This window comes from Micromonospora sp. Mcm103, from assembly GCF_024519755.1.
Taxonomy (GTDB): domain Bacteria; phylum Actinomycetota; class Actinomycetes; order Mycobacteriales; family Micromonosporaceae; genus Micromonospora; species Micromonospora aurantiaca.
This window is the reverse complement of record NZ_JALJRJ010000004.1, coordinates 111,668-168,579: the sequence shown is the minus strand read 5'-3', so window position 1 is coordinate 168,579 and position 56,912 is coordinate 111,668. Positions and strand designations below refer to the sequence as shown.

Below are 56,912 nucleotides of genomic sequence, written 5' to 3'. Positions count from 1 at the left end.
CACCGGCACGGGTCGCCGCCCACCTCGACGACGTGACGGTCGAGCGCTACCCGGACGAGCTGGTCGTGCCCGCCGCGGAGCCGATCCTCGCCTACGTCGCCAGCATGATCGGGCCGCTCACCGCCGCGCAGGAGGCGGCCGCCCGCGCCGCGATCCAGGCCCGCATCGACGCCGAAGGCGCCTTCCGGGTCCGCAAGCACACGGTGCTGATCAGCGCGGCGCGCGGCTCCCGCTGACCCGGACGAAGGCACGCCAGGCGTCGGGCGTGAAGGTGAGTACCGGCCCGGCCGGGTCCTTGCTGTCCCGCACCCCGACCACAGCGGCCAGGTTGTCCGCCACCTCGACACAGTCGCCCTGGGTGCCGCTGCGTGTGGACTTCCGCCAGATCGCTCCGGTCAGCTCCACGAGGTCATCACGTCCTTCATCAGCTCGACCGACTGCCGGCGCGGTAGTGCCTCGCTGCGGACACTCTCCCATCTGGACAGCAGGATAGCCACGTCCTCGTCCTTGTCGACCACGACGCCGCCGAGTTGGTTCTCCAGATGACCGACCCAGCCGCCGTCTGTGCCCCGGGCCAGCGCGAACGGTCCGACCAGGCCGACGTGCACGGTGACCGAGGTCGGCACGATGTGGATGTCGACGTGCGGGCGCTCGGCGCACTCGACGAGGTGCGCGATCTGCTCGGCCATGAGTCCGCGGTAGCCCTCGTCGGCGCGCCGCAGGACGGACTCCTCGATGACGGCGATGTACTTCGGGCGGCCCGGGTCGGAGAGGATCGACTGCCGGTCCAGCCGCACTCCGAGGCGCCGTTCCACCTCGTCATCGGTGATCAGGTCATCCGTGCGGATCATCGCGCGGGCGTAGTTCTCGGTCTGGAGCAGTCCGGGCACCAGGGTCGGCTGGTAGGTGCGCAACTGCTGCGCCTGGCGTTCGGCTTCGAGCCAGGGGCGGAACCAGCTCGGCTGGCCGTCGCGCTCGGCGAGCTTGAGCAGCGACATCAACAGCCCGCCGGTGCCGAGCACCTCGTCGGCCCGGGCGAGGAAGAACCGGTCGAGCGGCCGGTGGCCCAGCTCGACCGCCGACACCTGGGAGCCGGAGAAGTGCACGAGCCTCCCGAACTCCTCCTGGCTCAGCTCGGCCCGCACCCGCAGCCGCCGCAGTTGCGCGCGGATCAGCTCGGCGGTCGGCTCGTTCTCCACACGCCCTCCCCAGTCGGCCGCCGGTCTCCCGGCCTCTCCCCGGACCGGCCACGACGACTTCCGAGAGTAGTGGTCGGCTCAGCAGACTGTCACGCATGAACCTTCCCGTACCGCGGCTCGGGCCGTACCCCGATCGGCCCCGCCCCTACCCGCCGGACCACCCGGCCCACCTGCCGATCCGGCCGCTCTGGCTCTGCCGCGCCTGCGGCGGACCGTGGCCCTGTGCGCAGGCCCGCCTGCTGCTCAAGGCCGAGTACGCGGACCACCCCGTCGACCTGGCCGTCTACCTGTCCGGGCTCTACCACGAGGCCACCCATGACCTGTTCCGCCTCAACCCGCAGGACGGGCCGACCTCGCGCGAGCTGTTCGAGCGGTTCGTCGGCTGGGGCCCGTACCGGCGGGGCAACGCCGATACGATGCCCGCGACATGACAGCGACCGGGGACTTCGAGCTGACCATGGACGAGCTGCGCGAGGTGGCGAGGTACGCGGTCCGCCACGCGGAGGACGTCCTCCCGGTCTACGAGCGGGCGGTCCCCGGCGACCCGCGTCCGCGCGCGGCTGTCGACGCGGCCTGGACGTTCGCACGCGGCGCCGCCCGGACGAGACTCCAGCGGGTCACGTCCCTCGACGCGCACCGGGCCGCCCGGTCCGCGCCCACCGAGTCCGCGCGCCTGGCCGCCCGGGCCGCCGGTGACGCCGCCGCTGCCGCGTACCTGCACCCGATCGGGAAGGCCACCCAGGTCGGCCACATCCTGCGGGCCGCCGCCAACGCCGCGCGCGTCGCCGAACTTGAGGCCGGCGGCGACGAGACCGTGGGCACGGCGGTGCTGGACGGGTACCGGCGGCTCGCCACGCCCGTACTGGTCGACGTGCTGCGCCGCTATCCGCCGCTGACCGGCGGTGGCAGCCGGGTCGCCCGGCTGATGAGCACACTGGACCACGACCTGCGCCAGGACGCCGCCGGGCCGGAGGCCGCGTCGTGATCCTGCCGAAGGTCCGCGATCCCCGGTTCACCACGATCCGCCGGGGCGGGACGCTCACCGACGAGCACCACCACCTGCTGGCGCTCTGGGCCGCCACCTGCGCGGAGCACGTCCTCGGCCTGTTCGAGGCGGTCCGGCCGGACGACAGCCGCCCACGCGAGGCGATCGAGCACGCCCGCGCCTGGGTGCGGGGCGAGGTCAGGATGATGGAGGCGCGCGCGGCCGGCGGGCACGCCATGGGCGCGGCCCGGGACCTGCGCGGCGCGGCCCGCAACGCCGCGTACGCCGCCGGTCAGGCCGCCGTCGTGGCCCACGTCGCCGCCCACGAACTCGGTGCCGCCGCGTACGCGATCAAGGCGGTACGCGCGGCGGCGCCCGCCGGTCTCGCCGAGGCGGCCGGGCGGGACGAGTGCCGGTGGCAGCGCGACCAGCTCCCGGCCGAGATCCGCGAGCTGGTCTTGGACGACCAACGGCTGCGCAACGACATCTGCTGGTCGGTCTTCGACTGCTGACGCCGACCGGGTCCTGTCGGGAAAGTGCCACAGGCGGCGGCAACCATGGCGTGGGCGGGTGGCGTCTCGGAAGGCGTCACGCTGATGCACCACCTGACCGCAAGGACCGGCTCGTGTGGACCCTCTCCTGCATCTGGCCGAGTCGATGCCGAGCGACATGCCCGAGCCCCGCGTGCGAAACACCGTCGCCGTCGCGCGACACCGATGGGTGGGGGTCGTGCGGCTCGGACGGTAACGCTGTGCGATCTCTCCAGCGGTACGCCTGGGCGTCATCCGCCGCTGCCGTCACCCTTCGCGCTCGTGACCGTCCCCTCCGGTCGCCTGCTAGCGGGCGGGCACCAGCAACGGGCGGCGCCGGGCGGAGCGATCACGAAACTATCCGCCAACGCTGGCTCGCGCTGCCGTCACACGTGTCGAAGCTGACCGGCTCACCGGGGCCGTGGGAGGTCAGGCAACCGCTCTTGTTCGCCCTGTGGAGCTGACGTTTGCCGGAGTCGTAGACCCACCCGTTCAGATTTCCGAAGTTGGCCGGCGACAGCATGCCGATCCCGTCGTAGCGGATGGTGAACTGCATGGACGGGAAAGACTTCACGACCACAATGTCGTCCGACTCGAATTCCCATCGCTGGCCGGGCTGGTTCCGCCAGGCGGCGGTCACCACCTTTGATCCGTGGTCCGTGCCGGTGGTGCTGAGAACGGTGCCGTCAGAACTCACGATCACCATGCTGTCGCGGTTGAAAGGCCCCGAGGGTAGGCCCGTGGTGCGAGGCGTGGTTTTGGTCGGCGACGGGGTGCCCGAATCGTTCTTGGACGGAGGATCCCCGGCCGAAGGGCTGGTGGCCGCACCCGGGCCGCCGTCGGCTGCACCCGTCGGACCCCTCTCGCCGGGCACATTGGGGGAATTGGGGGCATCGGCAGGACGGGCGCTCCCGCCAGCGGCCGGGGAGGAGGTGCCCACGGCGGCAAGATTGGCCGGTGGGTCGCCGGCCGAAGGCTCACGGGATGCCGCCCCACCATTGGCGAGATAGGTCCCCAGCGACACCGCCACCAGTACACCGGCCACCGTGCCGACAGCCGGTAGAAGCCATTTCCGGCGACGGGTGTCGGCCGGCGACATGACGTGGGTCCTCAGGTCCGGCAGCTTCGTCAACTTCGCGCCGACCGACTCCGGGGTGGTGTCTTGGCCGGGGTCGACGGCAGTGAACCCTTCTGGGCCAATCAACGCGGTGGCAGTCAGCGTCGGTGCGATGCCGGGTACTCTGACAGGGACGGTCAACGCGGCACCGACCTGGGAAAGAGTCTCCTCAAGGCTTGCGGGCAGCCAGCCTTGCCCGGCGGTTGCCGCGCTGCGTTCGACGTAGGCGGCGATAACCTCCTGCGGAGTGGGGCGCAGCTCCGGCTCTTTGTTCAGGCACCGGCTGATCAGCTCGCGGAGGCCCGGATCGGCGATCCCGTCGAGGTGGGGTTCGCCCTGCGTGATGCGGTAGACGAGTTCTGCGCTGCTGCCGGCCCGGAACGGGGCCGTCCCGGTGGCGGCGAAGGCGACAACCGAACCGAGCGCGAAGACATCCGTGGCCGGGGTGGACCGCTCCCCACGCAGCTGTTCCGGTGACATGTAGGACGGCGTTCCCATCAGCACGCCGGTCTGGGTGAGGTCGACCTCGCCGTCGGCCCGCGAGATGCCGAAATCGATGACGCGGGGGCCATCGGCAGCGAGCAGTACGTTGCCGGGCTTGAGGTCCCGGTGGACAATGCCGGCGGCATGGATGGCTTTGAGCGCTTCGCACACCCCGGCGGCGAATCGCCACACGCCGGGCAACGGCAGCGTTCCGTGGCGCGCGACGGCGACGGCCAGATTCGGGCCCGGCACGAAGGCAGTCGCCAGCCAGGGCCGGACGGCGTCGGAGTCGTGGCTGAGCACGGGGGCGGTGAAGATGCCGCCGACCCGCCTGGCGATGGCCGCCTCACGCGCGAAGCGGGCCCGGAAGGCGTGATCGGTCGAGTACGGGTGCTTGACGACCTTTACCGCCACCGCCCGGCCGGCCTGGGTCACTCCGAGATAGACGGATCCCATGCCACCCTCGCCTATCCGGCCGAGCAACTGGATGTCGCCCACCACCACCGGATCGTCCGCGTCCAGAGGAAGGAACGTCAGCCCCAACTCGGGCAGGGTCGGGATGATGTCACTCACTCGGCGCCCCCTCGTCGTCACCGCGATGCTACAGAGGCCGAAAAGCTACGACGCAAGGGCATTGTCTGATCGCGATAAACAAACGATTGACACCCTTGGGTACTCGCGCTGGGATACGTATCCCATTAGCTAGACGCCTCACGGTTTCGCCATCGAGGCTTGCGGTACTGTCCGACTCCCTTGGATACGATGGATCCGTTGGAGTCATCAATCTCAGGTCTACTGGCCTGGTCGATTGTCCCAAACTCGATAGCGGTGAGCCGGCCGAGGCGTCGTTGCCGTCGGCGGCGGTGGTAGGTGGTTCGATCCAGGTCACGATGGCCAGGCGTAGTTCGTGGCGGGTGGTCAGCACCGACGGCACGGTGCTGGTCCGGCGCGACAACGGCATCAGCGTTCTGGACAAGCGTTTCCAGCCGGTCGGCACCGTGACCGAGCCGGCCGGGCTGAGCGGGGCGCCGCTGCTGGCTTACGTGCCTGCCTGACGATGGGCGACGCGGGGCGGGTCACCGACGGGTGGCCCGCCCGCGTCGTTTTCAGCGCAGCACGGTGATCGCCGCGTCCGCCGTTACCTGCTTCCACGGCACCAGCACCACAATGCCGTCGCGTTCCAGCACCTTCGCGTCGCTGCCCTCGGTGCCGGCCGACAGCGGCGCCTCGGCCACCACTGTGACCTCGCCGGTGGCCGGGTCGATCCGGACCAGCCGCGGGGCGAGGTCACGCCGGTCGCCCACCTCCCATGCCAGCAGGCCCTGCTCGTCGAGGCGGACGAGTTCCACCTCGCTGTCGGTGTGCCCGGCCGACACCCAGCGCCGCTTGCCGGTGGCCAGGTCGATCGCCACCACCTGGTTGGCCTGGCGCATCTTGCCGCCGACGTTCGTCGCCTCGGTCGGCAGGTAGAGCGTGTCCGCGTCGGCCAGGTAGGGCCGGATCTCCGGCCCGCTGACCGTGTTGGAGCGGTTGATCGGAAGGTCGCTGAACCGCGTACCGTCGACGGGGTTGCCGAACGTGGCCCGCGCCTTGCCGGCGGCGTCGCGCGCGACGAACGTCTCGCTGACGAGGCCGGGCAGGCTGACCAGCGGGTCGACGCTCAGCACCCCGGCGCTCTGCTGCGCGGCGGGCAGTTTCTGCTGCCAGCGCGGCTTGCCGGTGGACGGGTCCAGGCCGAGCAGCGCGCCCTGGTCGCCGTCGCAACGCGCGGTGACCACCGCCTGGTCCCCGGCGGCCTGCGCCTGGGTCAGACGGCAGTCCCGGCCGGGCAGCAGGCGGTCCGCGTCGGTCTGCCACAGCCGCTTGCCGTCGGCCAGCGCGTAGCCGAGCACGCTCTCGCCACTGCGGACGACCACCTGCCCGGCGGTCACCGACAGGTCCGGGGCGACGATCTCGGAGCGGCCCGTCCGGCGTTCGACGGGGAACGTCGCCCGCCACGTCTGCGTGCCGGCGGCCGCGTCGAACCCGACGAGCGTGTCGCAGGAGTCGGCGGAGCCGAGCGCCACCACGCCGCGTCCCTCGGCCATCGTCTGCGCGGCCGTGCACAGCGAGGTCGCCTGCGGCGCGGGCACGCCCCACGCCTGGGCGCCGTCGTCGAGCCGGTAGGCGACGACGCCGTCCGGCTGGGCCCGCACCACCGCGTCGCCGATCAGCCAGGCGCCGAACATGTCCTGGCCGTCGTACGTCTTCAGCCCGTTGCGCTGGAGTTCCGGGAAGTCGAGCACCCACGCGGTGCGCAGCTTCTTCCCGTCGTCACCGCCGCCGATCAGCCGGGACACGCCGTAGGCGGTGCCGGCCGCGACCGCGAGCACCGCCACCAGGCCACCGGCGACCAGCAACGCCACGCGTCCGCGCCGCTTCGGCGCCGCCGGCGGCGCACCGGCCGCACCCGGCCGGCCCGCCGGTGGGTACGCGGGCGGATGCTGATGCTGATGCTGGTACGTCATCGGTCGTCTCCGTTCCCGTCAGCGCGCCTGCGCGCGGACGTAGTCGGCCCAGCCGGCCTGGAACTCGTCGAGCGACACGCCCAGCACGTCCCGGGCGGCGCGGTCGGTCGGGGTGCCGGCGTAGACGGCCTCGACGAAGCGGAACAGCTTCGGCTCACCGTGCTTCTCGGCGAGGTGGTTCATCGCGGTGTGCCCGAGCCAGTAGTGGAAGCTCAGCCGGCCGGGGTCGTCCCAGTCGCCGTTGCCGGGCAGCGTGCCGTTCCACCCGTCGCGGACCAGCTTCCGGGCCTGCGCGGTGCGTTCGCTGGCACCGAGCGGGCGGCCGTGGAAGGCGAGGTACTCGGCGAAGCCCTCGACCACCCACTCGTCGAGCTTGCTGAACTCGTCCACAGCGGCCAGGTCGGTGCGGGGCGTCATCATCGAGTGCGCGATCTCGTGCCGCAACACCATGCGGGCGTCGTTGTCGCCGCCGGAGCGGGTGAAGTAACTGTCGCTGGTGTCCACCACGATGCGGGTGCCGCCGATCGTGGCCTTGCCGTCCTTCCGCTCGGCCGCGACCATGCCCAGCGAGATGCCCGCCTCGGTGGCCTTCTCGGTGCCGATCCGGTAGAGCGAGGTCATCTCGTCCTTGCCGTCGGCGAGCGTGACGACGAACTTGTCCGACACCGGGCCGGGCGGCGCGCCGGCCCGCCACACGGCCAGGTTGCTCGTCACCGCCTTGTCGACGGCCGGGGCGTGCCGCCTCGCCAGGTCGGCCCGGGCCGCGTCGGTGATGATCAGGGCGAACGGGGTCCGCTCGACGTGGATGTCCCGCCACTTGTCCCACGGCCCGGGGTAGTAGACGGTCTTCGAGTCGCCGATGCCGCCGGCCGGCGCGCCGGTCACAGCGGTGACCCGGACCGGCGCGTCCTTTCCGGCGCGGACGATCGTCCAGCGGTACCACTCGGCGACCGGCGCCCGGTCGAAGCCGTCCAACTGGTGCACGAAGGAGACGTCGAGCTGGAACGTGACGCCCTGCCCGAAGGCGTCGCTCACGCGGCCCTGCTTCTCGACCGTCTCGTAGCGGGCCACCGACAGCGGCAGCTTCGCCAGGTTGCGGAACAGCTGGGTCTGCCCGGTGATCAGCTCCTTGCGGGCCGGGTCGAACGCGGCCAGGTAGCCGTCCAGGTCCTTGGCCGCGAGCGCCTTGCTGTGCCGGTCGAGCAGGGCGGTCAGCTCGGCGTTCGTGACGGTGACGCCGTTCGCGCCGGCTGCCGCCTTCGGCGCTGGGCCGTCCTCGTCGTCGCCGCGCAGACCCAGCCCGACGCCGACCGCCGTGCCGGCGCAGACCGCCAGCGCGAGCGCCCCCGCCGCGAGCCCGATCCAGAGCCCACGGCGGGACTTCGGCGCCGGTGGCGGTGGCGACCACGGCACCGGCTGCGCGGGCGGCGGCGCCGCGCCGTACCGGGGGTCGGCGTGGCCGGGCGGTGGGTGCCCCTGCGTCATGTGGTTCCTCGCTCGTGCCGTGTGCGGGACCGGCCGGACGGTTCGCCCCGGCCGGATGACGGCAGACATCATCCCCGGTCCGGGCGACGGATTCTGCCCCGCCGGTCGTGTCCGGCGGATTTGTCCCCTCGGGTGGCTGTCGTGAACAGGACGTCGAGACATCCGCCACGTCCGGGGTTCAGGGCCAGCGGGACCGGTCCGCACGGTGACAGACTGTGCGACGCACTTCTGCCGGAACGTCTGAGGGAGGCGCCGTGCGCTGGCGCAGCTACGTGGCGGTGGGCGACAGCTTCACCGAGGGCATGGACGACGCGTATCCGGACGGCAGCTACCGGGGCTGGGCCGATCTGGTCGCCACCCGTCTCGCCGTCGAGGCCGGGCCCGACTTCGGCTACGCCAACCTGGCGATCCGCGGCCGGCTGTTCCCCAACGTGGTGGCCGAGCAGGTGCCGTCCGCGCTGGCCATGAAGCCCGACCTGATCAGCTTCGCGGCCGGCGGCAACGACGTGCTGCGCCGCAGCTTCGACCCGGACGCGTTCGTCCCCCGCTTCGACTCGGTCGTGCAACGGCTGCGGTCCGGCGGCAGCGACGTGATCCTGTTCCGGTTCGCCGACGTGATGTCCCGGCTGCCCGGCCAGCGGCTGATGGCCCCGCGCGTGACGCTGCTCAACCGGGTCGTCGGCGAGGTGGCCGAGCGGCACGGCGCGATCCTGGTCGACCTGTACGCCGACGACACCTACCTCAACCCGCTGCTCTGGAGCACCGACCGGATCCACCTGTCGGCGGAGGGACACCGCCGGGTCGCCGCGCAGGTGCTCACCGCGCTCGGTGTCGGCTGCGACGAGGAGTGGCTGCTGGTGCCGCCGCACCCGGCGCCCAGCCCGTGGCTCGCCGCGCGCGCCGCCGACCTGCGCTGGGCCGGCAAGCACCTGGCGCCGTGGATCAGGCGCCGGCTGACCGGGCGGTCCTCCGGCGACTTCGTCACCGCGAAACGGCCGGTGCTCGGGCCGGTCGAGCGCGACTGAGCGTGCGTACCGTCCACGCCGCCGACCTGCTGCGGCTGACACCCGACGACCCACCCCGCGCCGGGCTCGCCGTCGTCATCGCCGGTGACCGGGTCGAGGCGATCGTGCCGGCGGCCGAGCTGCCCGGCGCGTACCCCGGCGTGCGGGTGCGGCGGTGGGCCGGCACGCTCGGGCCGGCACTCGTGCACGACGGACCGCTGCCAGCGGCGCCCACGCCGCGCGAGCGGGTGCACGCGCTGTTCCGGCTCGGCGTGGCCGCCGTGCTCGACGAACACGTGACCGACCCGGCGCTGCGTTCCGCAGCGGCCCGCAACGAGGTGGCGGTGCTGCCCGCCGCCCGGCCGCCCGCGCTGGTGACCGGCGGGCGCGCCGACCTCGCCGTGTTCGACGCGGACGGCTCGTGCCTGGCGACAGTGGTCGCCGGCCGCCTGGTGCACCGCCGCGCCTGACCGGCACCGCGCCCCGCGGATCCGGCGTACCTTGGGGATCATGCCTGTGCCGAGCGATCCGCATCCCCGCCTCCAGTCGTACGCCGACCCGCAGCGCCTGGTCACCACCGAGTGGCTGGCCGAGCACCTGGGCGACGAAGGGCTCGTGGTGGTCGAGTCCGACGAGGACGTGCTCCTCTACGACACCGGCCACATCCCCGGCGCCGTCAAGGTCGACTGGCACACCGAACTCAACGACCAGGTCACCCGCGACTACCTGGACGCCGCGAGCTTCGCCGAGCTGTGCGCCGCCAAGGGCATCGGGCGGGACGACACGGTCGTCTTCTACGGCGACAACTTCAACTGGTGGGCCGCGTACGCCCTCTGGGTCTTCTCCCTCTTCGGTCACCAGGACGTACGGCTGCTCGACGGCGGCCGGCAGAAGTGGATCGCCGAGGGGCGGGAGCTGACCCGGGACAAGGTGAGCCGGCCGCGCGCCTCGTACCCGGTGCCGGAGCGCAACGACGCGCCGATCCGGGCGTACCGGGAGCAGGTCATGGCGCACGTGGCGGCCGGCCGTCCGCTGGTGGACGTGCGGTCGCCGGGCGAGTACACCGGCGAGATGCTGCACATGCCGGACTACCCGCAGGAGGGCGCGCTGCGCGGCGGGCACATCCCGGGTGCGGTGAGCAAGCCGTGGAAGTCCGCCGCGAACGACGACGGCACGTTCAAGTCCGCCGACGAGCTGCGCGCCATCTACGGCGACCAGCTCGGGCTGAGCCCGTCCGACGACGTGGTGGCGTACTGCCGGATCGGCGAGCGGTCCAGCCACACCTGGTTCGTGCTGCACCACCTGCTCGGGTTCCCGCAGGTGCGCAACTACGACGGCTCGTGGACCGAGTGGGGCAACCTGGTCCGGGCACCCGTCGTGAAGGGCGACCAGCCCGGCGGCCTGACCCGCTGAACGTCCCGGCCGGTCCCGCCGTCACGGCGGCGGGGCCGGCCGCGTTCCAGGCCGGTCAGCGGGCGGCTATCGACAGCCGGCCGGGGATGTTGCTCGCCACCCAGTCGACGGCGCCGGTCTCCGGCCGCCACCGGGCCAGCCCGGCGTCGTAGCGGAACAGCAGGTCACCGTCGGCGGTCCAGCTGTACACCTCGCAGCACCCCTTCGCCCGGCCCTCGCGGCCCAGGTCGAGCAGGCGGGTCACCGCCCCGGTTCGGGCGTCCAGCACCGCCACGCCCTCGGCGCCGATCGTCGTGCCGGCGGCGCCCGCGGTGGTGGTCCACCCGGCCTGGCCGATCCGGTCGCCGCGCTGCCAGCCCCGCCCGTAGACCTCGTCTACCCGGTAACCGGGGGGAAGCTCCCCGGTGGTCACCGGCCGCCGCTCCGGCGCGCCACCGGAGGCGGGGAACCGGCGTACGGCCAGGCCGCCGTCCCCGGACCAGCCGCCGACAGTGAACAGGTCGCCGGACCGGGCCGGCTCGGGCACGACGAGCCTCCACGGGTCGACCGGGAGCTTCCGGGCCGCCCCGGTGCGCCGGTCCAGCTCGTACGCGGTGTCGTTGTCCCCGACGATCAGCCGGTCCCCGGCCCAGACGACATGTTCCAGGTAGCCGGTGAGCGGGTAGCGGCGGACCGCTGCGTCGGTCAGGCCGACCACGACGACCTCGCCGGTCTGGGCGAACGCGGCGGTCCGGCCATCCGGCGACAGGCTGGCTGGCTTGAGCGGAGCGGCCTCGTTGCCCCCGGAGTCGCGGGTGGGCGCGAGCGTCACCACGTCGAGTTCCCGGACCATGCCGTCGTCACCCAGCACCCGGACCGGGCCGGCGTCGCCGGTCTCCGGGTCGACCGGCTGGTACAGCGCCAGCGCCCGGCTCACCGGCCGGTCGGAGAGGCGGTAGGCCACCCGGTCGCCGAGCCGGCCCAGCGGGTCGCCCGCCTCGCCGAGCCGGTCCGGGGGCCGCTGCACCACCGGCGCGCTCGGTGCCGCTGTCACAGTCGGGCGGGGCGGTGCCGCAGGTGGCGGGCCGGAGCGGTGCAGGAGTGCGGTCGTACCGCCGCCGAGCAGGACCACGGCGACGGCGGCGGCGCCGGCGGCCCGGCGGGCGCGGCGGACCCGCCCGGCCCGCTCCCATCCCGTCTCGGCCGGCCGGGCCGGCCGGATCTCCTCGGCGGCCCGGGTCAGCAGCCGGGTCAGCTCGGGCTCGTTCACGGGTTCGCCTCCATCCCGGACACCAGGTCGTCTCCGGACGTGCCGGGGGCGGGTACGACGTCGCGCAGCTTGCGCAGCGCGTCGTGGCACTGGCTCTTGACGGTGCCGACTGTGACGCCGAGCGCCTCGGCGGTGGCGACCTCGGTGAGGTCCTCGAAGTAGCGCAGCACCACCACGGCCCGCTGGCGTGGCGGCAGCCGGTCCAGCGCCGCGCGCACGGTGAGCCGCAGCGCCGCGTCGGCGTCGGCTCCCGGCCGGTCCGGCGGGTACGCGCTGAGCCACTCCCGCCGCCGGCGCCGCCACCAGGAGACGGCGTCGCGGTAGAGGATGGCGCGCACGTACGCGGCCGGGTCGCCGTCGCGCACCGACGACCAGCGCAGCGCCAGCTTGAGCAGCGCGTCCTGGAGCAGGTCCTCGGCCTGGTGCCGGTTTCCGCAGATCAGGTACGCGGCGCGCAGCAGCCGGTGCTGGTACGACTCGACGAAGGCGAGGTAGTCCGCCCGCCCGTCGTCCGCGTTCCGCCCCATCCGGCTCCTCCTCCCGTCACCGGCCAGACGCGCGGGACGGGGGTAAAGGTTGGGTCAGGTAGCGCTGAATCGTCGGGCCGACCCAGTCGGCCAGTTCCTCGGGGTCGAGGTCTGCCACTGGTGGCAGCCGGACGACGTACCGGGTGAGCGCGAGCCCGAGGATCTGACTGGCCACCAGACCGGCCCGGCGGTCGGCGGTCGCCGGGTCGGCACCGGACCGGGCCACCGCGACGGCGAGCTGGCCGGCGAAGATCCCGCGCATCCGTTCGGCCGCGCCGGGGTTGGTGGCGGCCGCCCGGAGCAGGGCGACGAGTGTCCCGTCCGCCTCCCATCGGCGTACGAAGTGCCGGGTCAGGGTCTCGCCGAGCCGGTCCGGCGGCACCTCGGCCAGGTCGGGCAGGCGTAGGTCGAACTCGGCCGCCGCGGCGAACAGCCCCTCCTTGCTGCCGTAGTAGCGCATCACCATCGACGGGTCGATGCGGGCGTCGGCGGCGATGGCCCGGATGGTGGCCCGGTCGTAGCCGTCGGCGGCGAAGCGTTCCCGGGCGGCGCGCAGGATGGCCGCCCGGGTGGCGTCCGAGCGGCGGGTGCGGGTGGCGGGTTCGGTCACGTCCACGACTGTAGGCCAACACGTGTTGACATCCGCTCTACAGTGAAGTCAACACGCGTTGGCAAACAGTTGTTGACCGAGCCCGGAGGTGGAAGCGATGCTGCCCGAACGCACCGACGTCCTCGTGGTGGGAGCCGGGCCGACCGGCCTGGCCGTGGCGGTCACCCTCGCCGGGCACGGGGTGACCGCGACAGTCGTCGACCGGCTCGCCGAGCCGCCCGTCACCTCGCGCGCCGCAGTCGTGCACGCCGGCACCCTGGAGGTGCTCGACCGGATCGCTGTCGCCGCGCCGCTGGCCGCCCGGGGGCTGCACTCGGCCCGGTTCAGCGTCCGCGACCGGGACCGGGTGCTGGTCACCGTCCCCTTCGACGGGTTGCCGTCGCGCTATCCGTACGCGCTGCTGATCTCCCAGGCCGACACCGAGGCGGTGCTCACCGACCGGCTCGCCGCGCTCGGCGGGCGCGTGCTGCGGCCGTACGAGATGACCGGCCTGGACCTCGACGGCGACGGCGCCGTCGCCCGCTTCGACGGCGGCCGCGCGGTCCGGGCGCGCTGGGTCGTGGGCGCGGACGGGATGCACAGCCGGGTCCGCGAGCTGGCCGGCATCGGCTTCGGCGGCCCGGCCGACCCCGGTGAGTCGTTCCTGCTCGCCGACGTCCGCGTGGACAGCGCGCTCCCGCGCGACCAGGTGAGCCTCTTCCTGTCCCGCCGGGGCCCGCTGGTCTGGGCGCCGCTGCCCGACGGCACGGTCCGGCTGGTCGCCACCGTGGACGACGCGCCGCGCGACCCGCAGGCGCACCACTTCCAGGCGCTGCTCGACGAGCGCGGCCCGGCGCGCCGGCCGGACCGGGTCACCGGCATGGCGTGGTCGTCCCGGTTCCGGATCCACCACCGGATCGCGAGCACCTACCGTTCCGGGCCGGTGCTGCTCGCCGGGGACGCCGCGCACGTGCACAGCCCGGCCGGTGGGCAGGGGATGAACCTCGGCCTGCGGGACGCGGTCGCGCTCGGCGACGCGCTCGCCGCCGGTCCGCAGGCCCTCGACGGGTACGCCGCCGACCGCCGCCCCCGCGCCGAGGAGGTGCTCGGCTTCGCCGCCGGCCTGACCCGGCTCGCCGCCGCACCGCCGGCCCTGCGCCCCGTACGAAACCTCCTGCTCCGCACGCTCTCCACGCTCCCGCCGGTCCGCCACCGCCTCGCCGTCCGCCTGGCCGGCTTCGAACCCCCACCCCGCTGATCTTGCAGTTAGAGCCCCTTGTCAGTCCCGTTTGGGCGTCTTCGCCCGGGCGGAAAGTGCAAGATCGGCGAGGAGACGGGCGGGCGGTGGAGGGATGAAACGGGACGGACACTGTCGGCGCTGACCGGTACGGTGAGCGCCGAAAATCCGAACCGGGAGCGCGATTGGACCGCACCTTCCAGGTGGACCTCCGTGGCGTGGTCGACCTGCTCAGTCATCACCTCTACGGCAGCCCGCGGGTCTACGTGCGCGAGCTGCTCCAGAACGCCGTCGACGCGATCACCGCGCGGCGGTCCGCCGACCCGAAGGCCCCGGCGCGGGTCCGCATCGAGCCGCCGGAGCTGACCGGCGACGGGACGCTCCGCGTACACGACACCGGCATCGGCCTGACCGAGGCGCAGGTGCACGAGCTGCTCGCCACCATCGGCCGCAGCTCCAAGCGCGACGAGCTGGGCTTCTCCCGGCACGAGTTCCTCGGCCAGTTCGGCATCGGCCTGCTCTCCTGCTTCCTGGTCGCGGACGAGATCCGGGTGGTCACCCGGCACGCCGACGAGCCCACAGTGCTCTGGACGGGCTGGTCCGACGGGCGGTACGCGGTGCGGCTCGCCGACCCGGAACAGACCCGCGACGAGCCCGGCACCACAGTCACGCTGGTGCCCCGGCGCGACGCCGACCAGTGGCTCGGCGTACCCACTGTCACCGAACTGGCCCGCCTGTACGGCAGCCTGCTGCCGGTCGACGTCCGGGTCGGTGACACGCCGACCACGTCCGGCCCGCCGCCGTGGCCGACCACGCCCGGCGCGCCGGTCGACCGGGCCGCCCTCCAGCGGTACGCGCAGGAACTGCTCGGCTTCGCCCCGTTCGACGTGGTGCCGCTGTCGGTGCCCGAGGCCGGCCTGACCGGCGCGGCGTTCATCCTGCCCGCCGCGGTGAACCCGGCGGCCCGGGCCGGGCACCGGGTCTACCTCAAGCGGATGCTGCTCAGCGAGCACGCCGACGGGCTGCTACCCGAGTGGGCCTTCTTCGCCCACTGCGTGGTCGACGCCAGTGAGCTGCGCCCGACCGCCAGCCGCGAGGCGCTCTACGAGGACGCGCTTCTCACCTCCGTCCGGGACGCGCTCGGCGACCAGATCCGCGGCTGGCTGGTCCGGCTCGCCAAGCACGATCCGCGCCGGCTCGGCGAGTTCCTCCAGGTGCACCACCTCGGCGTCAAGGCGCTCGCGATGCACGACGACGAGATGCTGCGGCTGGTCGACCAGTGGTGGCCGATGGACACCAACGTCGGCACGATGACGCTCGCCGAGTTCCGGCAGCGGCACGGCGTGCTCCGGTACGCCGCCAGCCTGGACGAGTTCCGTCAGCTCGCCGCCGTGGCCGCCGCGCAGGAACTGGCAGTGGTGAACGGCGGCTACACGTACGACACCGAGCTGATCGAGCGGCTGCCCACAGTGGACCGGTCGGTGCTGATCGAGCGCCTGGAGCCGAGCGACCTGACCACCCGGTTCGAGATCCTCGACCCGGCGACCGAACTGGCCCTGCGGCCGTTCCTCACCGCCGCGCAGCGGGCCCTGGAACGGCTGGGCTGCGAGGTCGTGATCCGCGCGTACGACCCGGTCTCGCTGCCGGCGCTCTACCTGGTGTCCCGGTCGGCCGCGTTCCACGACCAGCTCGCCGCCAGCCGGGACAAGGCCGACGAGCTGTGGGGCGGCGTGCTCGACGCGCTCGCCGCCTCCGCCCCGCCGGACCGCCCGCAACTCGTGCTCAACCACCGCAACCCGCTGGTCCGCCGGGTCACCACGCTCGCCGACCCGGAGCTGGTCGGGCTGGCGGTCGAGGCGCTCTACGGGCAGGCCCTGCTGCTCGGGCACCACCCGATCCGGGCGGCCGACGCCGCACTGCTGAACAGTTCCTTCCTCGGCCTGCTCGGCCGGGCCGTACCGGGAGAGATCCGTGACTGACGACGACCTCTGGCGGATGCACCACGAGATCGAGTCCATGCCGTACGGCCCGGGGCAGATCGCCGCGCTGGAACAACTGCTGCGCCGCGCCGACGCGGGCGACGACAGGCACCTCGCCTTCGCCGCCCGGGTCACCGGCACCACCGCGTACGTCTACGGCGGCGAACCGGCGAAGTCCTTCGTCACGTTCTCCTGGTGCCTGGCCGAGTACGACAAGGACCCGCAGCCCTACCACCAGCGCTACACGCACCAGCTGCTCTGGTTCTTCAAGTACATGGTCAATGCGATGGTGAAGTTCCCGGAGCTGCCGCTGGACCGGACGTACGCGGTCCTCGACGACATGGAACGGCGCTACCGCGACTCCGGGCACTCGCTCCAGGCCGTCTACAAGCACCGCTACCTGGTGGCCGCGCACCTGGGCGACGAGGAGGCGGCGGAGCAGTGGTACCGCAAGTGGATGACCACCCCGCGCGACACGCTCTCCGACTGCGCCGGCTGCGACCCGACCACGCAGGTCGCGCACCTGGTGCGGCACGGCCGGCACGAGGAGGCGGTGGCACTCGCCGAGCCGGTGCTCGCCGGTCGGCTGACCTGTAGCGAGCAGCCGCAGGGGATCCTCACCGCGCTGCTCACGCCCTACCGCGAGACCGGCCGGACCGACGCGGCGCGGGACGCGCACCGGGAGGCGTACCGGCGGGTGCGCGGGCACCTCGCCGACCTGTGGGACATCGCCGACCACGTCGAGTTCTGCACCGTGACCGGCAACGAGGCGCGGGCGCTGGAACTGGTCGAGCGGCACCTGGACTGGCTGGACCGGGCACCCACCCCGGCAGCCGCGATGCACTTCGCGGCCGCCGCCTCGGCGGCGCTGCGCCAGGTGCCGGCCGAGCTGACTGTGCACCGCCGCGCCTCCGGCGAGCGGCCGGCCGCCGACGTGCCGGTGGGCGCGCTCGCCGACGAGCTGGCCGGTACGGCGACCGCGCTGGCCGAGCGCTTCGACGCGCGCAACGGCACCACGCACCAGTCCGGGTTGATCGCCCGCAAGCTGGCGGCCGGGCCGGTCGGTGAGCACCTGCCGCTGTCGGCGAGCCTGCGCCGTCCGGCGGTGCCCGTGCCGCGTACCGGCTCGGACGCGCCGGTGGCCTCTCCGCAGCCGGTGACGGTGCCCGCCGACGCCGGTGCCGACGAGTTGCTCGCGCTGGCCGAGGAGTGCTGGCGCACCAACCGCCGGGACGGCCTGGTCGCCGCGTTGCGCGCGTACGACGAGCGGTTCGGTGACGCCGACGTGCCCGCGACCACCCGGGCCTGGCGGCTGGAGCTGCGGGCCGGTGAGCTGTCCCAGGACGACGACGGCGTACCGGCGGCGATCGCTGTCAACCGGGAGGCGCTGGCCGCCTGGCGGGAGGTGCCGGATCCGCTGCGCGCCCAGGTGGTGGCCGGGCGGCTCGGTGTGCTGCTCAGCATGGTCGAGGAGAGCGCGGACGAGGGGATGACCCTGGCCCGCGAGTCGGCCGGGTACCTGACCGAGCACGGTGAGCCGCGTGACCGGGCCGCCGGCTGGGACCGGCTCGCCCTGGCCCACGTGCACCGCGAGGAGTGGGCGGAGGCGCTCGACGCGCTCGACCGGGCCGAGGCGGAGGCGGACGCCGATCCGTGGCTGGCCGGACGGGTCGCGCTGCACCGCACGCACGTGCTGGAGCAGTTGGAGCGGGCCGAGGAGTTCCGGGACGCGGCGGTGCGGTCCCGCCGGCTGGCGAGCGAGCTGGGTGACGCCGAGATGCTCACCGGCGCCTGCCTGGCGTACGCCCGCTCCACCGACGACCCGGCCGAGGCGGTGGCCGCCTGCGACGAGGCGCTGTCTGTCGCACCGGCCGGCGCGTACCTGCCGCTGCGGGTGACCCGGGGCCGGGCGCTGATGGCCGCCGACCGGGCCGGCGAGGCGGTGGAGGATCTGGCCGAGGCGGTCACCCTCTGCGTCGAACAGGGGCTGGACGGCGACGCGCTGCTGCGCTGGGAGCTGGCCGAGGCGTACCGGGTGGCCGGGCGGCTGGCCGAGGCCGCCGAGGTGGCCGAGGAGGCGGTGCTCGGGCTCGACCGGGCGGGCGCGCAGGCCGAGGCGGACCGCTGCCGGCACATGCTGGCGGGCATCTACGCCGGTCTCGGCGAGACGGATCTGGCGCTCACGGTGCTCGACACGCTGGCCGAGAACCTGGACGGGCCGGACAATCTCCCGCACCGGGCGCAGGTGCTGGAGGAGTCCGGTGGCCTGCTCTACGACGCCGACCGGGACGCCCTGGCCGCGCAGCGGTTCGCGGCGGCGGCGACCGCTTGGCGGCTGGCCGGTTTCCAGGTGGACGAGCTGCGGGCCCGGCGGCGGGAACTGCTCGCACTGCACTGGTCCGGCGACCTGCCGGCCGCGGTCGCGGCGATCGAGCGGGTGGACGAGGCGGCGGCCGTGCTCCCGGCCGAGGCAGACGAGGCGCCGGTGGTGACGTACGAGCGGGCGATGGCCGCCGACGCGGTGGCCCGGGTGCTGATCGGCGATGACCGGCTGACCGCCGCGCTGGACCGGGTCGACGGCGTCCCGGAGCGCCTGCGGTCGATCGAGGCGTTCGGCGAGGCGGCGCAGGTCGAGGTGCTGACCGGCGAGCTGCTGCTGCGCGACGGGCGGCCGGAGCAGGCCGAAGGGCTGCTGCGCCCGGTTCTCGCCGGGCTGCCCACCGGTTCCCGCCCGGCCACGCAGGCCGCCTGGCTGCTGGCCCGCGCGCTCGACGAGCAGGGCCGGGAGGCCGAGGCGGCGAAGGTGCGCGCCGACCACGGCATCGAGGAGGACTGACACGACGGGCTGGGGCAACCGTTGGGTAACCGCGGCTGCCCCAGCTCGAACGCGAGGTCTAGGCTGGTCCGGTGGCGGTGGAACAGCAGGCACGGGGTGCGGCGGGTGCGGCCCGGCGCCGGTCCCGGCGGGACGAGATCCTGGAGATCGCGGTCGGCCTCTTCGCGGCGCGCGGCTACCACGGTGTGTCGATGGACGACATCGGCGCGGCGGCCGGTGTCACCGGTCCGGCGCTCTACCACCACTTCGCCGGCAAGGAGGCGATGCTCGCCGCCGCATTGATCCCGGTGAGCGAGGGTTTGCTCGCGGGCGGGCGGGACCGCGCCGCCGGCCATCCGGGTGACCCGCGTGCGGCGCTGGAGTCGCTGATCGACTTCCACGTCGACTTCGCGCTCGCCAATCCGGCGGTGATCGCGTTGCACCTGCACGAGCTGGACCGCCTTCCGGACGAGCCGCGCCGCCGGATCCGCCGGCTCCAGCGGATGTACGTCGAGGAATGGGTCACCGTGCTGACCGCGCTGCACCCCGGCCTGCCCGACGGCGCGGCCCGGGTGCTCGCCCACGCGGCGTTCGGCCTGATGAACTCGACGCCGTTCCTCGGCGGCGAGGTGGACCGCCGGCGCCGGGCCGAACTGCTGCGCGGCGCGACCCTCGCGGCCCTGCTCGCGCCCACCGACCCGACCTGACACGCCGCGCGCACCTTAACGCGTGTTAAGAAGAGACCCCGGCTTTGCGTCGAGAAGGGGTCACGTCCGTGCAGAAGATGATCGAATCGTTGTTGGTCGCGAATCGGGGGGAGATCGCGCGGCGGATCATCCGCACCGGTAGGCGGCTCGGGATCCGGACGATCGCGGTGCACTCGGAGGCCGACGCCGCGCTGCCGTTCGTGACCGAGGCCGACGAGGCGGTCTGCGTGGGCCCGGCGAACCCGGCCCAGAGCTACCGGAACGTCGAGGCGATCCTCGACGCCGCCCGCAGCACCGGCGCGCAGGCGATCCACCCCGGCTACGGCTTCCTGTCCGAGAACGCGGACTTCGCCCGTACCGTCGAAGGGGCCGGCCTGATCTGGGTCGGGCCCGGCGCCGACGCGATCAGCGCGATGGGCGACAAGATCAACGCCCGGAACCTGATGGCGGCCGCAGGGGTGCCTGTCGCGCCCGGCACCACCGAACCGGCGAGCGACCTGGACGCTGCGGTCGCCGCCGCCGCGGAGATCGGCTACCCGGTGATGGTCAAGGCCGCAGCCGGTGGCGGCGGCATGGGCATGGGCGTCGCCGCCGACGAGGCGGCGCTGCGCACCGAGTACGACAAGGTCCGCGCGTTCGCCGAGCGGATGTTCGGCGACGGGTCGGTGCTGATCGAGCGGTACTTCCCCCGGGTGCGCCACGTCGAGGTGCAGATCCTCGGCCTGGCCGACGGCCGGGTGGTGGCGCTCGGCGAGCGGGAGTGCTCGGTGCAGCGGCGCAACCAGAAGCTGGTCGAGGAGTCGCCGTCCCCGGCGGTGTCGCCCGAGCTGCGCGAGCGGTTCCTGGCCGCGGCGGTACGGGCCGGCGAGGCGGTGAACTACCGCAACGCGGGCACCGTCGAGTGCCTGCTCGATCCTTCGACGCAGGAGTTCTTCTTCCTGGAGATGAACACGCGGCTGCAGGTCGAGCACCCGGTCACCGAGTACGTCTACGGCGTCGACCTGGTCGAGGAGCAGTTGCGGGTGGCGTCCGGCCTGGCGCCGACGTTCGACCCGGACGCGCTCACCCCGCGCGGTCACGCCATCGAGCTGCGGATCAACGCCGAGGACCCGAAGCGCTTCATGCCCGGCCCGGGCGCGATCACCACCTGGAACGAGCCGTCCGGCACCGGCGTCCGGGTCGACTCCGGCTACGTCGCCGGCAACACCGTCACGCCGTTCTACGACAGCCTGATGGCCAAGCTGATCCTCACCGGGGCGACCCGCGAGGAGGCGGTCGAGCGGGCGCGGGCGGCGGTCGCCCAGTTCGAGATCGTCGGCCCGAAGTGCAACCTGCCGTTCTTCGCCGAGCTGCTGGAGAACCCGGAGTTCCTCTCCGGCGACTACGACACCGGCATCGTCTCCCGGATGCGCTGACCTTCGACCCAGTGAGGTGAATCTGATGGCAGAACTTCCAGGCTCCGTGAGCATCCGTGAGGTCGGTCCCCGCGACGGCCTCCAGAACGAGGAACCCATCCCCACCGACGCGAAGGTGCGGCTGCTCGACGCGTTGTCCCGCACCGGGGTACGGCGCATCGAGGCCGTCTCCTTCGTCCACCCGAAGGCGATCCCGCAGATGGCCGACGCCGACGAGGTGTGGCAGCGGGCGGAGAAGGTCGACGGCGTGCGCTACTCCGCCCTGGTGCCGAACACCCGTGGCGCGCAGCGGGCGCTGGCTGCGGGCTTCACCGAGATCGAGGTGGTGGTCTCGGCCAGCGACACGCACAACCGCCGCAACGTCAACCGCTCCACCGACGAGTCGCTGGACGACATCGCCGAGCTGATCGACCTGCTGCACGGCGCGGGCGCGACCGCCGAGGTGATCGTGGCGACGAGCTTCGGCTGCCCCTACGAGGGCGACGTGGACCCTCGCCGGGTCGCCGCGATCGTCGACCGCGTCGCCCGTGACGGCGCGGACCGCGTCGCCTTCGGCGACACCACAGGCATGGGTACGCCCCGGCGCGTCCGCGAACTGGTCACGGCGGTCCGGGACCGTAACGCCCAGCTGCCGGTGCTGCTGCACTTCCACAACACCCGGGGTACCGCGCTGGCGAACATGCTCACCGCGATGGAACTGGGCATCACCGAGTTCGACGCGAGCGTCGGCGGCCTCGGTGGCTGCCCGTACGCGCCGGGTGCCAGCGGCAACCTGGCCACCGAGGAGGCGGTGCACATGTTGCACGACATGGGCATCGACACCGGCATCGACCTGGACGCCCTGATCGCTGCCGCCGAGCTGGCCGAATCCCTGGTGGGCAAGAAGCTCCCGTCCGGAGTCCTCCGGGCCGGCCCCCGAACCCGCCTGACCCCCCGCCCCGCCTGACCGGCGGGAGTGGGCGTGGTGGGGTGCCGGGGACGGTGCGGGTGGGGTAGCCTAACGATCGTTCAGGTCGGTGGGCGCCCTGTGCGGGGGCCGTGGCAACGGGAGTCGGCGTGACGCTCGACGGTGAGGCTCTGGAGCAGCTACGCAAGCGCGCCCGCGCCGGCGGTGCGGACAAGTACCACGCGGCGAACGCCGCGAAGGGGAAGCTGTTCGCCCGCGAGCGCGTGGCCTACCTGGTCGACGAGGGCTCCTTCGTCGAGGACGGGCTCTACGCCAACGCCATGGCCGACGGGCTGCCCGCCGACGGCGTGGTCACCGGCACCGCGACCATCGACGGCCGCCAGGTCTGCCTGATGGCGAACGACTCCACGGTCAAGGCCGGCAGCTGGGGTGCGCGTACCGTCGAGAAGATCATCCGGATCATCGAGCGGGCGTACGCCACCGGCGTCCCGATGGTCTATTTGGTCGACTCGGCCGGCGCCCGGATCACCGACCAGGTCGACCTGTTCCCGGGCCGGCGCGGCGCCGGCAAGATCTTCTGGAACCAGGTCCGCGCCTCCGGCTCGATCCCGCAGGTCTGCGCGCTGTTCGGGCCGAGCGCGGCGGGCGGGGCGTACATCCCGGCGTTCTGCGACGTGGTCGCCATGGTGGACGGCAACGCCAGCATGTACCTCGGCTCCGACCGCATGGTCGAGATGGTCACCGGCGAGAAGACCACGCTGGAGGCGATGGGCGGCGCCAAGGTGCACTGCGCCGAGTCCGGCGTGGGGCACTTCCTCTGCAAGACCGAGAACGACGCGCTCGACGTGGTGCGGACGTACCTGTCGTACCTGCCGTCGAACTGGAAGCAGGACCCGCCCGTTGCCGAGGCGGTGGCCGCGCCGGAGAAGGCCGACCTGGCCGCGCTGGTCCCGGCCAGCGAGCGGCAGGCGTTCGACATGCGCCGGTACGTCAAGGGTCTGCTCGACGATGGCAGCTTCTTCGAGATCCAGGCGCTGTGGGCCAAGGAGTTGACCATCGGGTTCGGCCGGCTCAACGGCGAGGTCGTCGGCGTGGTCGGCAACAACTCGATGTTCAAGGGCGGCGTGCTCTTCGTCGACTCGGCCGACAAGGCGACCCGGTTCGTGCAGCTCTGCGACGCGTTCAACGTGCCGCTGCTGTTCCTCAGTGACGTGCCCGGGTTCATGGTCGGCAGCGTGGTGGAAAGGCAGGGGATCATTAGGCACGGCGCCAAGATGATCACGGCGATCTCCGAGGCGACCGTACCCAAGATCTGTGTGGTGGTCCGCAAGGCGTACGGCGCGGGTCTCTACGCGATGGCCGGTCCCGGCTTCGAGCCGGACGCCACGATCGCGCTGCCCACCGCGAAGATCGCGGTGATGGGCGCGGAGGCCGCCGTCAACGCGGTCTACGCGAACAAGATCGCCGCCATCTCCGACGAGGCCGAGCGGGCCGCGTTCGTGGCCGCGAAGCGCGAGGAGTACGAGCGCGACATCGACGTCGTCCGGCTCGCCAGCGAGCTGGTGGTGGACGCGATCGTCGAGCCGCACGAGCTGCGTGCCGAGCTGGTCCGCCGGTTCGCCGCCGCGCGCGGCAAGGAGCGGCACTTCTCCCGGCGCCGGCACGGCGTCACCCCGGTCTGACCGGTAAGGAAGGGCCCCCTCTTAACGCCTGGTGCATGTAAAGGGGCCCCTCCTAACGCTTCAGCCGCTCTCGGCGTCACGAGCGCCCGGCGGCCCGCCCTTTCCAGGAGGATCGACATGGACTTCCGGCTCGACGAGGAACAGCAGGCGCTGCGGGAGAGCGTCCGGGAATTCGCCCGCGAGGTGGTGGCGCCCACCATCGCCGAGCACTACGAGCAGCACACCTTCCCGTACGAGATCGTCCGTCAGATGGGCAAGATGGGCCTGTTCGGGCTGCCGTTCGCGGAGGAGCACGGCGGCATGGGCGGCGACTACTTCGCGCTCTGCCTCGCGTTGGAGGAGCTGGCCCGGGTGGACTCCAGCGTGGCCATCACGCTGGAGGCGGCGGTGTCGCTCGGCGCGATGCCGATCTACCGGTTCGGCACCGAGGAGCAAAAGGCGCAGTGGCTGCCGAAGCTGCTCAGCGGTGAGGCGCTGGCCGGGTTCGGGCTCACCGAGCCGGGCACCGGGTCGGACGCGGGCGGCACCCGGACGCGCGCGGTCCTGGACGGCGACGAGTGGGTCATAAACGGCTCGAAGGCGTTCATCACCAACTCCGGCACCGACATCACCGCGCTGGTCACCGTCACCGCCGTCACCGGTACGCGGCCGGACGGCGGCAAGGAGCTGTCCACGATCATCGTGCCGTCGGGTACGCCCGGCTTCACCGTGGCGCCCGGCTACTCGAAGGTGGGCTGGAACGCCTCGGACACCCACGAGCTGACGTTCGACGACTGCCGGGTGCCGGCGGCCAACCTGCTCGGCGAGCGCGGCCGGGGCTTCGCCCAGTTCCTGCGCATCCTGGACGAGGGCCGGATCGCCATCGCGGCGCTCGCCGTCGGCCTGGCCCAGGGCTGCGTGGACGAGTCGATCAAGTACGCCAAGGAGCGCCAGGCGTTCGGTCAGCCGATCGGCAACTACCAGGCCATCCAGTTCAAGATCGCGGATATGGAGATGAAGGCGCACACGGCCCGCCTGGCCTACTACGACGCGGCCGCCCGGATGCTCGCCGGTGAGCCGTTCAAGCGTCAGGCGGCGATCGCCAAGCTGCACGCCTCCACCGTCGCCGTGGACAACGCCCGCGAGGCGACGCAGATCCACGGCGGGTACGGCTTCATGAACGAGTACCCGGTGGCCCGCTTCTGGCGGGACTCCAAGATCCTGGAGATCGGCGAGGGCACCAGCGAGGTGCAGCGCATGATCATCGCGCGCGACCTCGGCATGTGAGGACGGCACCCACACCGTGCCCTGTCGGATATCGGCAGTGGACGGTCGGGTGGTTGACGATGGGCTGTGGAGCGTCGGAGTCCATCCGTAATCTTCGTGCCCATGACTCCGGATCATGACCGTGCGCGGGGCACAGACGGTCGTACCGGTCTGTCCGATCTGCTGCGCGGGCACCGGCTCGCCGTCGGCCTGACCCAGGCCGAGCTGGCGGGCCGGGCCGGCGTTGGCGTACGGACGGTCCGCGATCTGGAACGAGGACGGGCCGTACGGCCCCAGCGCACCACTGTCGACCTGCTGGCCGACGCGCTCGGCCTGAGCGGGGACGAGCGGCGGGAGTTTGTCGACACCGCCCGGCCGGCGGCGTCCCGCCCTTCCGGCCCCGGCACCGACGATCCGCCGGTGGCGCTGCCGCAGCCCGTACCGCTGCTCGGCCGCGAGCGGGACGTGGCGGAGGTGTCCGGCCTGCTCGACGCGTACCCGGTGGTCAGCCTGGTGGGACTCGCGGGCGTGGGGAAGACCGCGCTCGCCGTCACCGTCGCGCACGCGGTGGCGGCCCGGCACCCGGCGGGCGTGGCCGGGGTGCTCGTGGGCGAGGGCTCGGACACCCCGGACGTGCTCGCCGCGTCGGCGTCGATGTTCGGTGTGAACCGGCTGGCCGACCTGTCCTGCCGGATCGGCGACCGGCGGGCGCTGCTGCTCGTCGACGCCGTCGACCGGGCGCCGGAGGCGGTGGCCGAGGCGCTGCGCGTCCTGACCGCCGCCGTGCCGACGCTACGGGTGCTTGTCACCGGCCGCCGGCCGGTCGGCCTGCCCGGCGAACTGGTCCGGCCGGTCGCGCCGCTCGACGTACCGCCCGCCGGCGTCGTACCCGCCGACCGGGCCGACCTGGACCGCTGGCCGGCGGCGGCGCTGTTCGCCGCGCGGCTCGCCCAGGTCCGCCCGGAACCGCCGACGCCGGTCGAGCTGCCGGCGCTCGCCGCGCTCGTGCGCCGGCTCGGCGGACTGCCGCTCGCCATCGAGCTGATGGCGGCACGGGGACGCATCCTCGACGTCACCGAGCTGCTCGACCGCTACGGTGACCGTGTTCTGGACCTGACCGGCGGACGCCCCGGCTGGGAACCCGCCGGCCCGTCCGCCGGTACGGTGACGCTGCGCGACGCGGTGGCGACCAGCTATCGCCTGCTCGCGCCCGCCGACCGGGCGGCGCTGCGGCGGCTGTCAGCGTTCCGTAACCGCTGGTCGGTCGAGCTGGCCGAGGATCTGCTCGCCGACGGCGGCCGGCGGTGGGACGCCGCGCCGATGCTGGACCGGCTGCGCGAACTGGGCCTGCTGAGTGTCCGGGGCACCGGCCCGTTCCGGTTCCGCCTGCTCGACGCGGTCCGTGACTTCGCCGCGGAGCAGGCCGACGCCGACGGCGAGGCCGCCCGTATCCGGATGCGGCACGCCGCGGTGGTCGCCGGGCTGGTCCACCGCACCGCGCCGGGGCTGGTGGGTCCGCGGATGTCCGGCGCGGTGCGCGTGCTCGACGAGGCGACGAGCGACATCACCGCCGCGCTGGCGTACGCCGCCGAGCACGCGCCCGAGACGGCGCTCCTGCTCGCCGCCTCCCTGCCCCGCTGGTGGCGGCTGCGCGGACGGGACGTCTCCGGCCGGCGCCGGCTGCGGGAACTGCTGGCCGATCCGCGTACCGCCGGTGCCCGGCCCACGCTGCGCGCCTGGGCCATGCTCGGCGCGGCCCGGCTCGCCGCCGAGCACGGCGCGGGCGCGGAGGAACTTCCGGGCGTGCGGGCCGCCCTGGTCGTCTTCACCGAGGCGGGCGACGTGACGGGCGAACTGTCCGCCCGGTCCGTGCTCTGCGCGCTCCTGCCCGGGCTCGGCGCGCACGACGAGGCCCGCGAGCAGGCCGAGGCCGCGCTCGCGGCGGCCACCCGGCACCACCGGGTACGTGAGATGGCCGTCGCCCAGGCGCACCTGACCTGGCACGACGTACGCGAAGCTCGGCTGGCCGGCGCCCGGCGGCGGCTGGCCACCGTCGACCGCCTGGCGGCACAGTGCGGTGACCAGCGCCTGCGTGTGCTGGCGCGGGCCGATCAGGCCGAGCTGACCCGCCTTGAGGGCCGGTACGCCGAGGCGGCCGAGCAGGGGCGCCGGGTGGCGGCCGCGCTCGCGGAGCTGGGCGATCCGGGGCGGCGGCGCCGGACGATCGGCGCGGTCGGGCTGGCGCTCGCCCACGCCGGGCGCACGGACGAGGCGCTGGCCACAGTGGCCGAGCTGTGGCCGTCCGGTGCGGTGCCGGGCCGGCGCCGGCCACCGGCTGTGGAGATGCTCGACCTGCCCGGCTCGGGTGGGGACGTGCGCACCGAGGACGCGTTGCGCGGGTTGATCGAGGGGCACGTGGCGCTGCACCGGGGAGACCGGGAGGTGGCGGCGGAGTGGTTCGCCGCGGCCGCCGACGCGGCGGAGGGTGTCGCCGACCGGCGGGATCTGGTGGAGGCGCTGGTGGGGCTGGCGGTCAGCACCGCCGACCCGGCCGTGCTGGGCCGGCTGGACGCGGCGCGGCGGGTGACAGGCGTCAGCCTGCTGCCGCAGGAGGAGGAGTTGCTGTTCTCCCTTTCGGCCCGACGGCGGCGATGAACGTCGTCGACGCCGCGGCGGTCGCAGGCCGGTCGGCCGGGCACAGGGAGGCGGAGGGCGCGGGGGTGGCGCGAGCGAAGTAGCCCCCTGGTGCTGCCCCTCGCTCCACGCTCGCGCCAGCACCCCCCGGTGCCCCCCGCTGCCGGAAGACTACCGAGGTCGGACGACCGATTCATGAATATGTGGACCGCTTTGTCCGGCCGTCGGGGCGGTTCTGCCGGTCATTCTGCCGGTGACCGGTGGGTAGCCGACGGCAGAGCGCGGCCGGTCAGGCGGCGTCCTCGGCCGGTTCGGTGCTGCCGGCGGTGGCACCCGGATGAACCGCGTCGCGTACCCGGCGCAGCCCGTCCAGCAGCCCGTCGAGCTGTGCCGGGTCGAGCTGGCTGGTGAACCACTGCTCGATGATCTTCAGGTGACCGGGCAGGACGTCGTCCAGGCGGCCGAGCCCGGCAGTGGTGACCACCGCGAAGGAGCTGCGCCGGTCGGACGGGCAGGCGCGCCGGCAGATCAGCCCGTCCCGTTCCATCCGGTCCACCACGCGGGTCACGCCGCTGGTGGAGAGCGAGGTCTGCGCGGCCAGGTCGGTCATCCGCAGCTGGTTGTTGGGTGAGCGGGCGAGTCGGGTCAGCACCTCGAACTCGACCGGGGAGAGGCCGTGCTCCTCGAACTGGGCGGCGAACCGGGCGGCGAGCCCGGCGTGCGCCTCGACGAGCAGGCCGACGGCAGTGATCCGGGGGTCGTCGAACACGTTCTGGTCCACGCCACCATCCTAGCAACACTTGACACGGGGAATATTGCTGTGACTATAGTTGCTCAGTCAGTCGTTGGGCTCCTAAACATTCTTCTCCGGAGGAGAGCATCATGACCAGCAGCACCGAGCCGACTACCCGCGACTGGGAGGGTCTCACCATCCCCGCTCCCGGCACCTACGTGCTGGACGCCGCGCACAAGCGTGTCGGCTTCGTCGCGCGGCACATGATGGTCAGCAAGGTACGCGGTGAGTTCGCCGACGCCACCGCCACCATCACCGTCGCCGACGACCCGATGCAGTCCACGGTCACCGCCAGCATCCAGGCGGCCAGCATCAACACCGCCCAGGCGGACCGCGACGCGCACCTGCGCAGCCCCGAGTTCCTCGACGCGGAGCAGTTCCCGACGCTGGAGTTCCGCAGCACCGAGGTGAAGTCCCGCGACGGCAACGAGTTCGTGCTCGTCGGCGAGCTGACCATCAAGGGCGTGACCCGTCAGGTCGAGCTCGAGGTGGAGTTCGAGGGCGTCGGCCGCAGCCCGTTCGGCCAGGACATCTTCGGCTTCTCCGCCTCCACCGAGATCGACCGGGAGGACTTCGGTCTGACCTGGAACGTGGCGCTGGAGACCGGCGGCGTCCTGGTCGGCCGCAAGGTCAAGATCGAGATCGAGGGCGAGGCCATCCGCCAGGGCTGAGCCCGGCACCGGCCCGCAGGGCCCGCACCGTCCGCCGACGGTGCGGGCCCTTCTCGCGTACGCCCCGGCGGTGCGAATCGTCACGCGAAGTTCTCCGCACCGACGCGCTGGTGACGGCCGCGACGGGGTACAGGTGCAGACCTGCCGCCCGTCCAGCCGGGTGGCGGGGTGGGCGCACTTACGCCCACCACGCGAATGGTTCACAATGCGTTGCGGAACGGTACGGTTCCGTCGCACCAGCGCCGGGAGGACACATGGGCACAGACGTCGAGCAGGGCGCCTTCTCCCGCGAGGACCGGGTCCGCTACCGGCAGAAGGTCCGACGGTGCCTGGACGTGTTCGCGCTGATGCTCGACGACTTCGGCTTCGACGCCGACCGCCCGATGACCGGGCTGGAGATCGAGCTGAACCTGATCGACGCCGCCGCCGAACCGGCCATGCGCAACGACCAGATCCTCGCCGACATCGCCGACCCGCTGTTCCAGACCGAGCTGGGGCAGTTCAACCTCGAACTGAACGCCTCGCCCCGGCTCATCGAGGGCAGCGGCTTCGCCGACTACGAGCAGGATCTGCGCAGCAGCCTCAGCCGCGCCGACGAGCGGGCCGCCAAGTCCGACGCGACGATCATGATGGTCGGCATCCTGCCCACGCTCACCGAACGCCACCTGGTCGCCGACAACCTCTCCACCAACGAGCGGTACCGCGTCCTCAACGACCAGATCGTCGGCGCCCGCGGCGAGGACATCGAGCTGGACATCAACGGCGTCGAGCGGCTGCGTACGCACACCGACTCGATCGCGCCGGAGGCCGCCTGCACCAGCCTCCAGTTCCACCTCCAGGTCGCGCCGGACAGCTTCGCCGACTACTGGAACGCCTCCCAGGCCATCGCCGGCGTGCAGGTCGCCGTCGGCGCCAACTCGCCGTTCCTCTACGGCCGGCAGCTCTGGGCGGAGACCCGGATCGCGTTGTTCCAGCAGGCCACCGACACTCGCCCGGACGAGCTGAAGGCCCAGGGCGTACGCCCCCGCGTGTGGTTCGGCGAGCGCTGGATCACCTCGATCTTCGACCTGTTCGAGGAGAACGTCCGCTACTTCCCCCCGCTGCTGCCCATCTGCGAGGAGGAGGACCCGGTCGAGGTGCTGCACGCCGGTGGTGTGCCCAAACTCGGTGAGCTGCGGCTGCACAACGGCACCGTCTACCGCTGGAACCGGCCGGTCTACGACATCATGAACGACCGCCCGCACCTGCGGGTGGAGAACCGCGTGCTGCCCGCCGGCCCGACGGTGGTGGACATGCTCGCAAACGCGGCGTTCTACTTCGGGCTGGCCCGCGGCCTCGCCGAGTCGGACCGTCCGATTTGGAGCCAGCTGACGTTCAGCTCGGCGGAGGAGAACTTCCACGCCGCCGCCCGGCGCGGCATCGAGGCGGTCCTGCACTGGCCCCGGCTCGGCGACGTGGCGGTGACCACGCTCGTGCTCGACACGCTGCTGCCGGTGGCCGCGCAGGGGCTGGACCGGTTCGGCGTCGCCCCGGCCGAACGGGACCGCCTGCTCGGCGTGATCGAGGGCCGCTGCCGTACCGGCCGCAACGGCGCGGTCTGGCAGACCGAGACGGTGTGGACGGCCGAGCGGAACCGGGGGCTGGACCGGGAGGCCGCGCTGCACCACATGGTCCAGCGGTACGCCGAACTCCAGCGCGGCAACGAGCCCGTCCACACTTGGCCGGTCGACTAGTCCCCCTGCCGCCCTCGCCCCTGCGATCCGCGCCTCGATGCGGGTGTGCGGGTGGCTCAGCGGCCGAGGTGACGTGCGGGCCGGGCGGGTGGGGCCTCAGCGACCCCGGCGGCGGGTGGTCTCGGTGGGCGGCGGCGGGTCGGCCTGGTCCGTCGAACCGGTCTGGCCCGGCGAGGCGGTCGGGGACGAGGAGTCGTCCGTCGCGCTTCGCGGGTTCGGCTCGTCGGCGGGTGAACCCTTGTCGTGCGAGCCGGCCTGCGTGGGTGACTCGGGTTGCCGCTGCGGCGGCACGGCCCTACCCCGGCGGCCGGTGGTGGACCGGGTGGCACGTCCCCGATCCGTCTCCGTCCGGCCGGACGCCACGCCCGGCTCGTCGTCCACTGCCGCATCCCGGAGCGAACCGGCCGACACGTTCGGCTCCGCGTCCAGCCCGGTGGCCCGGTCGGCGAGATCCGACGCCGACCGATCCGCGGCCGACCGGCCCGACGCGGATCGACCCGACGCGGACCGATCCGACGCCGACGCGTCTGACAAGGCCGAATCCGACACGCTCACCGTCGAGGTGCCCGCCCGCTTCGATGGCGCCGCGCCTGATCGGCCCGACGTCGAGCTGCCGGGCAACGGCCCGTCCGGCCCGTCCGGCTCCGCGGTGGCGGGCGAGGCATCCCCGCTGATCTCGTCCGGCTCGCCGGTGCGCTGCCGGGGCAGTGTCACCCGCTCGGCGCTCCGGCGCTCGGCACGCTGGGCCAGCGCGGCCATCACCATCGAGCCGCCGACGCCGGCGATGACCGCGTACGGGGCGATCAGGTGGGCCGACAACTGCTCCGCGGCGATCCCGGCCAGGCGCGGCACGGCGAGCAGGTACGCCAGCGCGACGAGCAGCGGTCCGGCCGCCCCGGAGGCTGCCGCACCGACCCGGATCTCCGGTGCGCGGGCGGCTCGACGGGCCGCCACCAGGCCGATCACCAATGCGGAGAGCACCGACAGCAGCGCACCGGGCCAGTAGAAGTAGTCGCGGATCCAGAACGCGCCACGGTCCGCGCTGATCTGCCAGATGCCGAGCTGGGCGGTGGTCAGGCCACGGCCGGCGATCACCCCGTCGACCACCGACACCACGGCGAGCAGCCAGAGCCAGCCGGTGGTGGCGATCAGGTTGGTGGCGGCGGCACGGGTGTGCAGCGCCCAGACGGCGAGCAGTACGCCGAGCACCAGCCCTGCGCCCGCGTACGCGGCGGCGACGGCCTGCGGCGAGGAGACGTCCGGCACCCGGGCCGCCCGCGCGGGTACCGCCACCAGCAGGACGGTGACGATAGCGCCGACACCCGCGGCGAGCGCCAGGCCGAGCCGGGGCAGCGTGCCCGGCGACTCGTCGTCGCCACCACGCAGGCGCTGGGCGCAGACCGCACCGACGATGACCGATGTCGCCGCGATCCAGGTCGCCCAGGCGAGGCTCGCCACCCAGGCCGCCTCGGCCCGTACCGCGCCGTCCGGCACCCAGTTGATGATGCCCAGCCCGTACCCGAAACCGAGCTGCGCGGCGCCCGCGCCGGCGGCGACGCCGAGCGCGGCGGCTGTCGATCCTCCCCAGCCCCGTCTGACCATGCCGGGGAGCGTAACGTCCCGTGGTCGGCGCGGCGAGTCGTAACGACTGGCCGTGACCGTCTGTGAGCAACGGATACGGTCGTCGATGATCGGGGCGGGGAGCATGACGGACGAGCGGCAACCGGCGGGCGACGGCACCGGGCCGGGGCGGGGCAGGCTGCTCCTCGGTGGTGGTGTGGCAGTGGTCCTGCTGGCCGTGATCGGCGCCAGCGTCGGGTGGATCCTTGCCGGTGAGCCGGAGCGCTCGGCCGGGCCCGGCGACTCCGCTCCGCCCGCCGCCGCGTCCACATCGGCCTCCGCGACCACGGCACCGCCGACCACAGCCGCCCCACCATCCGGTACGCGCACCAGCGCCCCGGCCGGGCTCACCGTGCCCGAGGTGGTGGGCGTCGACTTTGAGCAGGCCCGCCGGGACCTGCGCGAGCGCCGCCTCGGTTGGCGGCTGGTCTTCGGTACGGGCAGCGGACGCACCGTGGAGCGCGCCTCACCGGGCCCCGGCACTCCGGTGAAGCGCGGCACCACTGTCACGGTGTGGGTCTCCGGGCCGGCGCCGGCCGTGAGCGTGCCGGACGTGGGCACGCTGTCCTGCTCCGACGCGGCAGACGATCTGGTGGAGGCGGGCCTCTATCCCCGGTACGCCACCGGCCGCCAGGGTCCGGTCACGGCACAGGTGCCGGTGGCCGGCAGTACCGCCCGGTGGAACGACCAGGTGACCCTCACCTGCGGCGACCGGGCGTCCACGCCGCCGACGGTCTCCCCGTCGCCGACTCTCTGACCGGCGCGGCGCGCTGATCCCGGCCGGTGTCGCCGTGGCCCGCTACGGTGGACGATCGAGGGCCGTGCGCCCCGTCCCGGTGGGGAAAGGACGTGCCATGAGCGACGACCGTCAGGAACCACCCGCCGGGGACGCGGACGCCACCCGGGCGCTGCCCCCCGAGCCGGACGCGGACGCGACCCGGGCGCTGCCGAGGAACGCGGGCGAGGAAGACGTGGAGGCGACCCGCGCGATGCCGCGGAACGCGGGCGACGCCACCCGTCAGTTGCCCGGCGGCCCGGCAGGACAGGTAGGCCCGGAAGGGCCGGGCGGGCCGCGCCGTCCGCTCGACGCGACCGCCCCGCAGGAACCGGTGGGTGCCTGGTCCGGGCGTGCCGGCGTACCTCCACCGCGTCCGGCCGGCTACCCCGAGCCCGGCGGCGAGTACTACGGCGACGAGCAGGCCGGGCGCCGCTGGTGGATGCCGATCCTGCTGGGCATCCTGGCGCTGCTCCTGCTCGGGTTGATCGGGGTGGGGGTGTGGCTGGCGTTGCGTGCCGCCGACCGGAACTCCGATCCGGGCCCGCCGGTACCGAGCATCTCGGCGCAGACGAGCGCCGCCCCGACCTCGGCCGCCCCGACCAGTGCCGCGCCGAGCAGTTCACCGCCGAGTACGCCGCCGGCCACGACCGCCCCGGTCGAGGTGCCGATGCCGCCGCTGGTGGGGCTGCCGGAGGCCGCGGCCCGGGCGGCGCTCGACCGGCTGGACCTGGACTACCGGGTGCAGCGACGGGCGTCGGACCGCCCGGCCGGTACGGTGATCTCCACCGATCCCGAGGCCGGTTACCCGGTGGGCGAGGACGACCGGGTCACGATCGTGGTGGCGGTACCCGCGCCACCGACGAGCGGCCCGAGCACCCCGGGCTCCGCCCCGGCGACGACCACGACGCCCTGACGATCACCGAGACGCCCTGACGATCACCGCGAGGCTCTGGCCGGCCACCGCCACGCCTGACTCACCACTGGCGTCTGCGGGTGCCGACCAGACCCAGCCCGGCCAGTGAGATGGCGAGCCCGAGCAGCCCGGAGTAGAACAGCGACCGGCTGAGGTCGTCGGTGGCGCCGGTGGGCCGCTCGGCGAGCGCACCCTCCCCGCCCCCGGTACCCGAGGCCCGGTCGTCGTCCTCTCCCGGCGGGTCGGCGGCCTCGCCGTCCTCGTCGTCGATCGCATCGGAATCGGCGGCATCCGAGTGGGCCGTATCGGAATCGGCCGTATCGGTCGTGGCCGCGTCGGAGTCCGTCCGGCCGTCCTCGCCGGCCACCGTGATCTCCGGTGCCGGTACGGGCTCGGCGAGCTGCTGGGTGGCGGAGAAGGCGGGATGACGGACCGCGAGCGCGAGGGCGGTCGCGGTGACGAGGAAGAGGAAGAGCCCGAGGGCATAGCCGATACGGGACCGGTGGTGCCGGCGCGCGGCGGGCAAGTTGACCATGACCATCCCAGGTTCAGGGTCCATGGCGCGCGGGGTGGAACGTGCCGGGGTGGGCGTACCGATTCTATGGCGACGGCACGCCCTCCCGGCCGGGAATCGTCAGGTCAGCCGACCCGGACCGGGGTCCGGACCACCGGGCGACGGGCCGTCCGCACGGTGTGCTGACGCGGAGCCGGCGCGGCCTGGAGCTGCCGCAACCCCTCCTGGAGTACGAAGATCGACCTCCGGTTGACCGCGTCCCCCGCCGCGTTCAACTCGTAGCCGTCGAGCCAGAGCCAACCGTCGTAGGTCGGCCAGTCGAGCACCCGGATCACCCGGAACATGATCGGTCGGAGGAACTGGACACTCGCCGCGCGAGTCACGTGCAGTACGTCACCGGAGCGGGGAAGCACATGGGCTCCTGGGAGGGTCGGCCGGCGGGGCCGGCGAGGCTGAACGAGGTCGGGTGCGGTCCGGTGACGGGGGGTCTGCCTCGTGGACCGGCGGTCGGTGGGTCGGTGCTGGTCGGGCCGTACCCACGGTGGCGGACCGCCACCCGACCATCACCCGGCTGCTCCCGGTTACCGCTCCCGCCGCCGCAGCCAAACTGGCGTGCAGCGACGGGGTCTTCATTCCGGGGCAGGTCGCACGGCGCGGGACGGCTCCCCTCCGGCCGTCCCACGGACCGTGGTGTCACCACGCCCGGAGATCAAGCGAAGACGGTGAGTAACCCGTGCCATACGGACAGACTGCATCAGGGGCGTGCGACATGCAAGTTGCACGTCGAGTTTTGCTGATAGGTGAGTCGGACACGCAAACGGCGATACTTGAAGCGTCAGGTATCGGAGCGGCACACTGGACGCCGGTTTCGCCCGTCGCGGCCGGTCGACGACCGGCACCACCCCTGCCGCGAACGACACCCGCCGCTCGCCGGTCGCGCCCGCGGTGGGAGCCGCACCGGGGCGCGACCGACCGGAGGTAGCCGGGTGACTGTGAAGCGTGGTCCCGCAATCCGATGGACGGCACCGTGAGCGCGAGGAGTGAGCCGGTCCTGCGAGCCCCGCAGTCGCGAACTGAGGGGATGCCGTGAGCGCGAGGAGTGAGCCGGTCCTGCGAGCCCCGCAGTCGCGAGCCGAGGAGACTCCGTGACGGAAAGGCGCAGCCCCACCATCCGGCGGCGCCGGCTGGGTGCGGAACTCCGCCGGCAGCGGGAGGCGGCGGGCATCACCATCGAAGTCGTCGCCGAGCAGCTGGAGTGCTCCGCGTCGAAGATCTCCCGGATCGAGACCGGCCACACCACGGCGACCCCGCGCGACGTCCGCGACATGCTCCGCATCTACGGCGTCGTCGGCGCGGAGAGCGACGAGCTGGTGCAGATCGCCCGGGAGGCCCGGCAGAAGGGCTGGTGGCATCCGTACAGCACGGTGCTCGTCGGCGCGTACGTCGGCCTGGAGGCGGCGGCCAGCTCCATCCGGGCGTACGAGCAGCAGGTGGTGCCGGGCCTGCTGGAAACCGAGGAGTACGCGAGCGCGATGATCCGGGCGGCCCGGCCGGACTTCACCGACGAACAGGTCGACACGCGGGTGCGTGTCCGTCTGGGCCGTCAGTCGTTGTTGACGCAGGACGATCCGGTCGATCTGTGGGTGGTGCTCGATGAGGCGGTGCTGAGCCGGCCGGTTGGCGGCGACGCGGTGATGCGTGGTCAGCTCAAGCGGTTGGTGGAGGTGGCCGAACTGCCGAACGTGACAGTGCAGGTCCTGCCCTTCGAGGTGGGAGCGCACGCCGGCATGGACGGGACCTTCACGATCCTCAGCTTCCCCGAGCCGAGTGATCCCGATGTCGTGTACGCGGAGAACGCCACGGGTGGACTCTTCCTGGAGAAGAGTGACGAACTGCAGAAGTACAGCTTCATCTTCGATCACATTCGAGCAGCGGCCATGCGCCCGGAGGAGTCCGTCGCACACATCGCGAAACTGGCAGAGGAGCCACTGTGGAAATGGCGACCAAGGAGTTCCCCGTGGACCTGACGCAGGCGACGTGGTTCAAGAGCTCGAAGAGCGGGCCGAACTGCGACAACTGCGTCGAGGTCGCGTACGTGACCGGGGCGGTCGGAGTGCGGGACTCGAAGGACAAGACCGGCCCGGCCCTGGTCTTCGCTCCGGGTGACTGGCACGCCTTCGTCGCCCGCGCCCGGAACGGCGTGTTCGGCCGGAGCTGACCGGCACCGAGATGTGGTCCCGCCCGGCAGCGCCGCCGGGCGGGACCATTCGTGTCCGCGTACCCGCGTAGCGGCGGCCACCCGTCGCCAGTTCCGATCCGCCTCGTTGAACCGCACGGATCGGCAACCGAACAAGGCAGGCGAGACGGATGACGACGATCGGTTCAGAGAACCTCACCAGCGGCCCGGGCAAGCCCGAGCGGTTCGGTGGCAAGTACCGGGGTGCCCGCCGGGACACCGTCCTCACCGAGGTGGTCTCCGGTGACGGCGACGACGCCCGCGAGGGTGGCGTCCCCGAGCAGGCCGCGGCGCCGCTGTCCCTGCCGTCGCTGGACCCCAACCCGCTGACCGAGCCGTCCTTCCCGCCGAGCGGCTGGCCGGTCGAGCAGCAGGAGTCCCTGGTGGACCACCCGCTGCTGCGCGGCCTGCTGATGGAGCTGCCCCCGAAGGGCAGCGTGCCTCCGCCCGGCTGGCTGGACCGCTGGTTCGAGGCGACCCGCGCGATCCTGGAGCTGCTATACGTGCAGGGCGCGAGCCGGTCGCGCTGACACCGCCTCGGCGGCCGGCGTCGCCCGCTCGGCGAGCCGGTTGTGCCGCAGCGCGTGGCGTACTCCGATCGCGCACACGCCGAGCACCCCGACGGTGATCGCCGGGCCGGCGACGCCCGGCGCGGCGAACAGGTCGACCCCGGCCGCCGGCAGCACCGCCACCAGCGCCGCGATCGCCGTCGCCTGGAGCGGCAGCGCGATCAGCGGGTGCGCCGCCGCCGCGCGCAGCCCGTGCGGGGCGGGGGTGCCCGGCGCCGCCGCGAACGCGCCCGCACCGGACCGCAGCCGCCGGACCCGCCGTACCGTGCAGACCGCCACCACCGCTGCCGGTACGGCCGCGAGGCCGAGTGCGGCGGCGGCCCGGTCCACAGTGGTGTCGCCGGCGCTCTGCAGGCCCGCGGCGAGGACCGCCGCGGTGAGCGCGAGGCCGGTCAGCACCAGGGCGGACAACCATCCGGTACGCCGGCGCAGCGCGCGGGCGCGGTCGAGCCCGGGCAGGCCCTCCGCGACCAGTCCGGCGGCGAGCCAGACGGCGGCGACGGGAAGCAGTACGGCGAGACGGTCATCCATGCCCCCTAGCCTTGCCCGTTTCGACGTTCGGCGAATCCGGGACGGCACCCCGGTTCGCCCCGTACCCGGGCCCGTAGGGGTAGGGGCGGCTCAGACGTCGAACGTGGCGGGACGCCCGGTGGCCGGCGCCGGCGGGGTGGCCTTCCACAGGCCGGTCTTCTGGGCGGCGAGCCGGGCCAGGTAGGCCGGGTTGAGGATGACGTACCGGCGCCACAGACGCTTGGGTTCCAGGCCGAGCCGCCAGAACCACTCCAGCCCGGCGCGCTGCATCCACGGTGGCGGGTTGCGCAGCAGGCCGGCGTGGTAGTCGAAGGCCGCGCCGACAGCCATCAGCGGCATTTCCAGCAGCGGGCGCATGGCGTACGCGAAGACCTCCTGGCGCGGGCAGCCGAGCCCGACCAGGACGAGGCGGGCGCCGCTGGCCCGGATCCGGTCGGCGATCTCGGCGTCCTCGCCGGGCGTGACGGCGCGGAACTTGGACGGTTCGACCCCGGCGATCTTCAGCGCGGGGAACTTGCTCTCCAGCGCCGGGACGAGCCGGGACAGCGTCTCCTCGGTGGAGCCGTAGAGGTAGACCGGCAGCCCTTCCTCCGCGAACCGGGCGAGCACCCGCAGCGTCAGCTCCGGGCCGTAGACGCGGTCGGTGAGCCCGGCGCCGTGCAGCAGGTTGAGTGCCCAGCGCACCGGCTGCCCGTCGGGGGTGACCACGTCGAACGAGTTGAGCCGGGCGTTGTGCGCCGGGTCGAGCACGCCGGTCATCACGCCGTGCACGGCGAGCGCGGTCAGCGCCAGCGGGCGGCGTTCGTGCGCGGCCGCCACGACGGCCTCGGTGGCCCGGGCGTAGTCGGTGGCGTCGACCCCGACGCCGAGCACGTTGCGCTTGGTCCCGGTGGTCATGCCTTCGGCACCCACTTGTCGACGTTCGCCTCGTAGATCTCGCGCAGGATCATCGGCACGTCGTACGTGATCTTCCAGGAGGGGTAGTGCTCCTCGAAGCGGGCCATGCTGCTGACGTACCACTGGTGGTCGCCGGTGCGGGCCTGCTCGACGTAGTTGATCCGGGCCTCGCGGCCGGTGATCTCCTGGGCGACCCGGAACGCCTCGATGTGCGAGGTGTTGGAGTGCCGGCCGCCGCCGAGGTTGTAGACCTGAGCCGAGCGCGGCTCACGGAAGAACGCCTCGAACGCGGTCAGCACGTCGTGCGAGTGGATCGCGTCCCGGACCATCTTCCCCTTGTAGCCGAAGAGGTTGTACGTCCGGCCCTCCATCACGCAGCGCATCAGGTACGCCAGGAAGCCGTGCAGTTCGGCGGCGGAGTGCGCCGGGCCGGTCAGCGTGCCGCCCCGGAAGCAGGCGGTCTTCATGTCGAAGTAGCGGCCGTACTCCTGGACCATCACGTCGGAGGCGACCTTCGAGGCGCCGAAGATCGAGTGCAGCGACTCGTCGATCGACATGTCCTCGGTGATGCCGTCGTACCAGCGGTGGTCCTCGGGCAGCTCGTAGCGGGTCTCCAGCTCGATCAGCGGGAGCGAGTTCGGCCGGTCGCCGTACACCTTGTTGGTGGAGCAGTGGATGAACGGCGCGTCGATCGCGTGCCGCCGGGTGTTCTCCAGCACGTTGAGCGTGCCGCCGGCGTTCACGTCGAAGTCGGTGAACGGCTCCTTGGCGGCCCAGTCGTGGCTCGGCTGGGCGGCGCTGTGGATCACCACGGCGATGTCCCTGCCGTACCGCTTGAAGACCTGCTCCAGCCCGTCGCGGTCGCGGATGTCGACGGCGTGGTGGGTGTACGCGGAGCCGAGGTCGGCGGCGAGCCGGTCGAGGCTCCAGGCGGTCGAGCCGTCCTCACCGAAGAAGTACCGCCGCATGTCGTTGTCGATGCCGACCACGTCGAGACCGAGTCCGGCGAAGTGCCGGGCCGCCTCGGAGCCGATCAGACCGCCGGAACCGGTCACCAACGCGACAGTCACACGCCACTCCTGGTCCGTGGGAGGCAGGGAAACCATCGGAGCATAGCGTGACGTCCGGAACGCCCCGATACGAAGCAAGGGCCCCGCTGTGTGCGGAGCCCTTGTTCTGGTGGGGATGGGGGGAGTTGAACCCCCACGTCCTTTCGGACACACGGACCTGAACCGTGCGCGTCTGCCATTCCGCCACATCCCCGTGGCACGACCCGGAACACCATATCGCATCCCGCGCCCGCCATCTGCGGCGGGTGCCGGGACATATTACGCTGTCCACTGGCCACGCCACGAACGATCACCGCTCGTGGCGGGCGAAACTTTAGCACGCTCGCGGGCCTGGTCACGAACGGGCCGACGGCAGCCGGCCGAGCGGCGTGTGAGCTGCGGAGGCGGTGTCCGGATACCATCATTGCCTCGGGACCCGAGGAGGAGCCGGTGAGCGTGCTGCAACGCTTCGAGAAGCGTCTGGAAGGCCTGGTCGAGGGGGCCTTCGCCAAGGTCTTCAAAGGGGTGGTCCACCCCGTGGAGATCCTCAACGCCATGCAGCGGGAGGCCGAGGCGCACAAGGCGATCCTGGCCGGTGGGCGCACCCTTGTGCCCAACCGCTACGTGATCGATCTCTCGCCCTACGACCACAGTCGGCTGGCGCCGTACGCTGCCGCGCTGGCCCAGGAGCTGGCCCAGTCGCAGGCCGAGTTCATCGGCGAGCAGGCGTGGACGGTCTACGGCGACGTGATCGTCGAGGTCGAACGCGGTGAGGGCCTGGACACCGGCATGTTCCGGGTCACCGCCGAGGTCTACACCGGCGGCGACGTCGCCCCGGTCTCCGCGCCCGGCGGCTACGACGCCGGCCCGGCGTACCCGGCGTACGACCAGGGTGGCGGCTACGGCCCTCCGCCCGGTCACGGCGGTGGCCGCAACGTCCGCCTGGTCTCCGGCGACGGCCGCACCTACCCGCTCCAGATGGGCTCGACCGTGATCGGCCGCGGCGACCAGGCCAACCTGCGCCTGCCCGACGTCGGCATCTCCCGGCGCCACGCCCGGCTGGACTTCGACGGCGGCCAGGTGGTGCTGACCGACCTGGGCTCCACCAACGGCACGATGGTCAACGGCCAGCGGGTCTCGGCGGTCGCCCTCAACCCCGGCGACATGATCCAGCTCGGCACCACGACGCTGACCTTCCGCGTGGACGGCTGACCCGCGTTGCCGGAACTGGTCATCACCGTCGCCCGGTTCGGGTTCCTCATCCTGCTGTGGATCTTCGTGTTCACGGTGGTCGGCGTGATCCGCCGGGACCTCTTCGCCGGTGCCCGGTCGGGCAAGCTGGTGGCCGCGCCGCGGGGGATCGGCGCGTCGACCGGGCAGCCGGGGAAGCCGGCGAAGGCCAAGCGCGGCCGGGCCGCCCACCAGTTGGTGGTCACCGCCGGTCAGCTCGCCGGCACCCGGATCACGCTCGGAGAGGCCCAGATCACCATCGGCCGGGCGGAGGACTCGACCCTGGTGATCACCGACGACTACGCCTCGGCGCGACACGCCCGGCTGGTGCCCCGCGACGGGCAGTGGTACGTCGAGGACCTCGGATCGACTAACGGCACCTATCTCGATCGCGCTAAGGTCACCGGACCAACCCCCGTCCCCCTCGGCGTGCCGATCCGGATCGGCCGCACTTCCCTCGAATTACGGCCATGACTCTGACCCTGCGCTACGCGGCCCACAGCGACCGCGGTCTGATCCGAGACGGCAACCAGGATTCCGTCTACGCCGGACCGCGGCTGCTCGCCGTGGCCGACGGCATGGGCGGCATGGCCGCCGGTGACGTCGCCAGCAACATCGTCATCGGTGCCATGGCGCCGCTCGACGAGGACGTCCCCGGTGACGCCCTGGTCGACGCGCTCCGCTCCGCCGTGGGCACCGCCAACCAGCAGCTCCGCGACACCGTGGACGCCAACCCGCAGCTGGAGGGGATGGGCACGACGCTCACCGCGACCCTCTTCTCCGGCAGCAAGCTCGGCATGGTCCACATCGGTGACTCCCGGGCCTATCTCCTGCGCAACGGTGAGTTCGCGCAGATCACCAAGGACGACACGTACGTCCAGATGCTCGTCGACGAGGGCCGGATCAGCGCGGAGGAGGCGAGCAGCCACCCCCAGCGCTCGCTGCTCACCCGGGCGCTCGACGGCCGCGACATCGACCCGGAGTACAGCGTCCGCCAGGTGCTGCCCGGCGACCGCTACCTGATCTGCTCCGACGGGCTCTCCGGCGTGGTCAGCGCGGAGACCATCGCGGACACCATGCGGGAGTACCCCGACCCGCAGCGGTGCGTGGAACGCCTGGTGCAGCTCGCGCTGCGCGGCGGCGGCCCGGACAACATCACGGTGATCATCGCCGACGCCACCGACCAGGACATCGTCGAGGCGTCCCCGATCGTCGGCGGCGCCGCCGCCCGCGACCGGGGCATGGCGACCTCGGCCGACGACTCCACCCCGGCGGCCCGCGCCTCGGCGCTGTCCGCCCCCCGGCCACCCGCGCCGGAGGAGCCGGCGGACAACCGCGACGACGAGCCGGAGCGGGGCCGTCGCCGGCCGCTGCGTACCGTCGCCATGGTGCTGGCACTCGCGGTGATCGTCGGCGGTGGCGCGTTCGGCGGGTGGACGTACACCCAGCGGCAGTTCTACGTCGGCGCCACCGACGACGGCCAGCTGGCCGTCTTCCGCGGGGTGCCCGGCCAGGTCGCCGGACTGGACCTGTCGAACGTGCACGAGCGCAGTGAGGCCCGGCTCGACGACCTCACCCTCGCCGCCCAGGAGCGGGTGAAGCAGGGCATCCAGGCCCGCAACGAGCCGGACGCGGAGCGCCGGCTGGCGGAGCTGACCAGCGACGACCCGGCGAACCCGAACCTCAAGCCGCTCTGCCCGCCCGACCCGTCGCCCGGTGCGACCAGCCCGAGCCCGGCAGCGGGCGGGCTGAACCCGCAGGCCAGCGGCAGTCCCGCACCGTCCGTTCCGCCGGCCGGCTCACCGAGCCCCGGCGCGCCGACGCCGCTGACGACCATCACGCCCGACGCCGTACCCTCCGACACCGTTCCGCCGGCCGACCCGGCGGGTTGCCGGTCGCCGGAGTGAGTGTCGGCTCGATCCCGAGGACGTATCCGTGACCGCAGCCGCCGTACCGGCCGCCTCGCCCGCTTCGACGGGCGAGCAGTCCGGCGTACGCCTGGCCCGGTCCCGGCGTAACGCCGAGCTGTCCCTGCTCCTGCTCGCCATGGTGCTCGTGGCGGCGTACGCGGCGATGGTCGAGGCGAAGGCGCTGGACACGATCACGCCCGACTTCTGGATCCCGGCCGCCGCGCTGGGGCTGGTCTTCCTCGGCCTGCACCTGGTGATCCGCTGGCTGGCGCCGTTCGCCGATCCGGCGCTGCTGCCCGCGGTGGCGCTGCTCAACGGCATCGGGGTCGGCTTCCTGCGGCGATACGACCTGGCCAAGGCCACGCCCGCCGAGCGGGAGGACCTGGCGGTCTTCGCCGGTACCGGCGGCCGGCAGCTCGCCTGGACGCTCGCCGCGGTGGTGCTCGCCGCCGCTCTGCTGGCGATCCTGCGCGACCACCGTTCGCTGTCCCGGTACGCGTACACGCTGGGCCTGGCCGGCATCGTGCTGGTGATGATCCCGGCGGTGCTGCCCAGCCGGTTCTCCGAGATCAACGGCGCCAAGCTGTGGATCAAGTTCGGCGGGTTCTCCATCCAGCCCGGTGAGTTCGCCAAGCTGGCGCTGCTCACGTTCTTCGCCTACTACCTGGTGCGCAAGCGCGAGGTGCTCTCGCTCGCGAGCCGGCGGGTGCTGGGCATCGACTTCCCGCGCGGGCGCGACCTCGGCCCGGTGCTCGTGGTGTGGCTGGTCAGCCTCCTGGTCCTGATCTTCGAGAAGGACCTGGGCACCTCGCTGCTCTACTTCGGCATGTTCGTGGTGACGCTCTACATCGCCACCGAGCGGGTGAGCTGGCTGCTCATCGGTCTGATCCTGTTCTTCGGCGGCGCCTACCTGGCGTACGTGCTGGGCAGCACCGTGGGCGGCCCGTTCGCGAACTTCTACGACCGGGCGCAGATCTGGCTGGACCCGTTCGCCGAGCCGTACGACAGGGGCTACCAGCTGGTGCAGGGTCTGCTCACGCTCGGCACCGGCGGCCTGTTCGGGGCCGGGCCGGGCGGCGGCCAGCCGGCGCTGCTGCCCGAGGTGCAGACCGACTTCATCTTCGCCGGCATCGGTGAGGAGATCGGCCTGTTCGGTCTCTCCGCGCTGCTGGTGATCTACCTGCTGATCGTGGAGCGGGGCCTGCGTGCCGCGCTGGCGGTACGGGACTCGTTCGGCAAGCTGCTCGCCGGTGGTCTGGCGTTCACGCTGGGCCTGCAGGTCTTCGTCATCGTCGGCGGCATCAGCAAGCTCATCCCGCTGACCGGCCAGACCACCCCGTTCCTGTCCGCCGGTGGCTCGTCGCTGATGGCGAACTGGCTGCTGATCGCCCTGCTGCTGCGGGTGTCCGACGGCGCCCGCCGCCCGGTGACCGGCGGCGGTGGCCCGGCCGCCCGGCCGGCCGGTGGTCCGCCCGAGCAGTTGCACGGCGCCCCGACGGAGGTGATCCGGCCGTGAACGCCCCCCTGCGCCGCGTCGGCGTTGTCGTGATCGTCCTGTTCGGGCTGCTGTTCGCGAACCTGAACTGGATCCAGGCCTACAAGGCCGACGAGTACCGCAACAGCGACTACAACGGCCGGGTCCAGGTCGCCGAGTACGACCGCAAGCGCGGCAACATCGAGGTCGGCGGCACCGCGTACGCGGTCAGCAAGGAGACCGGTGGTGAGCTGAAGTACCAGCGCACCTACCCGGGTGGGGCGATGTACGCGCACGTGCTCGGCTGGAAGCCGGTCAACGGCAGCGCGAGCGGCATCGAGCGGGTGGAGAACGACTTCCTGGCCGGCACCAGCGACGCGCTCATCGCCAGCCGGATCAAGGACATGTTCACCGGTGACGAGACCGGTGGCGGCAACGTGCTGCTGACGCTCTCCAAGGGGGCCCAGCAGACGGCGTTCAAGCAGTTGAACGACAACCAGGTCGGCGCGACGAAGGGCGCGGCCATCGCGATCGACCCGCGTACCGGCGCGGTGCAGGCGCTCGTCTCCATGCCGAGCTTCGACCCGAACCCGCTGGCCAGCCACGACAGCACCGAGGCGGACCGGGCGTACAACACGCTGGAGAAGGACAAGGACCGGCCGCTGGCGAACCGGGCGCTGTCCGAGACGCTGCCCCCGGGCTCCACCTTCAAAATCATCATGGCCGCTGCGGCACTGGAGAACGGCGTCGGGCAGCAGACCCGCATCCCGGCCGGCTCCAGCTACACCGCGCCCGGCGCGGGCCAGCCGATCCGCAACGCCGCGCCGTCGATCTGCCCCGAGTCGCAGGTCACGCTGCGGGAGGCGGTGACCGAGTCCTGCAACACCGGCTTCGCCCAGCTCGGCGTACGCCTCGGCGCCGACAAGGTCAAGGAGAAGGCGAAGCAGTTCGGCTTCGAGCAGGAGGACCTCACCGTCGGGCAGCTCGGTGAGGGCGGCCTGCCGGTGGCGGCCAGCCGCACCGGTGACATGCAGAACCCGGACGGCAGCACCGACCAGGCCGCGCTGGCGCAGTCGTCGATCGGCCAGAACAACGTGCGGATGACCCCGTTGCAGGGCGCGATGATCGCCGCCGCGGTGGCCAACAAGGACGGCAAGCAGATGCGTCCCTACCTGGTCAAGCAGCTGCTCGGGCCGGACCGCACCACCGTCTACGACGCCGCCCAGCCGCGCGAGCTGCGCCGCCCGATCAGCGGCCAGGTCGCCGCCGACCTGCGCGACATGATGCAGAACGTGGTCAAGGAGGGCACCGGCCGCCGGGCCGCCATCGACGGCTTCGTGGTCGGCGGCAAGACCGGTACCGCCCAGTCCGGCCCGAACACCCCGGACCACGGCTGGTTCATCGGCTTCGCGCTGGACAAGGACGGCACACCGCTCTCCGCGGTCTGCGTCGAGCTGGAGCAGGCGGGCAGCGGCGGCAGCGCCGAGGCGGCCCGTATCGCCGGCCGGATCATGGCGGCGGCGATCGCCGACTCCGGGAGGCGCTGACGTGCTCGGTCCGGGAGTCAAGCTCGGCAACCGCTACCGCCTCGACGAGCGGATCGCCAGCGGTGGCATGGGCGACGTGTGGCGCGGCACCGACCAGGTGCTGGGCCGTACCGTCGCGGTGAAGAGCCTGCTCCCGGCGCTGCTGGACGAACCGGGCTTCGCCGAGCGGTTCCGCGGCGAGGCCCGGACGATGGCCACCATCAACCACCCCGGCGTGGTCGACGTCTACGACTTCGGCAGCGACCAGCACATCGCGTTCCTGGTGATGGAGTACGTCGAGGGCGACGCGCTCTCCGCCACGCTCAGTCGCGTCGGCCGGCTCACCCCGGCCCGCACGATGGCGCTGCTGGCGCAGGCCGCCGACGCGTTGCACGCGGCGCACGAGAAGGGCATCGTGCACCGCGACGTGAAGCCCGGCAACCTGCTGGTCCGGCCGAACGGCACGCTCGTGCTCACCGACTTCGGCATCGCCCGCTCGGACCTGGTCGGCCAGCTCACCGCTGCCGGCTCGGTGCTCGGCACCGCCTCGTACATCTCGCCGGAGCAGGCCACCGGGGCTGTCGCCACTCCTGCCTCGGACGTCTACGCGTTGGGCGTGGTCGCGTACCAGTGCCTGGCCGGCCGCCGCCCGTTCGAAGGGGACAACCCCCTCGAAATCGCCATGAAGCACGTGCGGGACGCCCCGCGGGCGCTTCCGCCGGACATCCCGCCGCAGGTCCGGGCGATCGTGGAGCGGGCCATGGCGAAGGACCCGGCCGCCCGCTGGCCGAGCGCCGCCGCGCTGGCGAGCATCGCCCGGCAGGCCAAGCTCGCGCTCTCCCAGGCGGCCCGAGTCGGGCACCCGATCTCCGGCGTACCCGCCTCGCCCGCCGCGCCGGTCGCGCGGGCGCAGGTGCCGACCGCCGTTCCGCGCCCGCAGCCGCCGGCCGCCGTCCCGCACCCACAGCCCCGGCCGCCCGTGTCCCCGGCGCGCCCGCCGGTCATGCCGCGCCCGGCAGTGGTCGCCCACCCCGCCCCGCAGCCCCGTCCGCCGGTGGCGCCGCGCGGCGCGGCCCCCGTCCCGCAGCCGCGCCCCATGCCTCAGCACAACCCCCTGGGGTACGCGCGACCGCCCGCCGCCGCCCCGCCCCGGCGCTCCCGGTCCGGGCTCTGGACGACGGCGATCGTGGTGGCCGTGCTGGTCATCCTCTGCTCGGGCGTGATTTCGTTCCTGTACCGGAAATACGGTGATACCGCAGCCGCGCCGGCGAGTGTGAGCGTGACCACCGGCGCGGTGCGGGCGTACGGAGGCGACTATCCGGTCCGCACGTCGTACCGTCGTGAGGTACGCCTCCTGTCGGCCGGCGGCGGTACGACGACGAGCGAAGGACGAGAGACGCGATGACAGCGCAGGCCCGCCTGCTCGGTGGCAGGTATCAGGTCGGCGAGCTGCTGGGCTACGGCGGCATGGCCGAGGTGCACCGCGGCCGTGACCTCCGGCTCGGGCGGGATGTCGCGATCAAGATGCTCCGTACCGATCTGGCCCGGGATGCCACGTTCCAGATGCGGTTCCGCCGTGAGGCGCAGAACGCCGCCTCGCTCAACCACCCGGCGATCGTCGCCGTCTACGACACCGGCGAGGAGACCGCCCCCACGGGCGAGACCCTGCCGTTCATCGTGATGGAGTTCGTCAACGGCCGGACCCTCAAGGAGGTTCTCGGCGTCGAGGGGCGGCTCCAGCCGCGCCGGGCGCTGGAGATCTGCGCCGACATGTGCGCCGCGCTGGAGTTCAGCCACCGGCACGGGATCATCCACCGGGACATCAAGCCCGGAAACGTGATGCTCACCCAGACCGGCCAGGTCAAGGTGATGGACTTCGGCATCGCCCGGGCGCTGGCCAGCGGCGCCACCACGATGACGCAGACCAGCGCGGTCATCGGCACCGCGCAATACCTCTCCCCGGAGCAGGCGCGCGGCGAGGCGGTCGACGCCCGCTCCGACGTCTACGCGGCCGGCTGCGTGCTGTTCGAGCTGCTCTGCGGCCACCCGCCGTTCGTCGGGGACAGCCCGGTCAGCGTCGCGTACCAGCACGTACGGGAGCAGCCGCCGACGCCGAGCACGATCAACCCGGACGTCAACCCCGCCGTCGACGCCATCGTGCTCAAGGCGCTGTCGAAGAACCCGCTCAACCGCTACCAGAGCGCCGGCGAGATGCGGGCGGATCTGCTCCGCGCCGCCGCCGGCCGGCCGGTGCTCGCCACCCCGGTGATGCCGGCCGACGAGACCATGCCGATGGGTGCCGCCGCGGGTGGTGGCTACCACCAGGCGCAGCAGACCCAGATGATGGGCCCGCAGACCCGCCAGCAGCCGGTGGCGCGGGTCGGTGACCCGGGCAAGCGCAAGACCTCGTCCTGGGTCATCGCCGCGTTCGCCGCGCTCGGCGTGCTCGCGGTGATCGCACTCGGTACGGCGCTCTGGCTCAACCAGGCCGGCAACGAGAAGGTGTCGGTGCCGCAGGTGGTGGGCCGTACGCAGGCCGAGGCGCAGGCGGCGCTCACCCAGGCCGGGCTGCGGTTCGCCACTGGTGACCCGGTGCAGAACACCAACTGCCAGAAGGGCTCGGTGGTCGACCAGAGCCCGTCGTTCGGCCAGCGGGTGGAGAAGGACACCGAGGTCACCGTCAACGTCTGCACCGGCCCGGGCCAGGTGACCATCCCCGCTAACCTGACGGGCGGCACGTACGACGCCGCGAAGGACCGTCTGACCGAACTCGGGCTGATCCCGGCGCGCGAGAACGTCAACAGCAGCCTGCCGGAGGGTCAGGTCGTCGACGTCTCGCCGAAGGAAGGCAGTGCGGTCGCCGAGGGCAGCAAGGTGACGCTCAAGGTCTCCCGGGGCAACGTCAGCGAGGTGCCGAACGTCCGCGGTTACACCGAGGACCAGGCGAAGCAGCGGCTCAAGGAGGCCGGCTACGTGGCCCGGGTCCAGGAGGGCGACGAGGTCGACCCGGCCGAGGCGGGCAAGGTCAGCAGCCAGTCGCCGGCCGCCGGGACCAGCCTGGCCAAGGGCGAGCGGGTGACCATCCGGGTCGACGTGCCGCGTGAGGAGGAGCCGACCAGCCCGACGCCGAGCGGCTCCCCCAGCACGTCCCCGAGCACGCCGGGCAACGGCGGCGGCAACGGCGGCGGCAGCGGCTTCCCGTTCCCGCCGGTGACCCCGACCCGCACGGACCGCTGACCACCTGACCGACCGACGCGGCGGCGTCCCCGATCCCGGGGCCGCCGCCGCGCCCGCATCTCCGCCCTCCGCTTCTCCCGCTTCTCCCGTCGATCATGAAGTTAGCGGCACAGGGCGTCCGATTTGTCCCCGCCAACTTCATGATCGACCGAGAGGGAGGCGGGCGGGACCGCGCGGGGGTGGGGGCGGGAAGCGCGGGGGTCAGGCTGGGGAGAAGGCTGCCCGGCGGCGGGCGTCGACCTCGGCGGCCAGCTCCGGGGCGCGCTCCAGCGCCGCCGGGAAGCCGCAGGCGGCGAGCCAGTTCGCCAGCATCAGGTGACCGCCCTCGGTCAGCACCGACTCCGGGTGGAACTGCACGCCCTCGATCGGCAGCGTGCGGTGCCGCATCGCCATCACCACGCCGGAAGCGGTCCGGCCGGTGACCTCCAGCTCGTCGGGGAGCGTCTCGGGCAGTACGGCCAGCGAGTGGTACCGGGTGGCGGTGAACGGGTCGGGCAGCCCGGCGAGCACGCCCACGCCGTCGTGGCGTACCTCCGAGGTCTTGCCGTGCAGCAGTTCCGGTGCGCGGGCGACTGTCGCGCCGAACGCCTCACCGATCGCCTGGTGACCGAGGCAGACGCCGAAGATCGGGAGCTTGCCGGCGTACTCGCGGATCACGTCCAGGCAGATGCCGGCCCGGTCCGGGCTGCCCGGACCGGGCGACAGCAGGACGCCGGCGGCACCGGCGCGGCCCACCTCGGCGACGTCGATCTCGTCGTTGCGCCGCACCTCGCAGTCGGCGCCGAGCTGGCCGAGGTACTGCACGAGGTTGAAGACGAACGAGTCGTAGTTGTCGATCACCAGTACGCGCATCGCTGTCACCTGTTCGGGGTGGAGGGTGGGGCGTTGTTCGTCTCGGTGCTGTACGGCAGCTCCTCCTCGCCGGGCAGCCCGGTGGGTTCGGTGATCCCACCGTCACCCGGTACGCCGGAGTCCTGCGTGACCTGCACGTCGTCGAAGGGCAGCAGCGGCTCGGCCCACGGGAAGACCACGAACCAGAGCAACGCGACGGTGGCGGTGGCCAGCACCAGCGAGCCGAACAGCTTGCCGGGCAGCCCGAACGGCAGTTTGCGCCAGATCCACGAGTACACGGCTCACGCCTCCAACTCGGCCGGGCGGCCCGCCGACTTGGCCTGCGTGTGGTCCAGCCGCGCGTGGATGATCAACCGCTGGTAGTTGTCGAACTTCGGGTTGCAGGTGGTGAGCGTCAGCAGCTTCTCGGTGGCCTTCTGGCCCGCCTTGCCGGGCACCGGCGCGACCACCTCCACCTGCGACGGCTTGACGATTCGCTGCTCGTAGACCCGGTAGACGAGCCAGTCGGTCCTGGTCTCGACCACTATCGCGTCGCCGGTCTTCAACTCGTCCAGCCGCCAGAACGTGGAGCGGATGCGGTGACCGGCGACGGAGAAGTTGCCCACCTCGCCGGGCATGGCGCTGTCCGGGTAGTGGCCCGGGGCGTACCGGATGTCCTCCGGGCTGACCCCCTCGACCACCACCCAGTGCTTCTCGAACTTGGGGATGTATAGGCCGGCGACCGGCTTCCCCCTGGCCGGTGGCTTCGGCTTCACAGTGGGCCCGGTGGTCGGGCCGACGGTCGGGTCCGCGGTCGCGCCCCACTCCTGGGCGAGCTGGCTGTTCAGGTCGTTCTGGCGGGCCTCGACGATGACTGCCTTGCCCCAGATCTCGTACCCGGCGAACAGGAGCACCACCAGCCCGAAGGTGATCAGCAGTTCGCCGGTGCCCCGCACGACGGTGCGTAGCCGGGAGCCGACGGTCGGGCGGGTCAGCTCGGAGTAGACGCTGCGGTATCCGTCGCCGGTCTGCTCGGGCCGCAGTTGCACCACCCGCTCGCCGCGCCGGGGGCGGGGCGGTTCGGCGGGCGGTTCGGCGCCATCGCCGCCGCCGTCCCCGTTCTCGGGGGGCGGGGGCACCGCGCCCATCAGCCCGGTGGCGTCCAGGTGGGGGTCCGCGGGTGGGCGGGTGACGGCGGGCAGCACCGCCGTGGCTCCAGGGTCGGCCGGAGGGTTCCGGTCCGCGCCGGTCGGCCCACCGAGAGGGGGTACGCCGGGCGGCCGTCCCTCACCCCCCGCCGGTCGGCGACCGTCCTGCGGCGGGCGTCCGCCGGCCTCCCACGGGCGGGTGCCGTTCTGTGGTGGCTGTCCACCGCCGCCACCACGCTCGGGCGGGATCGCCCCACCTGTGGAATGGCGGACGGCGTACTGCTGCGTAGGGCCGTGATGTCCGGCGCCCTGGTGTGCCGGGCCGGCCGGGTGGGGCGTACCCCTGGGGGGAAGCTCGCTCGCCGGGGGGCGGAACCGGGGGTCGGCCTCGGGGCGGGAGGCGCTCGCCGGTTGATGCGCCTGACTGCCCGGCCACGGCGGCGGCGGGGCGGTCCGTGGCGGGGCGGAAGGCGGTGGGCCGGTCCGTGGCGGGGCGGGCCGGGTGTCCCGGCCGTGTCGGGCCGGGGCGGTGTGGGCCGGGCCGGCGTCGGGCCAGGGCAGGTCGAGCGGCTGTGGCGACGCCGGGGCCGGACGCTCGACGCGGGGAAGGAACGCGGTGGGCTCCTCCCGGCGGTCGTGGCCAGCGCGTTCCCGGGGGTCGCCGCCGGTCACCGGGGCACCGTCGCCGACTGCAACGCGGTGGAGTCCTCGAACGCGGGCACGGTGACTGTGGAGACGCGCTCGACGTACCCGAGTTGGTAGTGGTCGGCCACTTCCTTGAACACCCGCACTCCCTCAGAGGCGGCGAGCGCCCGCTGGAGTTCCGCGGGATCGCCGATTGCCACGATCTTGAAAGGAGGGGAGTACACCCGGCCGTGCAGCAGCAGGGTGTTACCGACGCAGCGTACCGCGCTGGTGCTCAGCACGCGGACGTTCATGATTGACATGGCCTCCGCGCCGCCGGCCCAGAGCGCGTTGACGACCGCCTGGACGTCGCCCTGGTGCACCACCAGGTCGTCGTTGCTGGCGCCCTTCGGCAGCGGCTGGTCGGGCCGGCGGTCGGCGTCGTTCAGCTCGACGGTCACGCCGCTGCCGGTGAGCGCGGTGAACCCGGCGCCCTGCCGGCTCGCGGCGGCCCGGTCCCGCTCGGTCTTGATCGGCCCGTCGGCGCCGGCGAGTGCTTCGGTCTGCTCCTCCACCTCGGCGCGGAGCCGGGCGGCCTTCGCCTCGCTGGCGGCGACCTCCTCGCGGCGGTCCTCGATCAGCTGGGTGAGCTGGGGCCGGCGGTCCTCACGCAGGGAGGTGCCGCCCGCGGTGGTGGCGGTGGTGGTGAACAGCAGACCGGCCGCGGCGGCGATCAGGGGCACGCCGACGGACCAGCCGGGGCGGCGCTGGCGTGCGCGCCGGGGCAGCAGGGCGGCTGCCGCGCGGCGGAGGACCTTCTGCCAGGAGGCGGCGCCGGACGTGTACTCCACCGGGCGTTCCCTTTCCCGTCGTCTCGTTCCGGCCCGCGCCGGTGCGAGCCGACCTGCTCGACCCGGAAAGTCCGCTCTTTCCGGTTACTGAGTGCACCGGCCTGGCCCCATTCGTGGCCTGGACGGTCCGTCGGGACTACGCTAGCTGTCGAACATTATTGGCCATGGACCGTCGCCCTCGCGCCCGGTTGTCAGGCCGGACGAGGTCGTACCCCCCTCTGGAGAGCGTCGTGCCCAAGTCTCAGGTCCGCAAGAAGAAGGTGTACACCCCGCCGACGGATGTCCGTCCGACGGCGACGGCGTCGACGCGCAAGCCTAGCCCCATCTGGCTGCCGGCTACCGCGGTCGCGCTGATCGTGGTGGGCATCGGCTGGCTGGTGCTCTACTACCTCTCCGAGCAGGCGTACCCGGTCGCCAGCTGGGGTTACTGGAACCTCGCCGTGGGCTTCGGCGCGATGGTCTCGTCGCTGATCCTGCTCTCCCGCTGGCGCTGATCCGGCGCTGCCCCACCCCGGCGTAGGTCACGCCACGCCGCCCCTGCACGGCGCTTCGACGCCGCTCCACCTATGGTGTGCGCAGGGCGGCGTGGCCTGGTGCGAGAAGACTCACGTTACTGCTGGGTAACCTTGCGCGTAGGCTGCACGGACAAGCAGCAGACCGGGAGGCCAACTCGATGGGCAGCGTCCAGATCGTCACCACGATCCTCGCGGCCGCCATCACCGCTGTTGCGGTGTGGCTTGCGGTGCGCGCGGTCATGAAGATGACCGCGGTCATCCGGCTCGGCCAGCCCGCGCCGGAGCGGTTCGGCGACAAGGGCGCGCGTACGAAGAAGATGCTGGCGGAGACCGCCGGTCACACCCGCATGCTCAAGTGGAGCGTGGTCGGCGCCGCCCACTGGTTCGTGATGGTCGGCTTCATCGTGCTGTCGCTGCTGGTGCTGGAGGCCTACTTCGAGGTGGTCTCCACCGGCGGCGGGCTGCCGATCATCGGGCACTGGACGATCTTCGGCCTGGTCACCGAGTGGATCGGCATCCTCGGCCTGGCCGGCATCCTGGTGCTGATGGCGATCCGGCTGCGCAACCGGCCGGGACGCGCGGAGAACCGCTCCCGGTTCACCGGCTCGACCATGTGGCAGGGCTACTTCGTCGAGTGGGTCGTCCTGCTGGTCCTGATCTTCGGGTTCGTGATCCGCGGCTTCAAGGTCGCCACCGACCACTTCGAGTACCCGGTCTGGGCCGCCCCGCTCAGCCACGCGGTCGGCTCGGTCCTCCCGAACTGGGAGGCGGGCGTCAGCGTCGCCGCGCTCATCAAGATCGCCATCTCGATGACCTGGCTCATCGTGATCTCGCTTAATGTCACCATGGGCGTGGCCTGGCACCGTTTCCTGGCCTTCCCGAACATCTTCTTCAAGCGCGACCCGGAGAAGCCGGCCGGTTCCGGCCTGGGCCCGCTGCGCCCGATGACCAGCGAGGGCAAGCCGCTGGACTTCGAGGAGGCCGACCCGGAGAAGGACCAGTTCGGTGTCGCCCAGGTCGAGCAGTTCACCTGGAAGGGCCTGCTGGACTTCAGCACCTGCACCGAGTGCGGTCGCTGCCAGTCGCAGTGCCCCGCCTGGAACACCGGCAAGCCGCTGTCGCCGAAGCTGCTGGTGCTGAGCCTGCGCGACCACGCGTACGCCAAGGCGCCGTACCTGCTGGCCGGTGGCGGCAAGGACCTGACCGGCGAGGAGAAGGCCACGCAGGAGCAGCTGGCCGGCGTGGACGTGCTCGCGATGGCCGAGGCGGACCGGCCGCTGATCGGCACCGCCGAGGAGGGTGGTGTCATCGACCCGGACGTGCTCTGGTCCTGCACCACCTGCGGCGCCTGCGTCGAGCAGTGCCCGGTCGACATCGAGCACGTGGACCACATCGTCGACATGCGCCGCTACCAGGTGCTGATCGAGTCGAGCTTCCCGTCCGAGGCCGGCGTCATGCTCCGCAACCTGGAGAACAAGGGCAACCCGTGGGGCGCCCCGCAGAACACCCGCGAGGACTGGACCAAGGGCCTCGGCTTCGAGGTGCCGCGCGTCGGCGAGGTCGACGACTTCGAGTACCTGTTCTGGGTCGGCTGCGCCGGCGCGTTCGAGGACCGGGCCAAGAAGACCACCCGCGCGGTCGCCACGCTGCTGAACGAGGCGGGCGTCAAGTTCGCCATCCTCGGCGAGGGCGAGACCTGCTCCGGCGACCCGGCCCGCCGCATCGGCAACGAGTTCGTCTTCCAGATGCTGGCCCAGCAGAACGTCGAGACGCTGAACGAGGCGTTCGAGGGCCGGGAGAAGAGCAAGCGCAAGATCGTCGCTACCTGCCCGCACTGCTTCAACACGCTGGGCAACGAGTACGGCCAGCTCGGCGGCGAGTTCGAGGTCGTGCACCACACCCAGCTGCTGGCCCACCTGGTCAGCGCCGGCAAGCTCACCCCGGTGCAGCCGGTCGACGGCGGCGTGACCTACCACGACCCGTGCTACCTGGGCCGCCACAACCGGATCTTCGCCGCGCCGCGTGAGGTGCTCGGCGAGTCGACCCAGGGCGAGCTGACCGAGATGCCGCGCAACAGCGAGCGCTCCTTCTGCTGCGGCGCCGGCGGTGCCCGGATGTGGATGGAGGAGAAGATCGGCAAGCGGATCAACGTGGACCGGGTCGAGGAGGCCATGTCCACCGGGGCGAAGACCATCGCGGTCGGCTGCCCGTTCTGCTCGACGATGCTGAACGACGGCGTGAACGGCAAGGGCGCGGGCGAGCAGGTCGAGGTCGTCGACGTGGCGAGTGTGCTGCTGCGCTCGGTCAAGCCGGAGGCCCCGGCCGGTGAGCCGGAGGCCGCGCCGGCCGCGAGCTGAGGCGTACCCCGGCAGGAGCCGGACCACGACGGCGGCGGCACCCGTGCGGTGCCGCCGCCGTCGCGTTCAGCTGGTCGTGGTGGTCATGATGGCGGCGCTCGTCCCGGCCGTCATCGCGACCATCAGCGCGGCCTGCATCTCCTCGATCGCCTTCTTGGTGGCGGCCGACGCCCAGTCGCCGGCCGCGATCTCGTCGATGCGCGCCTTGACCCGCTCCTTCGGCATCTCGCGGAAGATCTTGCGGTCCAGGCCGACCGCGCGGGTCAGCGTGAGCAGCGCGGCGGTCCGGGCGTCGACCGGGCCGTCGGTGGTGAGCGCCGTCGCCATCCGCTCCCGGGCCGCGGTCTCCACCGCCGGCTCCGCGCCGGTCGGCGAGGGATAGCGGGTACGCGGGAAGACCAGCAGCACCCGGTCGGACTCCCGGCGCAGCACCCCGGCGTCGACGAGTGCGCCGAGCACCCGGTCCGGCAGGCCCTTGGCGAGCTTGCCGATCCAGTTCTTGGGCTTGCGGGGGCGGCCGGATCCCACAGTCGCCAGCGCCTCGTCCAGCAGCGGCACACCGGTCGGGGCGGGATCGGTCACCACGAGCCGCTCGTCCGCCACCTCCACCCGGCCGGCCAGGGCCAGTTCCAGCAGCACCGCCCCGGCGAGGCCGTAGCCGAGGTGCGGACTGCCGAGGCGGTTGACGCCGTCGTCGTCGTACGCGAGCAGGACCAGTTCGTCGGTGAGCAGCAGACCGTCCATGCACACCACGCTACGGGGGGTCCACCATCGGCGTCCGCGTGCCACAATCACGCGCATCGACGGCCTTCTGCTTCTGACGCTGTTGCCACTGGTCGGGTTCGTGCTGCTGACCGCCGGCAACGCGTTCTTCGTCGCGGCCGAGTTCGCCCTGGTCACCGTCGATCGGGCGGAGATCGACAGGCGGGCCGACGAGGGCGACGGCAGGGCCGCCACGGTACGCCGCGCGTTGCGCGAACTGTCCTTCCAGCTCTCCGGCGCGCAGCTCGGCATCACGCTCACCGCGTTGCTCACCGGCTACCTGGCCGAGCCCGCCCTGGCCCGGCTCTTCGCGCCGCTGCTGCGCCCGCTCGGCGGCGCGGAACGCTTCTCCGGCCTGCTCGCGCTGGCTCTCGCCACGCTCATCTCGATGCTGTTCGGCGAGCTGGTGCCGAAGAACCTCGCGCTCGCCCGTC

General features: G+C 72.8%; 53 protein-coding genes, 1 tRNA gene and 2 pseudogenes (2 of these 56 running past the window's edge). 34 read left to right on the top strand and 22 right to left on the bottom strand.

The genetic code is table 11. The features are described from left to right. Positions 1-236: the end of a class I SAM-dependent methyltransferase gene (locus OC439_RS07990; protein WP_262012884.1), read on the top strand. It extends 328 nt beyond the left edge of the window; the window shows 236 of its 564 coding nt (coding positions 329-564); the start codon falls outside the window, past its left edge; it ends in the stop codon at positions 234-236. Here OC439_RS07990 and OC439_RS07985 read toward each other — a convergent pair. Further along, a complete protein-coding gene (locus OC439_RS07985; protein WP_262012883.1) occupies positions 211-405 on the bottom strand; it encodes a DUF397 domain-containing protein in 195 nt (64 codons plus the stop codon). The genes OC439_RS07990 and OC439_RS07985 overlap by 26 nt on opposite strands. Continuing rightward, positions 396-1,199, bottom strand: a complete 804-nt coding sequence (locus OC439_RS07980; RefSeq protein WP_262012882.1) for a helix-turn-helix domain-containing protein — start codon at positions 1,197-1,199, stop codon at positions 396-398. The genes OC439_RS07985 and OC439_RS07980 overlap by 10 nt, the downstream gene beginning before the upstream one ends. Positions 1,200-1,294: 95 nt before the next feature. Between OC439_RS07980 and OC439_RS07975 the strand changes: the two genes are divergently transcribed. Genes OC439_RS07975 through OC439_RS07965 form a run of 3 tightly spaced genes read left to right on the top strand, consistent with a single transcriptional unit; the run spans position 1,295 to position 2,696 of the window. Beyond that, positions 1,295-1,630: a hypothetical protein gene (locus tag OC439_RS07975; protein WP_262012881.1), complete on the top strand. Its 336-nt coding sequence runs from the start codon at positions 1,295-1,297 to the stop codon at positions 1,628-1,630. Continuing rightward, complete coding sequence (locus OC439_RS07970) at positions 1,627-2,184, top strand: putative immunity protein (RefSeq protein ID WP_262012880.1); 558 nt, start codon at positions 1,627-1,629, stop codon at positions 2,182-2,184. Before OC439_RS07975 ends, OC439_RS07970 begins: the two co-directional genes overlap by 4 nt. Beyond that, positions 2,181-2,696: a putative immunity protein gene (locus OC439_RS07965; RefSeq protein WP_262012879.1), complete on the top strand. Its 516-nt coding sequence runs from the start codon at positions 2,181-2,183 to the stop codon at positions 2,694-2,696. Before OC439_RS07970 ends, OC439_RS07965 begins: the two co-directional genes overlap by 4 nt. Positions 2,697-3,063: 367 nt before the next feature. Here OC439_RS07965 and OC439_RS07960 read toward each other — a convergent pair whose 3' ends face one another. Both OC439_RS07960 and OC439_RS07955 read right to left on the bottom strand, forming a co-directional pair. Further along, positions 3,064-4,887, bottom strand: a complete 1,824-nt coding sequence (locus OC439_RS07960; RefSeq protein WP_262012878.1) for a protein kinase domain-containing protein — start codon at positions 4,885-4,887, stop codon at positions 3,064-3,066. A gap of 221 nt (positions 4,888-5,108) precedes the next feature. Continuing rightward, positions 5,109-5,230: pseudogene (locus OC439_RS07955) on the bottom strand (IS3 family transposase); the annotation flags it as partial. Between OC439_RS07955 and OC439_RS07950 the strand changes: the two are divergent. Next, a complete protein-coding gene (locus tag OC439_RS07950) occupies positions 5,205-5,369 on the top strand; it encodes a hypothetical protein (protein WP_262012877.1) in 165 nt (54 codons plus the stop codon). The pseudogene OC439_RS07955 and the gene OC439_RS07950 sit on opposite strands and share 26 nt — an antisense overlap. A gap of 51 nt (positions 5,370-5,420) precedes the next feature. Here OC439_RS07950 and OC439_RS07945 read toward each other — a convergent pair whose 3' ends face one another. Both OC439_RS07945 and OC439_RS07940 read right to left on the bottom strand, forming a co-directional pair. After that, the gene (locus tag OC439_RS07945; RefSeq protein ID WP_262012876.1) at positions 5,421-6,821 is read right to left on the bottom strand and encodes a PQQ-like beta-propeller repeat protein; all 1,401 of its coding nucleotides are present in this window, start codon (positions 6,819-6,821) and stop codon (positions 5,421-5,423) included. 18 nt (positions 6,822-6,839) lie between these two features. Beyond that, a complete protein-coding gene (locus tag OC439_RS07940; protein WP_262012875.1) occupies positions 6,840-8,306 on the bottom strand; it encodes a hypothetical protein in 1,467 nt (488 codons plus the stop codon). A gap of 254 nt (positions 8,307-8,560) precedes the next feature. On the opposite strand from OC439_RS07940, the gene OC439_RS07935 reads away from it, so the two are divergent. The 3 genes from OC439_RS07935 to OC439_RS07925 are packed head-to-tail and all read left to right on the top strand — an operon-like array spanning position 8,561 to position 10,723. After that, complete coding sequence (locus OC439_RS07935) at positions 8,561-9,331, top strand: SGNH/GDSL hydrolase family protein (protein ID WP_262012874.1); 771 nt, start codon at positions 8,561-8,563, stop codon at positions 9,329-9,331. A 2-nt stretch (positions 9,332-9,333) separates the two neighbouring features. Continuing rightward, the gene (locus OC439_RS07930; protein WP_262012873.1) at positions 9,334-9,780 is read left to right on the top strand and encodes a hypothetical protein; all 447 of its coding nucleotides are present in this window, start codon (positions 9,334-9,336) and stop codon (positions 9,778-9,780) included. Between the two features lie 40 nt (positions 9,781-9,820). Then, positions 9,821-10,723, top strand: coding sequence for a sulfurtransferase (locus tag OC439_RS07925; RefSeq protein ID WP_262012872.1), 903 nt, complete (start codon positions 9,821-9,823; stop codon positions 10,721-10,723). Positions 10,724-10,778: 55 nt separating this feature from the next. On the opposite strand, the gene OC439_RS07920 is transcribed toward OC439_RS07925, so the two are convergent. Genes OC439_RS07920 through OC439_RS07910 form a run of 3 tightly spaced genes read right to left on the bottom strand, consistent with a single transcriptional unit; the run spans position 10,779 to position 13,115 of the window. Next, a complete protein-coding gene (locus OC439_RS07920; RefSeq protein WP_262012871.1) occupies positions 10,779-11,972 on the bottom strand; it encodes a hypothetical protein in 1,194 nt (397 codons plus the stop codon). Beyond that, complete coding sequence (locus tag OC439_RS07915) at positions 11,969-12,499, bottom strand: SigE family RNA polymerase sigma factor (RefSeq protein ID WP_262012870.1); 531 nt, start codon at positions 12,497-12,499, stop codon at positions 11,969-11,971. The genes OC439_RS07920 and OC439_RS07915 overlap by 4 nt, the downstream gene beginning before the upstream one ends. Before the next feature lie 16 nt (positions 12,500-12,515). Next, the gene (locus tag OC439_RS07910) at positions 12,516-13,115 is read right to left on the bottom strand and encodes a TetR family transcriptional regulator (protein WP_262012869.1); all 600 of its coding nucleotides are present in this window, start codon (positions 13,113-13,115) and stop codon (positions 12,516-12,518) included. Positions 13,116-13,206: 91 nt separating this feature from the next. Between OC439_RS07910 and OC439_RS07905 the strand changes: the two genes are divergently transcribed. The 9 genes from OC439_RS07905 (at position 13,207) to OC439_RS07865 (ending at position 27,730) form a co-directional block, all read left to right on the top strand. Next, complete coding sequence (locus tag OC439_RS07905; protein WP_262012868.1) at positions 13,207-14,346, top strand: FAD-dependent monooxygenase; 1,140 nt, start codon at positions 13,207-13,209, stop codon at positions 14,344-14,346. A gap of 164 nt (positions 14,347-14,510) precedes the next feature. Beyond that, complete coding sequence (locus OC439_RS07900) at positions 14,511-16,304, top strand: HSP90 family protein (RefSeq protein ID WP_262012867.1); 1,794 nt, start codon at positions 14,511-14,513, stop codon at positions 16,302-16,304. Next, positions 16,297-19,140 (top strand): hypothetical protein, encoded by a 2,844-nt coding sequence (locus OC439_RS07895; RefSeq protein WP_262012866.1) that lies wholly within the window; start codon positions 16,297-16,299, stop codon positions 19,138-19,140. The genes OC439_RS07900 and OC439_RS07895 overlap by 8 nt, the downstream gene beginning before the upstream one ends. Before the next feature lie 71 nt (positions 19,141-19,211). Continuing rightward, complete coding sequence (locus OC439_RS07890) at positions 19,212-19,826, top strand: TetR/AcrR family transcriptional regulator (protein WP_135242640.1); 615 nt, start codon at positions 19,212-19,214, stop codon at positions 19,824-19,826. A gap of 77 nt (positions 19,827-19,903) precedes the next feature. Next, positions 19,904-21,241, top strand: coding sequence for an acetyl/propionyl/methylcrotonyl-CoA carboxylase subunit alpha (locus tag OC439_RS07885; protein WP_262013021.1), 1,338 nt, complete (start codon positions 19,904-19,906; stop codon positions 21,239-21,241). A gap of 25 nt (positions 21,242-21,266) precedes the next feature. Further along, positions 21,267-22,187, top strand: coding sequence for a hydroxymethylglutaryl-CoA lyase (locus tag OC439_RS07880; RefSeq protein WP_262012865.1), 921 nt, complete (start codon positions 21,267-21,269; stop codon positions 22,185-22,187). Positions 22,188-22,297: 110 nt separating this feature from the next. After that, positions 22,298-23,830 carry an acyl-CoA carboxylase subunit beta gene (locus tag OC439_RS07875; RefSeq protein ID WP_262012864.1) on the top strand — a complete coding sequence of 511 codons (1,533 nt, stop codon included), beginning with the start codon at positions 22,298-22,300 and terminating at the stop codon, positions 23,828-23,830. Positions 23,831-23,947: 117 nt separating this feature from the next. Continuing rightward, positions 23,948-25,096, top strand: coding sequence for an acyl-CoA dehydrogenase family protein (locus OC439_RS07870; RefSeq protein WP_013283288.1), 1,149 nt, complete (start codon positions 23,948-23,950; stop codon positions 25,094-25,096). Positions 25,097-25,198: 102 nt separating this feature from the next. Then, positions 25,199-27,730 (top strand): ATP-binding protein, encoded by a 2,532-nt coding sequence (locus OC439_RS07865; protein ID WP_262012863.1) that lies wholly within the window; start codon positions 25,199-25,201, stop codon positions 27,728-27,730. Between the two features lie 268 nt (positions 27,731-27,998). On the opposite strand, the gene OC439_RS07860 is transcribed toward OC439_RS07865, so the two are convergent. Further along, positions 27,999-28,490, bottom strand: coding sequence for a MarR family winged helix-turn-helix transcriptional regulator (locus OC439_RS07860; RefSeq protein WP_194800242.1), 492 nt, complete (start codon positions 28,488-28,490; stop codon positions 27,999-28,001). Positions 28,491-28,591: 101 nt separating this feature from the next. On the opposite strand from OC439_RS07860, the gene OC439_RS07855 reads away from it, so the two are divergent. Together OC439_RS07855 and OC439_RS07850 are read left to right on the top strand one after the other, a co-directional pair. Then, positions 28,592-29,173: a YceI family protein gene (locus OC439_RS07855; RefSeq protein WP_262012862.1), complete on the top strand. Its 582-nt coding sequence runs from the start codon at positions 28,592-28,594 to the stop codon at positions 29,171-29,173. A gap of 254 nt (positions 29,174-29,427) precedes the next feature. Then, the gene (locus OC439_RS07850) at positions 29,428-30,906 is read left to right on the top strand and encodes a glutamate--cysteine ligase (RefSeq protein ID WP_262012861.1); all 1,479 of its coding nucleotides are present in this window, start codon (positions 29,428-29,430) and stop codon (positions 30,904-30,906) included. 449 nt (positions 30,907-31,355) lie between these two features. Here the strand turns inward: OC439_RS07850 and OC439_RS07845 are convergent. Next, positions 31,356-32,508, bottom strand: a pseudogene (locus OC439_RS07845) (hypothetical protein); the annotation flags it as partial. 103 nt (positions 32,509-32,611) lie between these two features. Between OC439_RS07845 and OC439_RS07840 the strand changes: the two are divergent. Continuing rightward, positions 32,612-33,283 carry a PASTA domain-containing protein gene (locus OC439_RS07840; RefSeq protein WP_262012860.1) on the top strand — a complete coding sequence of 224 codons (672 nt, stop codon included), beginning with the start codon at positions 32,612-32,614 and terminating at the stop codon, positions 33,281-33,283. Positions 33,284-33,380: 97 nt separating this feature from the next. Further along, on the top strand, positions 33,381-34,217 hold the full coding sequence (locus OC439_RS07835) for a PASTA domain-containing protein (protein ID WP_262012859.1): 837 nt from the start codon (positions 33,381-33,383) through the stop codon (positions 34,215-34,217). Between the two features lie 61 nt (positions 34,218-34,278). On the opposite strand, the gene OC439_RS07830 is transcribed toward OC439_RS07835, so the two are convergent. Both OC439_RS07830 and OC439_RS07825 read right to left on the bottom strand, forming a co-directional pair. Further along, positions 34,279-34,758: a hypothetical protein gene (locus tag OC439_RS07830; protein ID WP_262013020.1), complete on the bottom strand. Its 480-nt coding sequence runs from the start codon at positions 34,756-34,758 to the stop codon at positions 34,279-34,281. Positions 34,759-34,856: 98 nt separating this feature from the next. Then, positions 34,857-35,144, bottom strand: coding sequence for a hypothetical protein (locus OC439_RS07825; protein ID WP_018785581.1), 288 nt, complete (start codon positions 35,142-35,144; stop codon positions 34,857-34,859). A 732-nt stretch (positions 35,145-35,876) separates the two neighbouring features. Between OC439_RS07825 and OC439_RS07820 the strand changes: the two genes are divergently transcribed. From OC439_RS07820 to OC439_RS07810, 3 genes are all read left to right on the top strand, one after another. After that, a complete protein-coding gene (locus OC439_RS07820) occupies positions 35,877-36,758 on the top strand; it encodes a helix-turn-helix domain-containing protein (protein ID WP_262012858.1) in 882 nt (293 codons plus the stop codon). Further along, positions 36,728-36,949, top strand: a complete 222-nt coding sequence (locus tag OC439_RS07815; RefSeq protein WP_013283299.1) for a DUF397 domain-containing protein — start codon at positions 36,728-36,730, stop codon at positions 36,947-36,949. The genes OC439_RS07820 and OC439_RS07815 overlap by 31 nt, the downstream gene beginning before the upstream one ends. A 149-nt stretch (positions 36,950-37,098) precedes the next feature. After that, positions 37,099-37,497 carry a hypothetical protein gene (locus OC439_RS07810; RefSeq protein WP_262012857.1) on the top strand — a complete coding sequence of 133 codons (399 nt, stop codon included), beginning with the start codon at positions 37,099-37,101 and terminating at the stop codon, positions 37,495-37,497. On the opposite strand, the gene OC439_RS07805 is transcribed toward OC439_RS07810, so the two are convergent. From OC439_RS07805 to OC439_RS07790, 4 genes are all read right to left on the bottom strand, one after another. Continuing rightward, a complete protein-coding gene (locus OC439_RS07805) occupies positions 37,465-38,067 on the bottom strand; it encodes a hypothetical protein (protein WP_262012856.1) in 603 nt (200 codons plus the stop codon). The two genes, OC439_RS07810 and OC439_RS07805, sit on opposite strands and share 33 nt — an antisense overlap. 90 nt (positions 38,068-38,157) lie before the next feature. After that, a complete protein-coding gene (locus OC439_RS07800) occupies positions 38,158-38,964 on the bottom strand; it encodes a WecB/TagA/CpsF family glycosyltransferase (RefSeq protein ID WP_262012855.1) in 807 nt (268 codons plus the stop codon). Continuing rightward, a complete protein-coding gene (locus tag OC439_RS07795) occupies positions 38,961-40,070 on the bottom strand; it encodes an NAD-dependent epimerase/dehydratase family protein (RefSeq protein ID WP_262012854.1) in 1,110 nt (369 codons plus the stop codon). The genes OC439_RS07800 and OC439_RS07795 overlap by 4 nt, the downstream gene beginning before the upstream one ends. A gap of 71 nt (positions 40,071-40,141) precedes the next feature. Next, positions 40,142-40,227: transfer RNA gene (locus OC439_RS07790), tRNA-Leu, on the bottom strand. A gap of 209 nt (positions 40,228-40,436) precedes the next feature. On the opposite strand from OC439_RS07790, the gene OC439_RS07785 reads away from it, so the two are divergent. Genes OC439_RS07785 through pknB form a run of 7 tightly spaced genes read left to right on the top strand, consistent with a single transcriptional unit; the run spans position 40,437 to position 49,390 of the window. Beyond that, positions 40,437-41,225, top strand: a complete 789-nt coding sequence (locus tag OC439_RS07785; RefSeq protein WP_026267912.1) for an FhaA domain-containing protein — start codon at positions 40,437-40,439, stop codon at positions 41,223-41,225. A gap of 6 nt (positions 41,226-41,231) precedes the next feature. Continuing rightward, positions 41,232-41,717: an FHA domain-containing protein gene (locus OC439_RS07780; protein WP_128138039.1), complete on the top strand. Its 486-nt coding sequence runs from the start codon at positions 41,232-41,234 to the stop codon at positions 41,715-41,717. Next, on the top strand, positions 41,714-43,150 hold the full coding sequence (locus OC439_RS07775; RefSeq protein ID WP_262012853.1) for a protein phosphatase 2C domain-containing protein: 1,437 nt from the start codon (positions 41,714-41,716) through the stop codon (positions 43,148-43,150). The genes OC439_RS07780 and OC439_RS07775 overlap by 4 nt, the downstream gene beginning before the upstream one ends. A 28-nt stretch (positions 43,151-43,178) precedes the next feature. Beyond that, positions 43,179-44,669: an FtsW/RodA/SpoVE family cell cycle protein gene (locus OC439_RS07770; protein WP_410054897.1), complete on the top strand. Its 1,491-nt coding sequence runs from the start codon at positions 43,179-43,181 to the stop codon at positions 44,667-44,669. Beyond that, complete coding sequence (locus OC439_RS07765) at positions 44,666-46,174, top strand: peptidoglycan D,D-transpeptidase FtsI family protein (protein WP_262012852.1); 1,509 nt, start codon at positions 44,666-44,668, stop codon at positions 46,172-46,174. The genes OC439_RS07770 and OC439_RS07765 overlap by 4 nt, the downstream gene beginning before the upstream one ends. A gap of 1 nt (position 46,175) precedes the next feature. After that, positions 46,176-47,558: a serine/threonine-protein kinase gene (locus OC439_RS07760; protein WP_262012851.1), complete on the top strand. Its 1,383-nt coding sequence runs from the start codon at positions 46,176-46,178 to the stop codon at positions 47,556-47,558. Next, a complete protein-coding gene (pknB, locus tag OC439_RS07755) occupies positions 47,555-49,390 on the top strand; it encodes a Stk1 family PASTA domain-containing Ser/Thr kinase (protein ID WP_262012850.1) in 1,836 nt (611 codons plus the stop codon). Before OC439_RS07760 ends, pknB begins: the two co-directional genes overlap by 4 nt. A gap of 201 nt (positions 49,391-49,591) precedes the next feature. On the opposite strand, the gene OC439_RS07750 is transcribed toward pknB, so the two are convergent. The 4 genes from OC439_RS07750 to OC439_RS07735 are packed head-to-tail and all read right to left on the bottom strand — an operon-like array spanning position 49,592 to position 52,844. Next, positions 49,592-50,242, bottom strand: coding sequence for an aminodeoxychorismate/anthranilate synthase component II (locus OC439_RS07750; protein WP_114919202.1), 651 nt, complete (start codon positions 50,240-50,242; stop codon positions 49,592-49,594). A 5-nt stretch (positions 50,243-50,247) separates the two neighbouring features. After that, on the bottom strand, positions 50,248-50,520 hold the full coding sequence (locus tag OC439_RS07745; protein ID WP_013473364.1) for a hypothetical protein: 273 nt from the start codon (positions 50,518-50,520) through the stop codon (positions 50,248-50,250). 3 nt (positions 50,521-50,523) lie between these two features. Next, positions 50,524-52,041: a class E sortase gene (locus OC439_RS07740; protein WP_262012849.1), complete on the bottom strand. Its 1,518-nt coding sequence runs from the start codon at positions 52,039-52,041 to the stop codon at positions 50,524-50,526. Next, complete coding sequence (locus OC439_RS07735; protein ID WP_013283315.1) at positions 52,038-52,844, bottom strand: DUF881 domain-containing protein; 807 nt, start codon at positions 52,842-52,844, stop codon at positions 52,038-52,040. The genes OC439_RS07740 and OC439_RS07735 overlap by 4 nt, the downstream gene beginning before the upstream one ends. 230 nt (positions 52,845-53,074) lie before the next feature. Between OC439_RS07735 and OC439_RS07730 the strand changes: the two genes are divergently transcribed. Both OC439_RS07730 and OC439_RS07725 read left to right on the top strand, forming a co-directional pair. Continuing rightward, entirely contained in the window at positions 53,075-53,338 is a 264-nt protein-coding gene (locus OC439_RS07730) for a cell division protein CrgA (protein ID WP_135242661.1), read from the top strand. Between the two features lie 179 nt (positions 53,339-53,517). Beyond that, a complete protein-coding gene (locus tag OC439_RS07725) occupies positions 53,518-55,716 on the top strand; it encodes a (Fe-S)-binding protein (protein ID WP_262012848.1) in 2,199 nt (732 codons plus the stop codon). Positions 55,717-55,782: 66 nt separating this feature from the next. Here the strand turns inward: OC439_RS07725 and OC439_RS07720 are convergent, their stop codons facing one another. Then, the gene (locus OC439_RS07720) at positions 55,783-56,460 is read right to left on the bottom strand and encodes a GOLPH3/VPS74 family protein (protein WP_262012847.1); all 678 of its coding nucleotides are present in this window, start codon (positions 56,458-56,460) and stop codon (positions 55,783-55,785) included. A gap of 82 nt (positions 56,461-56,542) precedes the next feature. On the opposite strand from OC439_RS07720, the gene OC439_RS07715 reads away from it, so the two are divergent. Next, positions 56,543-56,912 carry the 5' end (the start) of a hemolysin family protein gene (locus OC439_RS07715; protein ID WP_262012846.1) on the top strand. The gene runs 938 nt beyond the window's last position, so only the first 370 of its 1,308 coding nucleotides appear in the window; its start codon is at positions 56,543-56,545; its stop codon lies off the right edge, out of view.

What these genes read in the sequence shown, in the direction of transcription:
- OC439_RS07975 (WP_262012881.1), top strand. Translation starts at nt 1,295, where the DNA reads ATGAACCTTCCCGTACCGCGGCTCGGGCCGTACCCCGATCGGCCCCGC.
- OC439_RS07970 (WP_262012880.1), top strand. Translation starts at nt 1,627, where the DNA reads ATGACAGCGACCGGGGACTTCGAGCTGACCATGGACGAGCTGCGCGAG.
- OC439_RS07950 (WP_262012877.1), top strand. Translation starts at nt 5,205, where the DNA reads ATGGCCAGGCGTAGTTCGTGGCGGGTGGTCAGCACCGACGGCACGGTG.
- OC439_RS07945 (WP_262012876.1), bottom strand. Translation starts at nt 6,821, where the DNA reads ATGACGTACCAGCATCAGCATCAGCATCCGCCCGCGTACCCACCGGCG.
- OC439_RS07940 (WP_262012875.1), bottom strand. Translation starts at nt 8,306, where the DNA reads ATGACGCAGGGGCACCCACCGCCCGGCCACGCCGACCCCCGGTACGGC.
- OC439_RS07925 (WP_262012872.1), top strand. Translation starts at nt 9,821, where the DNA reads ATGCCTGTGCCGAGCGATCCGCATCCCCGCCTCCAGTCGTACGCCGAC.
- OC439_RS07915 (WP_262012870.1), bottom strand. Translation starts at nt 12,499, where the DNA reads ATGGGGCGGAACGCGGACGACGGGCGGGCGGACTACCTCGCCTTCGTC.
- OC439_RS07905 (WP_262012868.1), top strand. Translation starts at nt 13,207, where the DNA reads ATGCTGCCCGAACGCACCGACGTCCTCGTGGTGGGAGCCGGGCCGACC.
- OC439_RS07885 (WP_262013021.1), top strand. Translation starts at nt 19,904, where the DNA reads ATGATCGAATCGTTGTTGGTCGCGAATCGGGGGGAGATCGCGCGGCGG.
- OC439_RS07880 (WP_262012865.1), top strand. Translation starts at nt 21,267, where the DNA reads ATGGCAGAACTTCCAGGCTCCGTGAGCATCCGTGAGGTCGGTCCCCGC.
- OC439_RS07870 (WP_013283288.1), top strand. Translation starts at nt 23,948, where the DNA reads ATGGACTTCCGGCTCGACGAGGAACAGCAGGCGCTGCGGGAGAGCGTC.
- OC439_RS07865 (WP_262012863.1), top strand. Translation starts at nt 25,199, where the DNA reads ATGACTCCGGATCATGACCGTGCGCGGGGCACAGACGGTCGTACCGGT.
- OC439_RS07855 (WP_262012862.1), top strand. Translation starts at nt 28,592, where the DNA reads ATGACCAGCAGCACCGAGCCGACTACCCGCGACTGGGAGGGTCTCACC.
- OC439_RS07850 (WP_262012861.1), top strand. Translation starts at nt 29,428, where the DNA reads ATGGGCACAGACGTCGAGCAGGGCGCCTTCTCCCGCGAGGACCGGGTC.
- OC439_RS07840 (WP_262012860.1), top strand. Translation starts at nt 32,612, where the DNA reads ATGACGGACGAGCGGCAACCGGCGGGCGACGGCACCGGGCCGGGGCGG.
- OC439_RS07835 (WP_262012859.1), top strand. Translation starts at nt 33,381, where the DNA reads ATGAGCGACGACCGTCAGGAACCACCCGCCGGGGACGCGGACGCCACC.
- OC439_RS07830 (WP_262013020.1), bottom strand. Translation starts at nt 34,758, where the DNA reads ATGGTCATGGTCAACTTGCCCGCCGCGCGCCGGCACCACCGGTCCCGT.
- OC439_RS07815 (WP_013283299.1), top strand. Translation starts at nt 36,728, where the DNA reads ATGGCGACCAAGGAGTTCCCCGTGGACCTGACGCAGGCGACGTGGTTC.
- OC439_RS07810 (WP_262012857.1), top strand. Translation starts at nt 37,099, where the DNA reads ATGACGACGATCGGTTCAGAGAACCTCACCAGCGGCCCGGGCAAGCCC.
- OC439_RS07805 (WP_262012856.1), bottom strand. Translation starts at nt 38,067, where the DNA reads ATGGATGACCGTCTCGCCGTACTGCTTCCCGTCGCCGCCGTCTGGCTC.
- OC439_RS07800 (WP_262012855.1), bottom strand. Translation starts at nt 38,964, where the DNA reads ATGACCACCGGGACCAAGCGCAACGTGCTCGGCGTCGGGGTCGACGCC.
- OC439_RS07795 (WP_262012854.1), bottom strand. Translation starts at nt 40,070, where the DNA reads ATGGTTTCCCTGCCTCCCACGGACCAGGAGTGGCGTGTGACTGTCGCG.
- OC439_RS07775 (WP_262012853.1), top strand. Translation starts at nt 41,714, where the DNA reads ATGACTCTGACCCTGCGCTACGCGGCCCACAGCGACCGCGGTCTGATC.
- pknB (WP_262012850.1), top strand. Translation starts at nt 47,555, where the DNA reads ATGACAGCGCAGGCCCGCCTGCTCGGTGGCAGGTATCAGGTCGGCGAG.
- OC439_RS07750 (WP_114919202.1), bottom strand. Translation starts at nt 50,242, where the DNA reads ATGCGCGTACTGGTGATCGACAACTACGACTCGTTCGTCTTCAACCTC.
- OC439_RS07725 (WP_262012848.1), top strand. Translation starts at nt 53,518, where the DNA reads ATGGGCAGCGTCCAGATCGTCACCACGATCCTCGCGGCCGCCATCACC.
- OC439_RS07720 (WP_262012847.1), bottom strand. Translation starts at nt 56,460, where the DNA reads ATGGACGGTCTGCTGCTCACCGACGAACTGGTCCTGCTCGCGTACGAC.